This is a genomic window from Streptomyces sp. NPDC101225, from assembly GCF_044767585.1.
GTDB lineage: Bacteria > Actinomycetota > Actinomycetes > Streptomycetales > Streptomycetaceae > Streptomyces.
The window spans coordinates 57,265-113,101 of record NZ_JBIWOE010000021.1; the positions used below are offsets into that span (position 1 = coordinate 57,265).

The 55,837-nt window shown below is 71.9% G+C and carries 52 protein-coding genes and 1 tRNA gene (1 of these 53 cut by a window edge); 25 read left to right on the top strand and 28 right to left on the bottom strand.

The features are described 5' to 3' along the window. Both ACIRPX_RS26870 and ACIRPX_RS26875 read left to right on the top strand, forming a co-directional pair. Positions 1-1,163, top strand: partial view of an adenylosuccinate synthase gene (locus tag ACIRPX_RS26870; RefSeq protein WP_404199531.1) — the 3' portion only. The gene continues 121 nt to the left of window position 1, outside the view; 1,163 of the gene's 1,284 nt are visible here — the last part of the coding sequence; its start codon lies beyond the left edge, outside the window; it ends in the stop codon at positions 1,161-1,163. 169 nt (positions 1,164-1,332) lie between these two features. Further along, on the top strand, positions 1,333-1,803 hold the full coding sequence (locus tag ACIRPX_RS26875) for an STM3941 family protein (protein ID WP_404199749.1): 471 nt from the start codon (positions 1,333-1,335) through the stop codon (positions 1,801-1,803). Positions 1,804-1,808: 5 nt separating this feature from the next. On the opposite strand, the gene ACIRPX_RS26880 is transcribed toward ACIRPX_RS26875, so the two are convergent. Continuing rightward, the gene (locus tag ACIRPX_RS26880; RefSeq protein ID WP_404199534.1) at positions 1,809-2,066 is read right to left on the bottom strand and encodes a winged helix-turn-helix domain-containing protein; all 258 of its coding nucleotides are present in this window, start codon (positions 2,064-2,066) and stop codon (positions 1,809-1,811) included. A 180-nt stretch (positions 2,067-2,246) separates the two neighbouring features. Between ACIRPX_RS26880 and ACIRPX_RS26885 the strand changes: the two genes are divergently transcribed. The 4 genes from ACIRPX_RS26885 to ACIRPX_RS26900 all read left to right on the top strand — a co-directional run bounded on the left by ACIRPX_RS26885 (position 2,247) and on the right by ACIRPX_RS26900 (position 5,187). Next, entirely contained in the window at positions 2,247-2,600 is a 354-nt protein-coding gene (locus ACIRPX_RS26885) for a hypothetical protein (RefSeq protein WP_404199536.1), read from the top strand. Continuing rightward, positions 2,600-2,962 carry a hypothetical protein gene (locus tag ACIRPX_RS26890; protein WP_404199539.1) on the top strand — a complete coding sequence of 121 codons (363 nt, stop codon included), beginning with the start codon at positions 2,600-2,602 and terminating at the stop codon, positions 2,960-2,962. Before ACIRPX_RS26885 ends, ACIRPX_RS26890 begins: the two co-directional genes overlap by 1 nt. 27 nt (positions 2,963-2,989) lie before the next feature. Then, positions 2,990-3,202: a hypothetical protein gene (locus ACIRPX_RS26895; protein ID WP_404199541.1), complete on the top strand. Its 213-nt coding sequence runs from the start codon at positions 2,990-2,992 to the stop codon at positions 3,200-3,202. Between the two features lie 167 nt (positions 3,203-3,369). Next, on the top strand, positions 3,370-5,187 hold the full coding sequence (locus ACIRPX_RS26900) for a bifunctional metallophosphatase/5'-nucleotidase (RefSeq protein WP_404199544.1): 1,818 nt from the start codon (positions 3,370-3,372) through the stop codon (positions 5,185-5,187). 110 nt (positions 5,188-5,297) lie between these two features. On the opposite strand, the gene ACIRPX_RS26905 is transcribed toward ACIRPX_RS26900, so the two are convergent. Further along, positions 5,298-6,167 carry an NAD(P)H-binding protein gene (locus ACIRPX_RS26905; RefSeq protein WP_404199547.1) on the bottom strand — a complete coding sequence of 290 codons (870 nt, stop codon included), beginning with the start codon at positions 6,165-6,167 and terminating at the stop codon, positions 5,298-5,300. Positions 6,168-6,350: 183 nt separating this feature from the next. Here ACIRPX_RS26905 and ACIRPX_RS26910 point away from each other — a divergent pair, with 183 nt between their 5' ends. Then, positions 6,351-6,641 (top strand): hypothetical protein, encoded by a 291-nt coding sequence (locus ACIRPX_RS26910; RefSeq protein WP_404199550.1) that lies wholly within the window; start codon positions 6,351-6,353, stop codon positions 6,639-6,641. A 6-nt stretch (positions 6,642-6,647) separates the two neighbouring features. On the opposite strand, the gene ACIRPX_RS26915 is transcribed toward ACIRPX_RS26910, so the two are convergent. The 4 genes from ACIRPX_RS26915 to ACIRPX_RS26930 all read right to left on the bottom strand — a co-directional run bounded on the left by ACIRPX_RS26915 (position 6,648) and on the right by ACIRPX_RS26930 (position 12,005). After that, positions 6,648-7,298 carry a hypothetical protein gene (locus tag ACIRPX_RS26915; RefSeq protein ID WP_404199552.1) on the bottom strand — a complete coding sequence of 217 codons (651 nt, stop codon included), beginning with the start codon at positions 7,296-7,298 and terminating at the stop codon, positions 6,648-6,650. Positions 7,299-7,386: 88 nt separating this feature from the next. Further along, the gene (locus tag ACIRPX_RS26920) at positions 7,387-9,813 is read right to left on the bottom strand and encodes a dolichyl-phosphate beta-glucosyltransferase (RefSeq protein WP_404199555.1); all 2,427 of its coding nucleotides are present in this window, start codon (positions 9,811-9,813) and stop codon (positions 7,387-7,389) included. Then, positions 9,810-10,511, bottom strand: coding sequence for a GntR family transcriptional regulator (locus ACIRPX_RS26925; protein WP_404199558.1), 702 nt, complete (start codon positions 10,509-10,511; stop codon positions 9,810-9,812). Before ACIRPX_RS26925 ends, ACIRPX_RS26920 begins: the two co-directional genes overlap by 4 nt. A gap of 138 nt (positions 10,512-10,649) precedes the next feature. Then, positions 10,650-12,005, bottom strand: coding sequence for an aspartate aminotransferase family protein (locus ACIRPX_RS26930; protein WP_404199561.1), 1,356 nt, complete (start codon positions 12,003-12,005; stop codon positions 10,650-10,652). Positions 12,006-12,239: 234 nt separating this feature from the next. Between ACIRPX_RS26930 and ACIRPX_RS26935 the strand changes: the two genes are divergently transcribed. Continuing rightward, positions 12,240-14,108, top strand: coding sequence for a protein kinase (locus tag ACIRPX_RS26935; protein WP_404199564.1), 1,869 nt, complete (start codon positions 12,240-12,242; stop codon positions 14,106-14,108). Between the two features lie 102 nt (positions 14,109-14,210). Here ACIRPX_RS26935 and ACIRPX_RS26940 read toward each other — a convergent pair whose 3' ends face one another. Then, positions 14,211-14,960, bottom strand: coding sequence for an SLATT domain-containing protein (locus ACIRPX_RS26940; RefSeq protein WP_404199567.1), 750 nt, complete (start codon positions 14,958-14,960; stop codon positions 14,211-14,213). 255 nt (positions 14,961-15,215) lie between these two features. On the opposite strand from ACIRPX_RS26940, the gene ACIRPX_RS26945 reads away from it, so the two are divergent. From ACIRPX_RS26945 to ACIRPX_RS26955, 3 genes are read left to right on the top strand one after another with little or no spacing between them, the layout of a single operon-like run. Then, the gene (locus ACIRPX_RS26945) at positions 15,216-15,560 is read left to right on the top strand and encodes a YbaB/EbfC family nucleoid-associated protein (protein ID WP_384256498.1); all 345 of its coding nucleotides are present in this window, start codon (positions 15,216-15,218) and stop codon (positions 15,558-15,560) included. Between the two features lie 59 nt (positions 15,561-15,619). Then, positions 15,620-16,219, top strand: coding sequence for a recombination mediator RecR (recR, locus tag ACIRPX_RS26950; protein WP_030053254.1), 600 nt, complete (start codon positions 15,620-15,622; stop codon positions 16,217-16,219). Further along, positions 16,212-16,871, top strand: a complete 660-nt coding sequence (locus tag ACIRPX_RS26955; protein ID WP_404199571.1) for a DUF5063 domain-containing protein — start codon at positions 16,212-16,214, stop codon at positions 16,869-16,871. The genes recR and ACIRPX_RS26955 overlap by 8 nt, the downstream gene beginning before the upstream one ends. Positions 16,872-16,938: 67 nt before the next feature. Here ACIRPX_RS26955 and ACIRPX_RS26960 read toward each other — a convergent pair whose 3' ends face one another. After that, positions 16,939-17,655 (bottom strand): TSUP family transporter, encoded by a 717-nt coding sequence (locus tag ACIRPX_RS26960; RefSeq protein ID WP_404199574.1) that lies wholly within the window; start codon positions 17,653-17,655, stop codon positions 16,939-16,941. Positions 17,656-17,870: 215 nt separating this feature from the next. Here ACIRPX_RS26960 and ACIRPX_RS26965 point away from each other — a divergent pair, with 215 nt between their 5' ends. From ACIRPX_RS26965 to ACIRPX_RS26980, 4 genes are all read left to right on the top strand, one after another. After that, positions 17,871-19,148, top strand: coding sequence for an aspartate kinase (locus tag ACIRPX_RS26965; RefSeq protein WP_404199577.1), 1,278 nt, complete (start codon positions 17,871-17,873; stop codon positions 19,146-19,148). After that, entirely contained in the window at positions 19,148-20,212 is a 1,065-nt protein-coding gene (locus ACIRPX_RS26970) for an aspartate-semialdehyde dehydrogenase (protein ID WP_404199580.1), read from the top strand. Before ACIRPX_RS26965 ends, ACIRPX_RS26970 begins: the two co-directional genes overlap by 1 nt. Positions 20,213-20,748: 536 nt before the next feature. After that, on the top strand, positions 20,749-21,324 hold the full coding sequence (locus tag ACIRPX_RS26975; RefSeq protein WP_404199752.1) for a SigE family RNA polymerase sigma factor: 576 nt from the start codon (positions 20,749-20,751) through the stop codon (positions 21,322-21,324). Between the two features lie 113 nt (positions 21,325-21,437). Beyond that, complete coding sequence (locus ACIRPX_RS26980; RefSeq protein ID WP_404199583.1) at positions 21,438-22,484, top strand: hypothetical protein; 1,047 nt, start codon at positions 21,438-21,440, stop codon at positions 22,482-22,484. Positions 22,485-22,540: 56 nt separating this feature from the next. Here ACIRPX_RS26980 and ACIRPX_RS26985 read toward each other — a convergent pair whose 3' ends face one another. Together ACIRPX_RS26985 and ACIRPX_RS26990 are read right to left on the bottom strand one after the other, a co-directional pair. Further along, positions 22,541-23,323 (bottom strand): SURF1 family protein, encoded by a 783-nt coding sequence (locus ACIRPX_RS26985; RefSeq protein WP_404199585.1) that lies wholly within the window; start codon positions 23,321-23,323, stop codon positions 22,541-22,543. Between the two features lie 44 nt (positions 23,324-23,367). Continuing rightward, positions 23,368-23,736: a nuclear transport factor 2 family protein gene (locus tag ACIRPX_RS26990; RefSeq protein ID WP_404199588.1), complete on the bottom strand. Its 369-nt coding sequence runs from the start codon at positions 23,734-23,736 to the stop codon at positions 23,368-23,370. 173 nt (positions 23,737-23,909) lie between these two features. Here ACIRPX_RS26990 and ACIRPX_RS26995 point away from each other — a divergent pair, with 173 nt between their 5' ends. Beyond that, a complete protein-coding gene (locus ACIRPX_RS26995; RefSeq protein WP_404199591.1) occupies positions 23,910-25,724 on the top strand; it encodes a prolyl oligopeptidase family serine peptidase in 1,815 nt (604 codons plus the stop codon). A 60-nt stretch (positions 25,725-25,784) separates the two neighbouring features. On the opposite strand, the gene ACIRPX_RS27000 is transcribed toward ACIRPX_RS26995, so the two are convergent. Continuing rightward, positions 25,785-27,689 carry an NAD-binding protein gene (locus tag ACIRPX_RS27000; protein WP_404199594.1) on the bottom strand — a complete coding sequence of 635 codons (1,905 nt, stop codon included), beginning with the start codon at positions 27,687-27,689 and terminating at the stop codon, positions 25,785-25,787. A gap of 174 nt (positions 27,690-27,863) precedes the next feature. On the opposite strand from ACIRPX_RS27000, the gene ACIRPX_RS27005 reads away from it, so the two are divergent. Continuing rightward, on the top strand, positions 27,864-29,111 hold the full coding sequence (locus ACIRPX_RS27005) for a permease (RefSeq protein ID WP_404199597.1): 1,248 nt from the start codon (positions 27,864-27,866) through the stop codon (positions 29,109-29,111). Beyond that, positions 29,108-29,947 (top strand): TIGR03943 family putative permease subunit, encoded by an 840-nt coding sequence (locus ACIRPX_RS27010; RefSeq protein ID WP_404199600.1) that lies wholly within the window; start codon positions 29,108-29,110, stop codon positions 29,945-29,947. The genes ACIRPX_RS27005 and ACIRPX_RS27010 overlap by 4 nt, the downstream gene beginning before the upstream one ends. Here ACIRPX_RS27010 and ACIRPX_RS27015 read toward each other — a convergent pair. Beyond that, a complete protein-coding gene (locus ACIRPX_RS27015) occupies positions 29,886-30,398 on the bottom strand; it encodes a hypothetical protein (protein ID WP_404199603.1) in 513 nt (170 codons plus the stop codon). The genes ACIRPX_RS27010 and ACIRPX_RS27015 overlap by 62 nt on opposite strands. A gap of 98 nt (positions 30,399-30,496) precedes the next feature. Between ACIRPX_RS27015 and ACIRPX_RS27020 the strand changes: the two genes are divergently transcribed. Next, a complete protein-coding gene (locus ACIRPX_RS27020; protein ID WP_404199606.1) occupies positions 30,497-30,973 on the top strand; it encodes a hypothetical protein in 477 nt (158 codons plus the stop codon). Here ACIRPX_RS27020 and ACIRPX_RS27025 read toward each other — a convergent pair. From ACIRPX_RS27025 to ACIRPX_RS27055, 7 genes are all read right to left on the bottom strand, one after another. Next, positions 30,963-31,748, bottom strand: coding sequence for a glycosyltransferase family 2 protein (locus ACIRPX_RS27025; protein WP_404199609.1), 786 nt, complete (start codon positions 31,746-31,748; stop codon positions 30,963-30,965). The genes ACIRPX_RS27020 and ACIRPX_RS27025 overlap by 11 nt on opposite strands. 182 nt (positions 31,749-31,930) lie before the next feature. Then, a complete protein-coding gene (locus ACIRPX_RS27030; RefSeq protein ID WP_404199612.1) occupies positions 31,931-36,127 on the bottom strand; it encodes a hypothetical protein in 4,197 nt (1,398 codons plus the stop codon). Positions 36,128-36,500: 373 nt separating this feature from the next. Further along, positions 36,501-37,148, bottom strand: a complete 648-nt coding sequence (locus ACIRPX_RS27035) for a DUF4232 domain-containing protein (RefSeq protein ID WP_404199615.1) — start codon at positions 37,146-37,148, stop codon at positions 36,501-36,503. Positions 37,149-37,333: 185 nt separating this feature from the next. Next, a complete protein-coding gene (locus ACIRPX_RS27040) occupies positions 37,334-38,110 on the bottom strand; it encodes a hypothetical protein (protein ID WP_404199618.1) in 777 nt (258 codons plus the stop codon). A 233-nt stretch (positions 38,111-38,343) separates the two neighbouring features. Beyond that, positions 38,344-38,417, bottom strand: a tRNA-Pro gene (locus ACIRPX_RS27045). A 34-nt stretch (positions 38,418-38,451) separates the two neighbouring features. Beyond that, positions 38,452-39,237 (bottom strand): Pr6Pr family membrane protein, encoded by a 786-nt coding sequence (locus ACIRPX_RS27050; protein ID WP_404199621.1) that lies wholly within the window; start codon positions 39,235-39,237, stop codon positions 38,452-38,454. Between the two features lie 95 nt (positions 39,238-39,332). After that, positions 39,333-40,259 (bottom strand): metallophosphoesterase, encoded by a 927-nt coding sequence (locus tag ACIRPX_RS27055; RefSeq protein ID WP_404199624.1) that lies wholly within the window; start codon positions 40,257-40,259, stop codon positions 39,333-39,335. A 94-nt stretch (positions 40,260-40,353) separates the two neighbouring features. On the opposite strand from ACIRPX_RS27055, the gene ACIRPX_RS27060 reads away from it, so the two are divergent. Further along, the gene (locus ACIRPX_RS27060; protein WP_404199627.1) at positions 40,354-40,821 is read left to right on the top strand and encodes a GatB/YqeY domain-containing protein; all 468 of its coding nucleotides are present in this window, start codon (positions 40,354-40,356) and stop codon (positions 40,819-40,821) included. 298 nt (positions 40,822-41,119) lie between these two features. Here ACIRPX_RS27060 and ACIRPX_RS27065 read toward each other — a convergent pair whose 3' ends face one another. The 5 genes from ACIRPX_RS27065 to ACIRPX_RS27085 all read right to left on the bottom strand — a co-directional run bounded on the left by ACIRPX_RS27065 (position 41,120) and on the right by ACIRPX_RS27085 (position 48,215). Next, positions 41,120-41,620: a hypothetical protein gene (locus ACIRPX_RS27065; RefSeq protein ID WP_404199630.1), complete on the bottom strand. Its 501-nt coding sequence runs from the start codon at positions 41,618-41,620 to the stop codon at positions 41,120-41,122. 54 nt (positions 41,621-41,674) lie between these two features. Beyond that, the gene (locus ACIRPX_RS27070) at positions 41,675-42,421 is read right to left on the bottom strand and encodes a hypothetical protein (RefSeq protein ID WP_404199633.1); all 747 of its coding nucleotides are present in this window, start codon (positions 42,419-42,421) and stop codon (positions 41,675-41,677) included. Beyond that, positions 42,418-42,909: a hypothetical protein gene (locus ACIRPX_RS27075; RefSeq protein WP_404199636.1), complete on the bottom strand. Its 492-nt coding sequence runs from the start codon at positions 42,907-42,909 to the stop codon at positions 42,418-42,420. Before ACIRPX_RS27075 ends, ACIRPX_RS27070 begins: the two co-directional genes overlap by 4 nt. Before the next feature lie 11 nt (positions 42,910-42,920). Further along, positions 42,921-45,131, bottom strand: a complete 2,211-nt coding sequence (locus tag ACIRPX_RS27080) for a glycoside hydrolase domain-containing protein (RefSeq protein ID WP_404199639.1) — start codon at positions 45,129-45,131, stop codon at positions 42,921-42,923. A gap of 798 nt (positions 45,132-45,929) precedes the next feature. Next, positions 45,930-48,215 (bottom strand): transglycosylase domain-containing protein, encoded by a 2,286-nt coding sequence (locus ACIRPX_RS27085; RefSeq protein WP_404199642.1) that lies wholly within the window; start codon positions 48,213-48,215, stop codon positions 45,930-45,932. 408 nt (positions 48,216-48,623) lie between these two features. On the opposite strand from ACIRPX_RS27085, the gene wblA reads away from it, so the two are divergent. Next, positions 48,624-48,962 (top strand): transcriptional regulator WblA, encoded by a 339-nt coding sequence (gene wblA, locus ACIRPX_RS27090; RefSeq protein ID WP_037783411.1) that lies wholly within the window; start codon positions 48,624-48,626, stop codon positions 48,960-48,962. A gap of 37 nt (positions 48,963-48,999) precedes the next feature. On the opposite strand, the gene ACIRPX_RS27095 is transcribed toward wblA, so the two are convergent. After that, positions 49,000-50,352: an ArsA family ATPase gene (locus tag ACIRPX_RS27095; protein ID WP_404199644.1), complete on the bottom strand. Its 1,353-nt coding sequence runs from the start codon at positions 50,350-50,352 to the stop codon at positions 49,000-49,002. Next, complete coding sequence (locus ACIRPX_RS27100) at positions 50,349-51,467, bottom strand: ArsA-related P-loop ATPase (RefSeq protein ID WP_404199647.1); 1,119 nt, start codon at positions 51,465-51,467, stop codon at positions 50,349-50,351. Before ACIRPX_RS27100 ends, ACIRPX_RS27095 begins: the two co-directional genes overlap by 4 nt. 161 nt (positions 51,468-51,628) lie before the next feature. On the opposite strand from ACIRPX_RS27100, the gene ACIRPX_RS27105 reads away from it, so the two are divergent. The 4 genes from ACIRPX_RS27105 (at position 51,629) to ACIRPX_RS27120 (ending at position 54,127) form a co-directional block, all read left to right on the top strand. Further along, a complete protein-coding gene (locus ACIRPX_RS27105) occupies positions 51,629-51,802 on the top strand; it encodes a DUF4177 domain-containing protein (RefSeq protein WP_404199650.1) in 174 nt (57 codons plus the stop codon). Beyond that, positions 51,799-52,266 carry a RidA family protein gene (locus ACIRPX_RS27110; RefSeq protein ID WP_404199653.1) on the top strand — a complete coding sequence of 156 codons (468 nt, stop codon included), beginning with the start codon at positions 51,799-51,801 and terminating at the stop codon, positions 52,264-52,266. Before ACIRPX_RS27105 ends, ACIRPX_RS27110 begins: the two co-directional genes overlap by 4 nt. 134 nt (positions 52,267-52,400) lie before the next feature. Further along, positions 52,401-53,276 (top strand): NUDIX hydrolase, encoded by an 876-nt coding sequence (locus ACIRPX_RS27115; protein ID WP_404199656.1) that lies wholly within the window; start codon positions 52,401-52,403, stop codon positions 53,274-53,276. Between the two features lie 2 nt (positions 53,277-53,278). Further along, entirely contained in the window at positions 53,279-54,127 is an 849-nt protein-coding gene (locus tag ACIRPX_RS27120) for an MBL fold metallo-hydrolase (protein ID WP_404199659.1), read from the top strand. On the opposite strand, the gene ACIRPX_RS27125 is transcribed toward ACIRPX_RS27120, so the two are convergent. Then, complete coding sequence (locus ACIRPX_RS27125) at positions 54,124-54,954, bottom strand: nucleotidyltransferase domain-containing protein (RefSeq protein ID WP_404199661.1); 831 nt, start codon at positions 54,952-54,954, stop codon at positions 54,124-54,126. The two genes, ACIRPX_RS27120 and ACIRPX_RS27125, sit on opposite strands and share 4 nt — an antisense overlap. Before the next feature lie 53 nt (positions 54,955-55,007). Next, on the bottom strand, positions 55,008-55,682 hold the full coding sequence (locus ACIRPX_RS27130; RefSeq protein ID WP_030942386.1) for a Crp/Fnr family transcriptional regulator: 675 nt from the start codon (positions 55,680-55,682) through the stop codon (positions 55,008-55,010). Positions 55,683-55,837: the final 155 nt, after the last annotated feature.

A 55,837-nucleotide genomic window follows, 5' to 3' on the forward strand; every position in this document is an offset into this window, starting at 1 on the left:
ACACGGTGGTCGTGGGCGACCAGAAGTACGCCCTTCACCTGCTCCCTTCCGGAATCCTGTCCCCGGGGTGCACCCCGGTCATCGGCAACGGAGTCGTCGTCGACCCGTCGGTCCTGTTCTCCGAGCTGAACGGGCTGAACGAGCGTGGCGTCGACACGTCCAAGCTCCTGATCAGCGGTAACGCTCACATCATCACGCCGTACAACGTCACGGTGGACAAGGTGACGGAACGCTTCCTCGGGAAGCGGAAGATCGGGACCACCGGCCGCGGCATCGGGCCGACCTACGCGGACAAGATCAACCGCGTCGGCATCCGCGTGCAGGACCTCTACGACGAGTCGATCCTCACCCAGAAGGTCGAGGCGGCCCTCGACGTCAAGAACCAGATGCTCACCAAGCTCTACAACCGCCGCGCGATCGCGGTCGACCAGGTGGTCGAGGAGCTCCTGGGCTACGCGGAGCGGCTGCGGCCGTACGTCGCGGACACCGTCCTGGTGCTCAACCAGGCGCTGGAGCAGGACAAGGTGGTGCTGTTCGAGGGCGGCCAGGGCACGCTCCTGGACATCGACCACGGCACCTACCCCTTCGTGACCTCGTCGAACCCCACCGCGGGCGGTGCCTGCACCGGCGCCGGCGTGGGCCCGACGAAGATCAGCCGGGTCATCGGCATCCTCAAGGCGTACACCACCCGCGTCGGCTCCGGCCCCTTCCCGACCGAGCTGTTCGACGAGGACGGCGAGGCGCTGCGCCGCATCGGCGGCGAGCGGGGCGTGACCACCGGCCGGGACCGCCGCTGCGGCTGGTTCGACGCGGTGATCGCCCGCTACGCGACCCGGGTCAACGGCCTGACCGACTTCTTCCTCACCAAGCTCGACGTCCTCACCGGCTGGGAGCAGATCCCGGTCTGCGTGGCCTACGAGATCGACGGCAGGAGGGTCGAGGAACTGCCGTACTCGCAGACGGACTTCCACCACGCGAAGCCGGTCTACGAGACCCTGCCGGGCTGGTCCGAGGACATCACCAAGGCGAAGTCCTTCTCCGACCTGCCGAAGAACGCGCAGAACTACGTCAAGGCGCTGGAGGAGATGTCCGGCGCGCCGATCTCCGCGATCGGCGTGGGCCCGGGGCGGGACGAGACGATCGAGGTCAACTCGTTCCTGTGACCGGAGGACCGGCCGGAGCCGCCCCGCCCGGGGCGGCTCCTGTCGCTCCCGGCACCGGACGGTCCGCGGAAGGCTTCCGCTGAAGAGGGCTCTGGTCCTATCGTCTGGGCCCGTGATCAGAGACGGCGTTCCACGGCCCCCGACGGTCTATCCGCTCGCCAAGCGACGGGTGTGGGCCATGATGGCCGGCTCTCTGGCCTTCGTCGCTCTGGGCGTTGTCTTCTTGGTCGCCCACAGCACCGTGCTCATGACTGTGGCAGGGGTGCTGGTGGCACCCTTCTTCGGATTCTGTTCGGTGATGATGGCCCAGCGCCTGCTCCGGGACCGACCGGAGTTGGTGCTGGACGACGCGGGAGTGGAGCACGCGAGTCTGGGCCGGTTCGGCTGGGACGAGATAGCCGCCGTACGGATACGCGAGCAGCGGGTACGCAACACCTCGCAACGGTTCATCGAGCTGGTGCTGCACGATCCGGACGCTTATCTGGCTCGAGCACCCAAGCTCGTCCGCAGCACCGCGTCCATGAACGCACGACTCGGCTTCGGTCCGGCCAACATGACCACGAACACCTTGCCGGTGCCGCCGGAGGCGGTTCTGGACGCGATGCGGCGTCACTGCCCCGGGCTCGTAGTGCAGCACTGAGTCCTTCAGCCGTTCGGTTCGCTGTCCTCGGCCGCCTCCGGCATTCCGATGACGTACGTGCCCTTGGCCGGCAGGGTGGCGACGAGTCCTCGATTGCGGAGTTCCACGACGGCACGACGCACGGTGCCGATGCTGACGCGATACAGGTCGGTCATGGCGCGCTCGCCGGGCAGGGCGGCCCCCTGCGGCAACTTGCCGGACGCGATGTCCGCCTCGATCGAGTCGGCGAGTTTCACGTACTCGTAGCGCGGGAGCTCGGTCATATCTCCACCGTGCCGCAGCCTTACGCGCACGGCAGGGCTGGAACGCGTCCCGACGCGGTAGCAAGCAGAAGAACTCAGTAGGGTGCAGGGGGACGCAGTTAGCGGTATGGTCGAAATGACAGGACCCCGGCGAGGCGGCAACCTCCCGGGGCACGGCCCACGCTTACTAGGAGCGTCGACATGACCGACCTTATCCCGCGCGCCCTCCAACGGCTGCGCATCCTCCTCGGTGCCGGTACCGGACGGCGTCGTAAGCCGCGATCCCAGCGCGACCCGTTCCCCGGGCTCCATCCCACTCCCGTCCGCCCCGCCATCACCCTCCCGCGCCCCCGCTCCCCGTACGGCCTCCACGCCCCCCTCGACGGCGGCGACTCCGCCCTCGTGCGCCCCTACCTCGCCGCCCACGAACGGGAAACCGGGGAAGCCCAAGCGGCCGCGCTCCGGCAGCGCCGCCGTCTCGCCCTCGTGCTCGCCGCCGACTTCGGGATCGACCTGGACCGGCACCTGGTCGGCGCGCGGGAGGTGGCGGCCTGATGGAGCCCGTCAACGGCATCCCCGCACCCGTCGTCACCCCGCGGCTCCTGCCCTGGCCGTCGCCGGAGGGCAAGCCCTGCTACCTGGTCACCGACAACGCGGGCGGCTACCTCTCCCGGCTCGCCGACGACCTGGAGGCCGCTCAACTCGCCACCGCCACCGACGTGCTCGGCCTCGCCCGCGCCGTGCTGGACGACCCGGTGTCCCCGTGCACCGAGGTCCGCTACGCCGGCCGCCGTCTCGCCGAGTGCCTGACCGACGCCCTGCGCGTCGCCGAGTCCCGGGGCCTGCGCCTGCCCGCGCCCCGCTCCGAGGGCTTCGCCGAGGACGTCACGGAGGAGGGGGCGGAGAGCGCCCGGTAGACAGGTGCCCCGGTGGACACTGGAGGGATGAGCGTCCACCGGAACGCACGGTGCCGGGGGCCGTACGGCGGTGAGGGCGACCTGGCCGGCGGCACGGACTGCTCCGACCCGGCGGTCTTCGAGGTGGCCCGGCACCACCTGCCGCCGCTGCTGGTGTGCCCGGTGCACCTCGGGCCCGCCCTGCTGATGGCGAACGGGGTGCTGTGGCCGCCCGAGATCAGGCTCGTCGGGCCGGTATGACCCGGTTCACCCACCGGCCCCCTGAGCGACTCCTGACCCATCCTTGACCTGGACATGGTCTTTTCCTGGTTCCCGGCAGCGCCGAGGCACGAGCACGATCTACGCGGGTAGCCACCGCACGGCCCGCTCATCTACTCGCGTCAACTCCAGCCTCTCAGGAGCCTCGCATGCCCCTCAGTCCCATGAACCGCCGGGAGTTCGTGAAGAAGTCGGCCGTCACCGGCGCGGCCGTCGCCGCGACGGGAGCGGTCGGCACCGGCACCGCCGAGGCCGCCGACCGCAGGCACGGCAGGACCCCGAAGACGTGGTCCTTCTCCATCCTCGGCACCACCGACCTGCACAGCCACGTCTTCAACTGGGACTACTACACCAACGCGGCCCCGGTGGACTCCAAGGGCAACACCTACGGCATCGCCCGGATCGCCACCCTCGTCAAGCAGTTGCGCGAGCAGAAGGGTGAGGAGCGGGTGCTCCTCGTCGACGCCGGCGACATCATCCAGGGCACGTCGCTGGCGTACTACTACGCGAACGTGGACCCCATCACCGGCAAGGACGGCGAGCGCGGTCCCGAGCACCCGATGGCGATCGCCATGAACGAGATGCGCTACGACGCCGCCGCGCTGGGCAACCACGAGTTCAACTACGGCATCGACGTGCTGCGCACCTTCGAGAAGCAGTGCCGTTTCCCGCTGCTGGGCGCCAACGCGCTGGACGCCAGGACGCTGCGGCCCGCCTTCCAGCCGTACACCGTCAAGCGCATCCGGGTCCCCGGGGCGCCGGACATCAAGGTCGGCATCCTCGGCCTCACCAACCCGGGCATCGCGCTGTGGGACAAGGACAACGTGAGCGGGAAGATGGTCTTCCCCGGGCTGGTGGAGCAGGCGAAGAAGTACGTGCCGCGGCTGCGCGCGCTCGGCTGCGACGTCGTCTTCCTGACCGACCACTCCGGTCTCGACGGGTCCTCCTCCTACGGTGACGCGCTGCCGTACGTCGAGAACGCCTCCAACCTCGTCGCCGAGCAGGTCCCCGGCATCGACGCGATCCTCGTGGGGCACACGCACGTCGACGTCCCCAGCTACACGGTGAAGAACGAGGAGACCGGCAAGGACGTCGTCCTGTCCGAGCCGTACTGCTACGGCTACCGCCTCTCCGTCTTCGACTTCGAACTGGAACTGCACCACGGCTGCTGGAAGATCACCAGCACGAAGGCGACCACGCTCAACAGCAACACGGTCACCGAGGACGAGCGGATCACGCAACTGCTGGAGGCCGACCACGAGTTGGTCGTCAAGTACGTCAACACGGCGATCGGCACCTGCACCGAGGACATGCCGACGACGGAGGCCTGCTGGAAGGACGTACCCGCCATCGACTTCATCCACCAGGTCCAGATGGACGCGGTGAAGTCGGGCCTGTCGGCGGCGGACGCCGCGCTCCCGCTGATCTCCGTGGCGGCCTGCTTCAGCCGTACCGCCGACATCCCGGAGGGCGACGTGACGATCCGCGACGTCGCCGGCCTCTACATCTACGAGAACACGCTCTACGGAAAGAAGCTCACCGGCGCCCAGCTGAAGGACTATCTGGAGTACGCGGCGAAGTACTACCACCAGGTGCCGGCCGGGACGGCGGTGGACACCGCCACGCTCACCAATGCCAACAGCTTCTGGGACTACATGTACGACACCGCCGCCGGCGTCTCGTACGACATCGACATCGCACAGCCCGAGGGCTCCCGCATCAAGAACCTTACCTACGACGGCGCTCCGGTCGCCGACGACCAGGTCTTCGTCGTCGCGGTCAACAACTACCGCGCCAACGGGGGCAGCGGCTACCCCCACATCGCCACCGCGGACACCGCGTACAGCTCCACCGACCAGGTCCGCGACCTGATGATCGCCTATGCCACGGCGAAGGGCACGATCGACCCGTCGACGTTCGCGGCCGTCAACTGGAAGCTGACGCAGTCCGGAACGCCCGTGTTCTGACCCGACTGCCGCCGACGACCGCCGGGTCCGGCGCCTGCGGCGGAGGCTGGGCCGGCTGGCACGCAGGCTCAAGAGGGCAGCGGGCAGCAGGTCCTAGGGGGTGAGGCGGCTCAGGACGGGGTCGCCCCGCCGAACGCCTCCGTGTGCGCCCGTGCCCACTGCGCGAACGTCCGCGCCGGGCGGCCGAGCAGTTTCTCCGCCGTCGGCAGGACCTCCGCGCCCCGGTCGCTCTCCAGGGTGCGGCGCATGATCGCGTCGACGACCTCGGCCGGGAAGCCGTAGCGCTCCATGCCGGCGCGGGCGGCTTGCGGGGGCAGCGCGTTCGCGCGCAGAGCACGGCCCAGGACCTCACCCAGGACGGACAGTTCCTCGACCGGGGTGAGCGACTGCGGTCCGCTCAGCTCGTACGTCGCGCCCGCGTGGCCGTCCGCCGTCAGGGCCTGGGCCGCGATGTCCGCCAGGTCCGCCGGGTCGACGCTCGCCGCCGGGCGGTCCGCGAAGGGGACGGCCACCTCGTCGCCCGTGCGGAGCTGCCCCGCCCACTGCAGGGCGTTCGACATGAAGCGGCCGGGGCGCAGCAGGGTCCACGCCCAGTTGCGGGACGGGTCCGTCACCGCCGACTCCGCCTCGGCGTGCCAGCGGGCGATCACGTCGGTGCCCGCGCCCGCGTCCAGCACCGACAGCTTCACCAGCCGCCGCACGCCCGCGCGGGCCGCCGCCTGTGCGAGCGCGAGGTCGTGGGTGGGGCCGGGCGCCGTGCCGACCGCCTGCGCCGACATCAGGAACGCCCCGCTCACCCCCGCGAACGCCGCCGCCAGGCTCGCCGGGTCGTCCGCGTCCCCGTACACCGCCTCCACCCCCTCGGGCAGCCGTGCCCGAGCCGGGCGGCGGGTCATCGCCCGCACCGGCCGTCCCGCGTCGGCGAGCCGCCGCACCAGCTCGCCGCCCACGTGTCCTGTCGCCCCGGTCACCAGGATCATCGCCGTCTCCTCACGTCGGTGCTCCCAGCCTGCGCGCGCCGGTCGTCGTGCGCGTCGCACCGGTGGAGGCACCCGGTCTCCTTCCGCGGGAGTAGCCGCGTCCCACAACAGGGCAATACGTACGTGCCGGGCATACCGTGAACTTGTACACGTGTAGGCGCCGGGGCGAAGAAGGTGAGTGCTATGCGCGTGCTGCTCAAGGCATCCATGAACACCGAGAAGGCCAACGAGGTCATCCGCAGCGGCAAGATGCCGCAGCTGATGGAGGAGGCTCTCGGGCACATCAAGCCCGAGGCGGCCTACTTCACCCTCGACCACGGAGTACGGACCGCGTACCTGTTCTTCGACATGAAGGACAGCTCGCAGATGCCGTCCGTCGGCGAGCCGTTCTTCACGGACCTGGGCGCCGAACTCGAGCTGACGCCCGTGATGAACTCCGACGACCTGCAGAAGGGGCTCTCAGAGCTGCGCTGACCGGACTCAGCTGAAGACGATCATCGACCCCTGCGCCAGGCTCCGTGTCGCGGCCGCGTGCAGCCCGAGCCACACGTGGCGCTCACGGGCGAAGGGGCTCGGGTCGTACGGGGCGGGCACGGCCGGCTCCTCCAACTCCGTCGGGGCGCGCGGGGGTTCGGGCGCCGCCGGGGGGTTGGCGGGGTCGATGCCGATCGACGGCGCCATGAACTCCAGCTCGCGCAGCAGCGCCTGCGCGGAGCCCAGCGGACCGCCGCCGGCGAGCAGTTCGTCGTTCGACAGCGGTTGTGGGAAGTCGACCGGGACGTACGCGCCCGCGTGGTCGTAGTGCCACACCAGGTGCGACTGCTGGGCCGTCGTCTCGAACATCTCCAGCAACTGCTCGTAGTCACCGCCCAGTTCGTCGACGGGGGTCACCGGCAGCCCGCACACCTGGAGCAGATACACGCGGCGCAGGAAGTGCAGCGCGTCGTAGTCGAAGCCGGCCACCGGCGCGACCTCGCCGGACAGGCCCGGCATGTACTGGTACACCGGCACCGGCGGCAGCCCGGCGGCGGCGAGCACGCTGTTGTACTGCGCGAGTTCCTCGGCGAACGGATTGTCGGGGGTGTGGCACAACACGTCGACGAGTGGTACCAGCCACAGGTCACAGGCCAAAGAGGGCTCCTCACACAGCGGGACACGGCACGCGGGCGGTCAAGGCAGAGTAGTCGGTACGACGTCGGACGGGCCCCTTCCGAACAGGTCAGGAGCCCTGGTGCAGGTCCCATACCCATACGCCGTGCACCCACTTCCCGTCACGGCCGACGAGTTCGGAGACGGCCTTGCGCAGGGCGTCGTCGTGCGGCTGCGGCGTCACCACCAGCGCTCCTGCCCGCCAGTAGGCGAAGTCCCGCTTCGCCTGGGCCCGCCACTTCGCGCCGATCGCGGGAATCACCCCGGTGTAGCGGACATCACGCAGCATCTGCGAGGTGTAGCGGGGCGGGGCGCCGTAGATGCCGATGCGGCTGTCGCCCCACGGGCCGGTGAAGTAGCCGCCGGGCAGCTTGAAGCCGAGGCCCGCCCGCTGCTGCCAGTGCAGGGCCTCCGCGTTGCCGGCGTCGGGCAGCGGCACCGGGACCAGAGACTCCCCGTCGCGGACGTAGGGCCTCCAGGCCCCGTCGGTGAAGAAGGCCGGCGTCGCGGGGCGCTGGACCGCCTTCAGCGGGGCCGGGACGAGCGGGAGCAGGGCGAGGCAGACACCGAGCAGTCCGAGGTACTGCGTGCCCCGGCCGCGGACCGCCGTCAGCCGCTGAAGGGCCAGCGCGAGCAGCATGCCGAGCGCCGGGGCGCAGATCATCGCCACCCGGCCCTCGATGACCGACGCGAACAGCGGCAGCTTGGCGAACGGTGCCCAGGGGCCGGGGTAGACCCGGTCCGTCATCGGGATGCGGAACCTCGGGCCCAGCGACAGCAGGGCGGCGCCGGCCGCCGTGACCGCCAGTGCCTTCACCAGGGCCTGTTCCCACAGCCGTACGGCGACGGCGAAGGCCAGGAGGACCAGCGGCCAGCCGTAGAAGGCGTTCTGCTCGGTGGGGTTGAGGGAGAGGGCGTTCGCCCGCCGGGCGTCCCCCGCGATCAGGGAGCGTTCCGCGAAGGAGAGCAGGGCCAGGGGGCTGTTGCCGGCGTTGTCGCCGTGCGGCACGCTGCCGTAGCTCTGTGGCCCGGCGAACTGCCAGGCCAGCGCCCACACCACGAGCGGGAGGCAGACGGCCGCGGCGATCGCCAGGCCGTTCAGCAGCGGCCGCCAGGACCGCTTGGCCGCCTCCCTGTCGACGACGCCGTAGGCGGCCGCGAACAGCGCCATGCCGATCATCGCGAGCAGCAGCGGCTCCTCGCCGAGGAAGACCTGGTACGCCGCCATCAGGCCGAGCACGATCCCGTCGCGCACGACCCGGGTGCCCGTGCACAGGCGCAGGGCGCGGTCGACGATCAGCGGGATCATGAACAGGATCACGAAGTTGGGGTGCGCGTTGGCATGGCTGACCATGGGCGGCGCGAACGCGGCCAGTGAGGCGCCCACGAAGGCGGGCCCCCGCCTGGCCACGACCCGCTTCACGATCAGCCGGTACCAGGCGGCCGCGGTGGCGGCGAGGCCCAGCGTCATCACGACGCCGAGACACACGGCGGGGCCCGCGAGCAGGGTGAGCGGGGCGAAGGGGACGGTCAGGCCGAGCATGACCGTGTTGGCCATGAGGTTCACGCCGTCGGGGAAGCCCTGCAGGTCGGAGAAGAGCGGGTTGCGCAGGTGCGCGATGTTGTCGGCGGTGACCGCGAAGAACCACTCCCACTGGTTCTGGTCCTGCAGTGAGTCGGCGAGATAGCGGTGGTCCGGGTCGAACAGCCGGCCCGAGTAGAGCGCCGCCGCCATCAGCAGGAAGAGGACGACGGCGACGAGGTCGGCGGGGCGCGCCGCACGGGCGCGCAGCCAGGTGAGGTCGGCGAGGACGCGGACGTAGTCGAGGGGCCGTATCTTCGAGCCCGGCCGGTGGGACCAGCGGACCGGGACCTCGGCGATCTGCCACTGGGCGCGGTGGAAGTGGCGCAGCACCTCGACGTCTATGCCGTAGCCGTCGATCGCCGAGGCGGCGAACGCCTCGCGGGCGCGGTCGCCCTCGAAGAGCTTGAAGCCGCACTGGGTGTCGCGTATCCCGGGCACGGCGATGCCGCGGATGAGCACGTTCCCGGCGCGGCCGAGCAGTTCGCGCAGCGGGTGCTGGCGGTCCCGGATCGTCGCGCCGGGCAGCGCGCGCGAGCCGACCGCCGCCGCGTTCCCCTCGCTGAGCGCCTTGTCGAGCCGCTCCAGCTCCTCGATCGGGGAGGCGAGATCGGCGTCGGTGATCAGTACGCGCCGGCCGTGGGAGGCGGCGACGCCCAGCCGCAGGGCGCTGCCCTTGCCGCGGTTGCGGGCACTGGTGACGAGGTGGACGCGGGGGTCGCGGCGGTCCGTGACCAGCGCGCGGGTGCCGTCCGTCGACCCGTCGTCGGCGACGACGATCTCCCACGTGCCCCAGCGGCCCTCGCTCTCGCCCAGATACCCGGTGACGGCGTCGAGGGTGGCTCCGAGCCGTTCCTCCTCGTCGAAGGCGGGGATGACGACGGACAGGTCCACGGCCGCGGCCGGGGCGGTCATCCCTGCGCCAGCCCTTCGACGAGGTCCAGCGAGTGGGCGTTGTACTGGGCGACGATCGAACGGGCCGTCTTGATGTCCCGCTCGGCCAGCGCGTCGACCAGGTCGGTGTGACCGGACCACAGGGCGCCGCGCAGATCGGTCAGCCGGCGCAGATGCTGCACCGCGCACACCCAGGACTGCACGCGCAGCCGGTGCAGGAAGTCGGCGAGGTAGGGGTTGCCGAACAGGTTGCCGAGCTCGTGCCAGTACCGCAGGTCGTAGCCGATCAGCACGGTGAGGTCGCCGGCGAGCGAGGCCCGCTGCGCCTCCTCGCCGCGGCGGCGCACCCCGGCGAGGGCGGCGACGGTCCGCGCGTCGTCGACCCGCCGGAAGCGCTGCTGCCCGTCCTCCAGCGCGTGGAACATGCCGTCGGTGACCAGAGTGCGGGCCTCGACGATGCCGCGGTAGTCGGTGACCGAGTACTCGCGGACATGGAAGCCGCGGTGCTGGTCGGCGTCGAGCAGGCCCTGCGCGGAGAGGTCGACGAGCGCCTCGCGCACGGGGGTCGCGGAGACGCCGTACTGCTCGGCGATCTCCTTGACCGTGAACTCCTGCCCTGGTTGCAGCCGTCCCGCCAGCACCTCGTCACGAAGGGCGTCGGCGATCTGCTGCCGCAGGGTGCTGCGGGTGACCGTGCCGGTGCCGCTGGTGCCGGGCATGGGTCGGGCGTCTCCTCGTCGCGTTCGGTGGGTGTGCACGTCCCTCTCTACGAGCACGCCACCTTACGCGTTCGGATTGCGCCTGTTGACCCGCGTAGCTGTGCGCGGTCCCAGCGGCACCCGAGCGGCCGCGGGCGGCTACCGGGTGTACTCGTCCGCGACACCCAGCGCCGCGTCCAGCGCCGCGAGTCCCTCCTTCAGCTCGGCCTCGCTCACGTTGCACGGGGGCACGACGTGGGTGCGGTTCATGTTGATGAAGGGCCACAGGCCGTGCCGCTTGGCGGCGGCGCCGAAGGCGGCCATCGGGGCGTTCGCCTCGCCGGTCGCGTTGTACGGCACCAGCGGCTCCCGGGTCTCCCGGTCCTTCACCAGCTCCAGCGCCCAGAACATGCCGACGCCGCGCACCTCGCCGACGCTCGGGTGCCGCTCGGCGAGCTCGCGCAGCGCGGGTCCGACGACGTTCTCGCCGAGCCTCCTGGCCTGGCCGACGACGTCCTCCTCCGCCATGACGCGGATCGTCGCGACGGCGGCGGCGCAGGCGAGCGGGTGTCCGGAGTAGGTGAGCCCGCCCGGGTAGGGGCGCCGGGCGAAGGTCTCGGCGATCGCGCCGGAGACGGCGACGCCGCCGAGGGGCACGTATCCGCTGTTGACGCCCTTGGCGAAGGTCATCAGGTCCGGTACGACGCCGGACAGGCCGGCCGCGAACCACTCACCGGTGCGCCCGAACCCGGCCATGACCTCGTCCAGCACGAAGACGATGCCGTACCTGTCGCAGATCTCCCGCACCCCGGCGAGATAGCCCGGCGGCGGGACCATGATCCCCGCGGTGCCCGGGATCGTCTCCAGGACGATCGCGGCGACGGTGCCGGGGCCCTCGAAGGCGATCGTCGTCTCCAGGTGCTCCAGCGCCCGCGCGCACTCCTGCTCCTCGGTCTCGGCGTAGAAGCGGGAGCGGTACAGGAACGGGGCCCAGAAGTGCACGACACCGGCGGCCGCGCTGTCGGAGGCCCAGCGCCGGGGGTCACCGGTGAGGTTGACGGCCTGCTGGGTGCCGCCGTGGTAGGAGCGGTAGGCCGAGAGCACCTTGGGCCGCCCGGTGTGCAGCCGCGCCATCCGCACCGCGTGCTCGACGGCGTCCGCGCCGCCGTTGGTGAAGAAGATCTTGTCCAGGTCGCCGGGGGTGCGCTCGGCGATCAGCCGGGCCGCCTCCGAGCGCGCCTCGATCGCGAAGGCGGGCGCGAACGTCGTCAGGTGTGCGGCCTGCTCCTGTATCGCGGCGACGACCTTCGGGTGCTGGTAGCCGATGTTGGTGTAGACGAGCCCGCTGGTGAAGTCCAGGTACCGCTTGCCGTCGTAGTCCCAGAAGTACGACCCCTCGGCGCCGGCGACGGCGAGCGGGTCGATGAGCTCCTGCGCGGACCAGGAGTGGAACACATGAGCACGGTCCGCGGCCTTCACGGCGGCGCCGACCTCGGGATTCGGATGAGGGGTCATGGGCGCGAGCGTAGGAGCGGGCACGGGGGCGGGGATATCGGCTTCCTGTCTGCGGTGCGGGGGTTTCCGCGACAGGTTGTCTACAGCGGGCGCGGACCGGCTGGCGAAGGTGCTGGACGGACTGGGCCCCCTGTTACGGAACCGTAGACACCGCTGCCGGCACCTCCCCCCTGCGCCCGGACTATCGTTGGCATGTTGCACAGGGGCATATCGGGGGACTTCGGGGGACCTGCGATGGAGAAGCTCGGGGCGGGAGATCCGCAGCGGATCGGCGCGTACCGGCTGCTGGCGCGGCTCGGTGCGGGCGGGATGGGCAACGTCTATCTCGCCCGGTCGGAGCGCGGCCGTACCGTCGCGGTCAAGCTGGTGCGCGAGGAACTGGCGGCGCAGGAGGAGTTCCGGGCCCGCTTCCGGCAGGAGGTGCAGGCCGCCCGGCAGGTCGGCGGGCACTGGACGGCTCCCGTCCTCGACGCCGACACCGAGGCCGCCGTGCCCTGGGTCGCCACCGGGTACGTCGCCGGGCCGAGCCTCCAGCAGGTGGTGGGACACGACCACGGGGCGCTGCCCGAGCGGTCGGTGCGCATCCTCGGGGCCGGGCTCTCGCACGCGCTGAAGGACATCCACGCGGCCGGGATCATCCACCGCGACCTCAAGCCGTCCAACGTGCTCGTGACCATCGACGGGCCGCGGGTCATCGACTTCGGCATCGCGCGCGCCCTGGAGACCGTGACGGACGGCGGGCTGACGCGGACGGGCGCGCTCGTCGGCTCGCCCGGGTTCATGGCGCCCGAGCAGGTGCGCGGCGACCGGATCACGCCCGCGTGCGACATCTTCTGCCTGGGCTCGGTGCTGGCCTACGCGGCGACCGGCGCCCTCCCCTTCGGCACCGCCAACAGCGGTGTGCACGCGCTGATGTTCCGCATCGCCCAGGAGGACCCCGACCTGGAGGGGGTGCCCGAGGGCATCGCCGACCTGGTGCGGGACTGCCTGAAGAAGGACCCGGCGGCCCGTCCCACGCTGAACCAGGTGCTGGAGCGCACGGGCGCCGAGGACACGGTGCTGGGCGGGCGGTCGAAGGACCCGTGGCTGCCCAGCGCGCTGGTGGCCCAGCTGGGGCGGCACGCCGTGCGGTTGCTGGACACGGAGAACCCCGAGCAGTCGGGGGAGGTCTCCCTGGAGAAGCCGGCGCCCCCGGCCACCCCGGAGCACGCCCCCGCGGCCGACGCCTCGCCGCAGCCGGGCCCGGACACGCCGGCCGGGCCGCCGCCCCCGGGACCGCCGGCGAGCGGGGCGCCGCTGAACCATCTGCCGACGATGGTCCCGGGCGCCCGGCCGCCCGCCCCGGCGCAGACGCCCCCGGCCGGTCACCCGGTCCACGGCCACCCGCAGCAGCCCGGCTACGGCTACGGCTACCCCCAGCAGCCCGGCGCCTACGGCTATCCCCAGCAGACGGGCCAGTACGGGGCCCTCGGCCCCACCCCGCCCTACGGTCCGCCGTACCCGGGACCGATGCAGCCCTCCCCGCCGCAGCCGCCGCGCGGGAACGGCCGCTCCACCGCCCTCCTGGTGGGTGTCGCCCTGATCGTCGCGCTCGGCGCCGGCGGCTCGGTCTACGCCCTCATGAACGGCGGCGGCGACAAGGCCGACGACAAGCCGGGCCCGGGCCCGTCCACCAGCGCGCCCCGGACGTCCGGACCGACCACGGCCGGGCCGGACCCGACGGGTGCGCAGCCCACCACCGCCGCCCCCTCGGGCGGCACGATTCCGGCCGGCTACCTCGGCACCTGGAGCACCACCATCGTCAACGCCGACGGTGACAACACCCGTCAACTCACCATCCAGCAGGGCGGGGTGGGCGACACCGTCATGTCCCTCGTCGCGGACGGGCCCACCAGCAGCGGCAGTTACCACTGCGTCTTCCAGGCCCAGCTGACCGCTGCCCCCGGCGGCGGCGCCCTGGAGATCGGCCCGTCCACCGTGACGAGCGGCGACCCGGGCTACTGCAAGCCGGGCGGCGCCACCGAGATCACCCTGCAGCCGGACGGCAGGCTCCGGCGGGAGACCGTCAGCAACGGCGAGCAGCTCACGTACACCCGACAGTGACCTCGGCGGCCGACGAGCCGCCGGCCGCATGATCCACCGCCGCGACCGCTCGGCCCCGGCCGGCTCCACGCGGCCGGAGCGGACCCGGGTGATCCCGGCCCGTCACCTGGGCTCGGGCGGGCGCTGGCGTGGCATGTTCGGGCGGGCGGGGGTTCCCGGTGGCAGCGGGAAGCGGCCGTGCGTGCCGTTGATCTCCTGGCGGCCGGCGCCGCTGCCCGTGGACTGGATGCCCATCGGCGCCGAGCCCGTGCGGAACTCGACCATCCAGTCGGCCGTCTCCGTGCGGACCAGCTCGGTCACGTCCTCGCAGAAGCGCCGCAGGATGCCCAGGCACCGCTCGGCGGCCTCGCTCGCCGTCCCCTCCGCGGGGCCCAGCACCTCGCGCACACTCTCCGAGGCCCAGTCGAACTGCAGCACCTGCAGCCGGCGCTGCACCGCCTGGGCGGTCGCCACGTCCCTCATCCAGCCGGAGGTCACGCCGAAGTAGCGGTCGACGGCCAGGCAGGCCACCGCGAGCAGCAGCGCCAGATATCCCCACGTGGGCGGCCCGGCGGCCACCCCGGTCAGGTTCAGCAGGGGCAGCGCGGCCCCGGTGACGGCGCCCACCGCGGCCCCGGCGCGCAGCGCCCTGGCCCCCCGCCGCTTCCACGCCCGGTCCGCGAGATACCAGGCGGCCGTCTGCAGCGCCCCGTGCTCCACCCACCGGTACAGCTCGTGCAGCCGCTCGGCCGGCTCGCCCCAGTCGCCGAGCGGGAACGCGCGCCCGGTCAGATCGCCCGGCCGCAGCCCGGCGGCACCCTCGCCCCGCCCGTCCTGAGGCGGACCCTCGGGCTGCATCTCCGGCTGACCCACCCGCACTCCTTCTGATCACGACCGATCACGTAGCGTGACACCTGATGCTGATGTGCCCGCCCCTTCCTACCGCCCAATGGGTGGCGAAGCCCATGGATTCACCTCTTTTCCGTCCGGAAGTGGGCCTTGATCAGGTATAGGACTCGGCAGAGGCTCACTCGAAAGAGTGCCGGGGCGATGGCTGCCCGGACCACGTAGGCTCGTGCCAGGCGGGAAGACCTCGCCGACGAAGCCGTACGAAACCAGGAGCTGATCGTGATTCCCGGTGGTGGCCAGCCCAATATGCAGCAGCTGCTCCAGCAGGCCCAGAAGATGCAGCAGGACCTGCAGCGGGCGCAGGAGGAGCTGGCACAGACGGAGGTCGACGGACAGGCGGGCGGCGGCCTGGTGCGGGCCACCGTCACGGGCTCCGGCGAACTGCGCGCGCTGAAGATCGACCCCAAGGCGGTCGACCCCGAGGACACCGACACCCTCGCGGACCTGATCGTCGCGGCGGTCCAGGCGGCCAACGAGAACGCCCAGACCCTCCAGCAGCAGAAGCTCGGCCCGCTCGCCCAGGGCCTGGGCGGCGGCAGCGGTATCCCGGGCCTGCCTTTCTAAGACGGCTCCCGGCCAACTACCGTACGTACTGAAGGAACCCCAGGAAGGGTGGCAGGCCGTTGTACGAAGGCGTGGTCCAGGACCTCATCGACGAACTGGGTCGGCTGCCCGGCGTCGGTCCCAAGAGCGCCCAGCGGATCGCCTTCCACATCCTGCAGGCGGAACCGACGGACGTACGACGGCTCGCGCAGGCCCTGATGGAGGTCAAGGCGAAGGTCAGGTTCTGCGCGACCTGCGGCAACGTCGCACAGGAGGAGCTGTGCAACATCTGCCGTGACACGCGTCGCGACCCCGCCGTCATCTGCGTGGTGGAGGAGCCGAAGGACGTCGTCGCCATCGAGCGCACCCGCGAGTTCCGGGGCCGCTACCACGTCCTGGGCGGAGCGATCAGCCCGATCGAAGGTGTCGGACCGGACGACCTGCGTATACGAGAACTTCTCGCGCGGTTGGCCGACGGTACGGTCACGGAACTGATCCTGGCCACGGACCCGAATCTGGAGGGCGAGGCCACCGCCACCTACCTCGCCCGCATGATCAAGCCCATGGGCCTCAAGGTCACCCGCCTGGCCAGCGGCCTCCCGGTGGGTGGTGACCTGGAATACGCGGACGAGGTGACCCTCGGCCGCGCCTTCGAGGGGAGACGACTCCTAGATGTCTGACGCCAAGCTGCACGCCACGTCCCCGGACCCGGACGACTTCGCGGTTCAGATCGCGGACCAGGTGGAGAGCTTTCTCGTGGCCGTGAGAGAGGTGGCCAAGGGTGACGAACCGGACTCGGCCGTCCCCTTCCTCCTCCTGGAGGTCTCCCAGCTCCTGCTGGCCGGCGGCCGCCTCGGTGCGCACGAGGACATCGTCCCCGACGAGCGCTACGAGGCGGACACGGGTCCCGACGCCGACGTCGACGAGCTCCGCGAGAACCTCGCCCGGCTGCTGGAGCCGGTCGACGTCTACTCCGAGGTCTTCGACCCCTACGAGCCGCGCAAGGCCCCGGTCCCGGCGCGCATCTCCGACGACCTCACCGACGTCATCACCGACCTCCGCCACGGCATGGCGCACTACCGCGCGGGCCGCACCACGGAGGCTCTGTGGTGGTGGCAGTTCTCCTACTTCTCCAACTGGGGCTCGACGGCCTCGGCGACCCTGCGCGCCCTGCAGTCGGTGGTCGCGCACGTCCGCCTCAACCAGCCCCTGGAGGAGCTCGACGGCCTGGACACCGATCAGGGCATGGGCGACGAGACCCTCGAGTTCGAGGCCGGCAAGGTGATGCAGGAGGAGATCGCGGGGCCCCTGGGGATGCAGACGGGGCAGTGACCCCGACGCCCTGTCAGGGGTAAGAGGGGCAAGGGGCGCAGCGGGCCAGGGGGTGTGGCGGTGGCGGTCACAGCCCCCACAGGCCCTTTCCGAGCGCGGTGACGCCACCGGTCAGGGCCAGCGCCAGTACCAGCAGGCGGGCCCGCCGCTCGGGGATGCGCTCGGCGAGCGCCCGGCCGGTCACCGCGCCCACCGCCGTCGCGGCGGCGACCCAGCCCCAGCGGGCGACGGTCAGCTGCGGCAGGCCGTTCGCGGCCAGCGAGAAGGCGTTGACGACGACCCCGTAGAACTGCGCGTTGGGCACGAACTCCCGTACCGTCCAGCCCGCGTTGACGGCGTAGAGCGAGATCGGCGGGCCGCCCACGCCCGCCGCCGAGTTCATGAAGCCGCCCGCCGCGCCCGCCGCGAGAGCCCCCTTGGTGCCGCGCAGCGCGGGCACCCGCGCGCCGCGCAGGACCAGCAGCACGGCGACCGTCACCAGCCCGCCCATCACCAGCAGCAGGACGGGCTGGGGGAGCCGGCGGGTCAGCCAGGCCCCCGCCGGCACCGTGCAGGCCGCCGCGAGGCACAGCGGCACCATCGCGCCGGGGCGCACCCGCCGCAGGCCGCCGGCCAGGCCGACCACGCAGATGACCCCCGACACGCAGTTGGCGAGTACGACGGCCCCGGCCGGTCCCAGCAGCAGCATGAGCGCGGGCACGGCGACCAGCGCGAAGCCCATGCCGGTCAGCCACTGCACGCAGGAGCCGAGCAGGACGACGCCCGCCAGGAGTACGTCCGCCATGGCGCGACTCTAGGTCGGCGACCGGCCACCCGGAGCCCCCGAGGGTGACCTGGCCCACTTTGCGGACTGTTCCCGGGCAACGGGGGCAGGGACCGTGCTGGAGCACCGGATCTCACCATGTGGTTCCGGCAAGGTGGATTTCGGGCGCTCGATAGACTGAGCCGACCGCAGTACATATGCGTATCTGCGGAAAAGAGACGGAACGAGGAGCGCACGTGGGCCTTGTCGTGCAGAAGTACGGAGGCTCCTCCGTAGCCGATGCCGAGGGCATCAAGCGCGTCGCCAAACGGATCGTGGAAGCGAAGAAGAACGGCCACCAGGTGGTCGTGGTCGTTTCCGCGATGGGCGACACTACGGATGAGCTGATCGATCTCGCCGAGCAGGTATCCCCGATGCCGGCCGGCCGCGAGTTCGACATGCTGCTGACCGCCGGAGAGCGGATCTCCATGGCCCTGCTGGCCATGGCGATCAAGAACCTGGGTCACGAGGCCCAGTCGTTCACCGGCAGCCAGGCCGGTGTCATCACCGACTCGGTCCACAACAAAGCCCGGATCATCGACGTCACGCCGGGCCGGATCCGGCAGTCGCTGGACGCGGGCAACATCGCCATCGTCGCCGGTTTCCAGGGCGTCAGCCAGGACAAGAAGGACATCACGACCCTCGGACGCGGTGGCTCGGACACCACCGCCGTCGCGCTGGCCGCCGCCCTCGACGCCGAGGTGTGCGAGATCTACACCGACGTGGACGGCGTCTTCACCGCCGACCCGCGCGTGGTGAAGAAGGCGAAGAAGATCGACTGGATCGCCTTCGAGGACATGCTGGAGCTCGCCGCGTCCGGCTCCAAGGTGCTGCTCCACCGCTGTGTGGAGTACGCCCGCCGTTACAACATCCCGATCCACGTGCGCTCGTCCTTCTCGGGACTGCAGGGCACCTGGGTCAGCAGCACGCCGATCAAGCAAGGGGACCAGAAGGTGGAGCAGGCCATCATCTCCGGTGTCGCTCACGACACCTCCGAGGCCAAGGTGACGGTCGTCGGCGTCCCGGACAAGCCGGGCGAGGCCGCCTCGATCTTCCGCGCCATCGCGGACGCGGAGATCAACATCGACATGGTCGTGCAGAACGTGTCCGCCGCCTCCACCGGGCTGACGGACATCTCCTTCACCCTCCCCAAGACCGAGGGCCGCAAGGCCATCGACGCCCTGGAGCGGGCGAAGACGGCCATCGGCTTCGACTCGCTGCGCTACGACGACCAGATCGGCAAGATCTCGCTCGTCGGCGCCGGCATGAAGACCAACCCGGGTGTCACCGCCTCCTTCTTCGAGGCGCTGAGCGACGCCGGCGTGAACATCGAGCTGATCTCGACCTCCGAGATCCGCATCTCGGTGGTCACCCGTGCCGACGACGTGCCGGACGCCGTGCGCGCCGTGCACAGCGCCTTCGGGCTCGACTCCGACAGCGACGAGGCCGTCGTCTACGGGGGCACAGGGCGCTGATGGCGGGGCACGGGTCCGTGCGACCGACGCTCGCGGTCGTAGGAGCGACCGGAGCGGTCGGCACGGTCATGCTCCAGATCCTGTCCCAGCACGCGGACATCTGGGGCGAGATCCGTCTGATCTCCTCGCCGCGCTCGGCCGGCCGCAAGCTGACCGTGCGCGGCGAGGAGGTCGAGGTCGTGGCCCTGACGGAGGAGGCCCTCGACGGGGTCGACGTCGCCATGTTCGACGTGCCCGACGAGGTCTCCGCGCACTGGGCCCCGATCGCCGCGGCCAAGGGCGCGGTGGTGGTGGACAACTCCGGCGCCTTCCGGATGGACCCGGAGGTGCCGCTCGTGGTGCCCGAGGTCAATCCGCACAAGGCCCGCCTCAGGCCCCGCGGGATCATCGCCAACCCCAACTGCACCACCCTCTCCATGATCGTGGCGATGGGCGCGCTGCACGCCGAGTTCGGGCTGCGCGAGCTGGTGGTCTCCTCGTACCAGGCGGTGAGCGGGGCGGGCCGCGCCGGGGTCGAGACGCTGCGCCGGCAGCTGTCGCTGGTGGCCGGGACGGAGCTCGGGACCCACCCCGGCGACGTACGGCGGGCCGTGGGCGACGACACCGGGCCCTTCCCGGAGCCGGTCGCGCTGAACGTCGTGCCGTGGGCCGGGTCGCTGCGCGAGGACGGCTGGTCCTCGGAGGAGATGAAGGTGCGGGACGAGTCCCGCAAGATCCTCGGCCTGCCCGAGCTCCCCGTGGCGGTCACCTGTGTCCGGGTGCCGGTGGTGACCACGCACTCCCTGACCGTCCACGCCCGGTTCCAGGGCGAGGTCACCGTCGACGGCGCCCGCGAGATCCTCGCCACGGCCCCCGGCGTCGTGCTGTGCGACGACCCGGCCGCGGGCGAGTTCCCCACTCCCGCCGACGTGGTGGGCACCGACCCCACCTGGGTGGGCCGGGTGCGGCGCGCGCTCGACGACCCGACGGCGCTCGAGCTCTTCGTCTGCGGCGACAACCTGCGCAAGGGCGCCGCCCTCAACACCGCGCAGATCGCGGAGCTGGTGGCCACCGAGTTCGTGTGACATTCGGGTCGGTGGTCGCGCTCCCATGGTGTGACGTATCACGTGCAACACGAAGCGGAGCAAGGGCTCTCCGCCGAAAAAGCGCTGGCCGTGACCGGTTTCCTTTGTAGGATTTGTGGGCTGCGCGGACCCCGGGCAATGGTCCGTACCACTTGCCCCGGAGTCCTGTGGCGTCCGAAGATTTTCCTCCCCGTCCTCCGCAACCGCGCGCAGGGCGGGGAGCGTCTTTGCGAACGCCCTTCAGGGGTGTGGGCGCGCGCGGGGAGACGTGGGGACGTCTCACACATTCAGGACATAGGGGAAGAGCGGGTAGGCATGAGGGCGTTTGACGCACGATCGGTGATGCTGCCTGACGTGAGACAGCCGGTGGCGCCACGCGACGCGGAAGTGACGCCCGGCACGTACAACCCTGACGGGGGTGAAGGTGTCCAACTGACGTGGCTGAGGTACTCGACTTCTCTGCGGCGACGCGCGGCACGGCCCTGCGGCCGCCCCGTCCGTCCCTACGACCCCGCATGTCCGGCGCGCCCGGCGGCATGCCGGTGATCGCGCCCATGCCCGCAGCGCGACCCACCCGCATCCCGAATCAGCGTGAGGGCGCCGAGGACGTCGCGGCGGCCGGTACCACCGTCGACCACCTCACCGAGACCTACCGCGCGCACTACCGCTCGCTGCTGGGACTCGCCGCCCTCCTGCTCGACGACACCGCCTCCTGCGAGGACGTCGTCCAGGAGGCCTTCATCCGCGTGCACTCGGCACGCAAACGCGTCCGCGACCCCGAGAAGACCCTCGCGTACCTGCGTCAGACGGTCGTCAATCTCTCCCGCTCCGCCTTGCGCCGCCGCATCCTGGGCCTCAAGCTGCTCTCCAAGCCGATGCCCGACATGGCGAGCGCCGAGGAGGGAGCCTACGACCAGCTGGAGCGCGACTCCCTGATCAAGGCGATGAAGGGACTGCAGCGCCGTCAGCGCGAGGTCCTGGTGCTGCGCTACTTCGCGGACATGACCGAAGCCCAGGTCGCCGAGGCGCTCGGGATATCGCTGGGTTCGGTGAAGGCGTACGGCTCCCGTGGCATCGCGGCCCTGCGGATCGCGATGGAGGCGCCGGCATGAACAAGGACGCCGAGGGGCCCGGCTCCCGTGACCGACATGAACCTTTCGCCTGGCATGAGCCGACAGGCGCGCACGAGCAAGAACACCCGCAACCGCACGCTGGGAACGGAAATGTGAACCACGGCCGCGACGACCAGAGCCCCGAGAACGGGCTCGACTCGGACGAGCAGGCCCTGCGCAGGATGTTGCAGCAGGCGGTGAAGACGGTCGAGCCGCGTGAGGGCTCGCTGGACCATCTGCGGCTGGCCGTGCCCGCACGGCGCGCCCGCAAGCGGCAGGCCGCCGTGGGCATGGCGGCAGCCGCCCTGTTCATCGGCACGGCCGTCCCGGCCCTGCTGCACGTCTCGGGAGCCACGGGCTCCGACGTCAACCCGTCCGTCGCCGGGCAGGCCTCACAGGCGCAGGGCGGCGCGAGCCAGGGAAAAGCCGCCGGCAGTGAGGGCACTGCCGGGGGCGGCTCCGGCGTCGCGCAGGACAAGGGCAAGGGCAGCGCGAAGGGCGGCGGCCAGGGCAAGGGCAGCACGCCCGGCACGGGCAGCGGCGCGGGCACCGGCCCGGCGGCCACCAGCCCGGCGGGGGCCGCGGTGTGCACCGCCGAGCAGCTCGGCTCGGCCACCCAGACCGTCGACGCCCCCGACTCCGCGGGCACGGTCTACGGCACCTTCCGCGTCGTCAACACCTCCACCGCCGCCTGCAGCGTGGGAGGGGCCGGCAGCGTCAGCGTGCTCGCTCAGGGCGCCGCGGACGCCACCAAGATCGGCGCGCAGCGGCATGCGTCAGGGGACCCGGCGGCCGGCCTGCCCGACCCCTCCACCGAGGTCACCGGGCTGCTGCTGCAGCCGGGCGCGGCCTACGAGGAGAAGTTCGCCTTCGTCCCCTCGGCGCCCTGCCCCAGCACCGGCGGCGGCAGCGGCGGCACCACCGACGGCGGCCCCACGTCCACGCCGACGCCGACCGGCGACAGCGGCAGCACTGCCGGCAACACCTCCACCGGCACCGACAGCGGCGTCACCACGCAGCTGATGCGGGAGGACGGCACGGCGGACGGCAGCGTGATCGTGTCCCACACGACGGAAGCGGGTTCGCCCACGGTGTCGGCTCCGGTGTCCGACGCGTGCGCGGGGACGGTCTACTTCACCGGGGTGCTGGCCGGGACGTGAGGCGGCAGGCGTGAGCGGGGGGCCGCCTCCGGACGGGGGCTCGCGTCCCGCCGGTGTCAGACGGCCACGCTCCGCTCGTCCTCGGCCACCAGGCCCATCTCCGCGTCCCGCGCGAACTCGACCTCGCGGCGCAGCAGCCGGAACCACATGAACACCACGAACCCGGCGAAGACGAACCACTCGCCGGTGTAGCCGAGGTTCTGGAACGCCTTCAGGTCGAGGCCGGAGTCCGTGGGCGCCTTGGCCGGCACGGCCGTCATCCCGCTGTCGGCCTTGTCCAGCGTGACCCACGCGTCGTACACGTCGTACGGCACGAGGTTGACCAGCTGCGCCGAGCTGATCGCCCCGGTCTGCCCGGCCGGCAGACCGCCCCGGGCGCTCACCCCGTCGTCCCCGGGCGTCTCGGACGCCTGGAGCGCGCCGGTGACGGTGACCTCACCGCCGGGCGCGGCGGGCGCCTTCGCGGCGTCGGCGGAACCCGGCAGCCAGCCCCGCACCACGGGCAGCGCCTTGCCGCCGTCGGTGCGCAGCAGCGTCAGGACGTAGAAGCCCTGCCTGCCGTCCAGATCGCGGTCCGGGACCAGCAGCTGCTTGCCGTACCGCCCGGTCGCGGTGGCCTGCCTGCCGGACGTCGCCTTGTCCACGGGCAGCAGCTCGCGCAGCGGGCTGGCCGCCTCGTGCCGGTCCGTCCTGACCTGCTCGGTGGCGTCGCGGTGGTCCTGCACCCGGGCCTCGAACCGGCTCAGCTGCCACGACCCCATGAAGATGCAGAAGGGGATGGCGAGCAGCACGAAGATGTTGATTCCCCACCAGCGGGACGTCAGCAGAAACCGGTACACGCCTTCAAAGGTACGGCGCGGCCGGACGCGGGCCCGCCGCGGGGTCAGTACCGCTCGGTGAGGTGGTCCCGGCCGGCCGGGGGCTCGTACGGCTCCGGCCAGAAGTCGGTGACGGACGTGATCCGGTCGGCGCCCGTGAAGAACGATATGCCGTACATCTCCTCCAGCCCGACGGTGAAGTGGATCCAGCTCACCACCTGGCCGGGCTCGGCGACGATGCGCTCGATCCGCAGGCGCCAGTCGCCCGGATACTCGCGGTTGAACTCCACGTACCGCTGCCTGCCGGTGATCCGCTCGCGCGTCTGCGGCAGGGTGTAGACGACGTCCTCGGCCAGGGTGTCCGCGAAGGCGCTCCAGTCCCGGGCCGCGGCGGATGCCCAGAACCTCTCGACTGTCTTGCGCAGATCGGTCATGTCCAGAAGTCTGCACCCCGCCACTGACAATCGGATCTGAGCTGGGCAAACGCCTTGATCGGGGATGGTTTACGGGCGCGGCCGCACGGGGGCGGGTAAGGGAGCGGTAGAAGTTGTCCACAGGCTGAGGATCCCGGCCGCGCAGGGTCACAGGGAGCAGGCAGTATGGGGTCATGACTGAGAGCAACGGGTCCGCTGCGCCGGAGCGGAAAGAGGACATGCCGGACTGGGAGAAGCGCTTCCGGGCGCCGCGGGTGTCGCTGCCCGACTGGGCGCAGGACGCACCGGAGCGCTCCCTGTTCGTGTCGAACGCGACGGGGACGTACGAGCTGTATGCCTGGGACCGGTCGACGGGCGAGCGCCGCCAGGTGACCGACCGGCCCAACGGCACGACGGACGGCGTGCTCACCCCGGACGGCGCGTGGATCTGGTGGTTCGACGACAAGGACGGCGACGAGTTCGGCGTCTGGCGCCGGCAGCCGTTCACGGGCGGGGAGAACGAGCCGGCGACGCGGGGCCTGGGGGCCTCCTACCCGGCCGGCCTGGCCCTCGCCCGGGACGGCCGCACGGCGGTCGTCGGCCGCTCCACCGACGAGGACGGCACGACCATCCACCTCTCGCGCACGGGCGAGGACCCGGTGGAGATCTACCGCCACCGCGAGTCCGCGGGCGTCGGCGACCTCTCCCACGACGGCGAACTGATCGCGATCGAGCACACGGAGCACGGCGACGCGATGCACTCCGCCCTGCGCGTGGTGCGTCTCGACGGCACGGCGGTCGCCGAGCTGGACGACACCGAGGGCGGCAAGGAGGAGCTGGGCCTGGAGGTGCTGGGCTTCGCACCCGTCGACGGCGACCCCCGTCTGCTCGTCGGACACCAGCGCCGCGGCCGCTGGGAGCCGATGGTGTGGGACACGGCCACCGGCGAGGAGACCGACCTCGCCCTGGACCTGCCCGGCGATGTGAGCGCCGAGTGGTATCCGGACGGCACCGGCCTGCTCATCGTGCACAGCTTCGAGGCCCGCAGCGAGATGTTCCGCCTCGACCTGGCCGGCGGGACCCTGGAGAGGATCCCCACCCCGCCCGGCTCGGTCTCCGGTGCGACGGCCCGCCCGGACGGCAGTGTGGAGTACCTCTGGTCCTCGGCCGCCGAGCCGTCGGCGGTCCGCTCCACGACGGGCGAGGTCGTCCTCGACCCGCCGGGCATGAAGTCGCCGGGCTCGGTGCCCGTGGAGGACGTCTGGGTCGAGGGCCCCGGCGGCCGTATCCACGCCCTGGTGCAGAAGCCGGCGGGCGCCACCGGCCCGCTGCCCACCGTCTTCGACATCCACGGCGGCCCGACCTGGCACGACAGCGACGCCTTCGCCGCGGGCCCGGCGGCCTGGGTCGACCACGGGTACGCCGTCGTCCGGGTCAACTACCGGGGCTCCACGGGCTACGGCCGCGCCTGGACCGACGCCCTCAAGCACCGCGTCGGCCTCATCGAGCTCGAGGACATCGCGGCGGTCCGCGCGTGGGCGGTGACCTCGGGTCTCGCCGACCCCGCCCGCCTGGTCCTGACCGGCGGTTCCTGGGGCGGCTACCTCACCCTCCTCGGTATCGGCGCCCAGCCGGACGCCTGGACCCTGGGCATCGCCGCGGTCCCGGTCGCCGACTACGTCACGGCGTACCACGACGAGATGGAAGCCCTGAAGGCCATGGACCGCACCCTGATGGGCGGCACCCCGGAGGAGGTCCCCGACCGCTTCGAGGCCTCCTCCCCGCTGACCTACGTCGACGAGGTCACGGCCCCGGTCTACATCTCGGCGGGCGTCAACGACCCGCGCTGCCCCATCCGCCAGATCGAGAACTACGTCAGGCGCCTGGAGGCGCGCGGCGCGACCCACGAGGTCTACCGCTACGACGCCGGCCACGGGTCACTGGTCGTGGACGAGCGGATCAAGCAGGTCCGCCTTGAACTGGAGTTCGCGGAGCGGTACTTGGGGTGACATCACGGCGCCGGGCGGGCGGAGCCCTCGGCCCGTCCGGCGTTCGAGGACGAGACCCGTTCAGGGACGAAGCGGGGGTCTGGGGCCGGCGGCCCCCAGCAACGCACGCTCAGGAGGACGCCGCCCCAGCAACTCCGCCAGTCCCGTCCGCGTAGCGGCGAGCACCACCCTGTCGGTGGCGCGCAGCACATACGTGTCCGGCAGGTCCCACACCAGCCCCGACCCCGGCAGGTCGTCGTACGCCTCCTCGGCGGCCGGTTCCTCCCGCCGGCCGCCGGAGGCGGCGGCGGTGTCGAGGGCCAGCACCCGCCAGGCCCCCGGCCGGAACGCCTCCGCGACCGTCCTGCCCTCCAGCTGCGCATGGCCGCCCACGTCCACCGCGGCGAACAGCAGGACGTGCCGCTCCACCGGGATCGCACCCAGGATCTGGCGGCCCATCATCGCCCCGGCGAAGGCGGGCGCCGCCAGATGGGTCACGCTGCGGCTGCGGGTGGACGCCCGCGGATGGGCGGCGCGCAGGGTCCGGTACACGGCGGTGGCGAAGTCGTCGTCGTACAGCCGCAGGACGGTCCGCAGATCCGGGCGTACGGACCGGGCGTAGAGCGCGGCCTCCAGGTTCGTGGTGTCCACGCTGGTCACCGCGAGCAGCGCGTGCGCCCGGTGGATCTTGGCCGCCTCCAGGACGCCTTCCTGGGTGACGTCCCCGAGCACCACCGGCACGCGCAGCCGGCGCGCGGTCGCCAGCCCCCGCGCCTCGGGGTCGGACTCGACGCACACGACGGGGATGCGCAGTTCGCGCAGCCGGGTCAGCACGCGCGTGCCGATCTTGCCGAGGCCGAGCAGCACCACGTGCCCGCTCAGCCCGCGCGGGGGCTTGCGCAGCGCGGACGCGGTGCGGAAGGTGCCCAGCGCCTCCAGCACCGCGGCCAGCAGGACCGGAAGCAGCAGCAGCCCCGTGAGCCCGGACAGGAGTTGCAGGATCTGCCGCCCGACGGACGCGCCGATCGCGGGGTCGTCGATGGCGAACAGATCGAGCAGCGTCAGATAGAAGGCGCTCAGCGGATGCGTCCCCGTCACCACCCACAGGGCCACCGCGAGCGCGAGCACGCACCCCGCCAGCCCCGCCAGCGACCAGCGCAGCCGGCGCGAGAACAGCGACGCGAACGCCACGGCCCCGCGGGCGGGCGGCAGTTCGGGCCCGGCGTAGGACACCTGTTCCAGCACGACCGTCCCGCGGCCGGTCGCCGCCCGGACCGCCGCCGCGTCGGGCAGCAGTTCCGGGCCCTGCTCCCCGCCGTTGTCGGCGCCGTCCGCGGACAGCAGCGCCAGCGTGGCCAGTCCCGGCTGCGCCAACTGCCCGGCCATCGGCGTCCGTTCCACCGCCCGCAGTAGCAGGCCGTCGGTCTGCACGACCTTGCTGGTACCCGCGACGGCGGTGGCGACGAGCGCCGGTGCGGCCGTGTCGGCGTCGGAGAGCACGGTCGTGGAGGCGTCGGAGCCGGCGCCGTCCGCGCCACCCGTGGCCAGCGCGGCGGCCTGGTCGAGGAGTTCCTCGATGTACTGGCCGAGCCGCCGGTTGTAGAGCCGCAGGACCAGCCGCAGCCTGGGGTTGAGGCGGCGGGCGGTGAGGGCGGCGCGGATGTTGGTCTCGTCGTCGTCGTACACGAGCGCCAGCGCGGCGGCCCGCTCCACGCCCGCCGCGCCGAGTACCTCCTCGGTGGGCTCGGCGGCCGCCATGACCTGGGAGGTTCCGGCGGGTCCGGCGGCGGCGCCGCCCGCGCGGTTGACGGTCGCGTTCACCACCCGGTCGAGCAGCGCCGCCGTCGTCGCCCGGGCCCGCCCGACCACCTGCGTGCGCACACCGCGCTCGGAGGGCGGTACGACGAGGGTGACCTGTTCACCGTAGACACCCCGCAGTTCCGCGGTGAGCCGGTGCGCCAGTCCGTCGTCGCCGCACACGACCATGTGCGCGGACCCGTCATCACCCGGCTGCCCTTGATTCGGAACGCTCGCCACGAGGGAAAAGACTGCCCCAAGGAGGCGGGTGGTTCCAGAGGCGACTGAACAACGGCCGCTTTCCCGGCGTACCGAAGGGGAGGGAATCCAGCGCCCTTTCGTACCACCGGAGGTACCTCGCACGTGGCCCTCACCAAAGCAGCCCCGCCGACGGCGGACCGTCACGCATCGGTGGCCGGCGGCCCGGACACACGATCACCCGACACCACCGGGCCCGCCGACGCCACCGGGCCCGCCGACACCGCCGGACCTGCCGGACCCGCCCGCACTGCCGGCACCGCCCGGACCGCCGACACGGAGTCCGCCGAGTCCAGGTCAGCCGAGTCCATCAAGTCCGCCGGGTCCAAGTCCGGCGGGTCCAAGTCCGGCGGGTCCAAGTCCGGCGGGTCCAAGTCAGCCGACTCCAAGTCCGGCGGGTCCAAGTCCGGCGACACGAAGTCCCTCGCCCTGATCGTGCTGCTCCTGACGCTGGTGGTGCTCCAGGGGCCCATCCGCGGCGCGCTCTCCGCGCCCGTCATGCAGAGCTGGATGACGGTGTTCGTGGCCGTACTCGTCCAGGCGCTGCCCTTCCTCGTCCTCGGCGTGCTGCTCTCCGCGGCCATCGCCGTGTTCGTTCCGGCGTCGTTCTTCGCCCGCGCGCTGCCGAAGCGGCCCGCGCTGGCGGTACCGGTCGCCGGGGTGGCGGGCGCGGTCCTGCCCGGCTGCGAGTGCGCGTCCGTACCGGTCGCCGGTGCGCTGGTCCGGCGGGGCGTCACCCCGGCCGCGGCGCTGGCCTTCCTCCTCTCCGCCCCGGCGATCAACCCGATCGTGCTGACGGCGACCGCGGTCGCCTTCCCCCGCAACCCCGAGATGGTCCTCGCCCGCTTCGTCGCCAGCCTGCTGGTGGCCTGTGTGATGGGCTGGCTGTGGCAGCGCCTGGGCCGCACCGACTGGCTGCGCCCGCCGGAGCGCCCGCACCACGAGGGCCAGGGCAAGGGCGCCGCGTTCTGGGGCTCGGTCCGGCACGACGTGATGCACGCGGGCGGCTTCCTGGTCATCGGCGCGATGGCCGCGGCGACCCTGAAGGCGGTCGCCCCGGCGAGCTGGCTGCGCACGGCGGCGGGCAACCCGCTGGTCGCGATCCTGGCGCTGGCCGTCCTCGCCGTACTGCTGTCGATCTGCTCGGAGGCGGACGCGTTCGTGGCGGCGTCACTCACCCAGTTCTCGCTCACGGCCAAGCTGGCGTTCCTGGTCGTCGGCCCGATGATCGACCTGAAGCTGTTCGCGATGCAGGCGGGCACGTTCGGCCGGGGCTTCGCCCTGCGGTTCGCGCCGGCCACCTTCGCCCTCGCGATCGCGGGCGCGGTCCTGACCGGGGCGGTGCTCCTGTGAACCGCCAGGCGCAGGCGGTGGTCCTGTTCCTGCTCGGCGCGGCCCTGCTGCACGCGGGCTCCACCGACCTCTACCTGCGGTACGTGAAGGCGGGGCTGCAGCCGCTGCTGCTGCTGTCCGGCGCGGTGCTGATCGCGGCGGCGCTCGCCACGGTCTGGTACGAGTGGCGGGGCCGCGGCGGCAGGGCCCACGGCGACGGTCACGAGGACGGCCACGGCACGAGGGAAGGGCACGGCGAGGAGGACGGCCACGGCACGGGGGAGGGGCACGGCGAGGAGGACGGCCACGGCACGGGGGAGGGGCACGACGACGGTCACGGTCACGGCCACCGCGAACCCCGTGTCGCCTGGTTCCTCGCCCTCCCCCTTCTCGCTCTCGTCCTGGTCGCCCCGCCGGCCCTCGGCTCCTACAGCGCGATGCGCACCGGCACGGCGCTCCAGCAGCCGTACGGCTACAACGCCCTGCCCGCCTCGAACCCGCTGCCCCTGACCGTCGTCGACTACGCGACCCGCGCGGTCTACGACCACGGGCGCTCCATCGGCGGCCGCGAGGTCGAGGTCACCGGCTTCGTCGCCCTGGACCAGGCCGGCCACCCCTACCTGGTGCGGATGGCCCTCAACTGCTGTGCCGCCGACGCCCAGCCGGTGAAGATCGCCCTGACCGGCACGATCCCCCCGGTGCTCCAGCCGGACAAGTGGCTGCAGGTGAAGGGGACCTACACCGCCCGGCAGACCAAGGACCCCGTGAACGGCCGCCCGATCCCCTATCTGCGCGTCATGGCGTCGAAGCCGGTCCCGACCCCGAAGGATCCGTACGACGAGTCCTGGAACAACTGACGCCCCACCCCGCCGCGTGGGCCGCGGCGACCGCGCGTTCCTCGGCGTCGTCGGCGGCGGCGTTCAGGGACGTGTCCCGGCCCCCGGCGGACCCGCCGGCCGCCGCCGCGGCCGCCTGCGAGGCGGCCAGGGCCGCCCGCAGGGCCGGGTGGCCGGACCCGCCGCCGGCCGCGGCGGCCAGCTGCGCGGCGAGCGCGGCGGCGGCGGAGGCGTTGCGCGCGCAGCGGGCGTCGGCCGCGGGGCCGGGGGTGCTCCCGGCGAGTGCGTCGAGGGAGCGCGCGGACAGGCGCAGGGCGCCCGCGGCGCGCCCGGCGGGAGTCGTCGGCACGAGCTCGCCGACGACCGGGTCCACCCCGGCGTGCGCGCACGCCGCCACGGCACGGGTGTGGGCACTGTGCGCACGGGCGGCATGGCCCTTCCTGAGCGCCTCCCCGTCATCGAGCCCGGTCATCCCAACCTCCCCGATCCCGCTTCTGGATATCTGACGGACCGTCAGTTATCGTCCCCTGCTGTCCGGCTTCCAAACGGGTGAGTGAAGGGCTGAACGCAGTGGCGACGACGACACCTCCCCCCAGTCCGCAGCCGACCGGGGACCCCCGCTGGGTCGCGCTGTTCCACGGGTCCTCCCCGGGAACCTGGCGGGTGTGCGCCGAGTCGCCGCACCGCGCGCCCGTGCAGTACGCGCTCGGCGAGATGGCCCAGACCGTGCGGGCGCGCGGCGGCACGCTCGCGGTGAGCCTGTGGGGCCCGCAGGACGGCGCATGGCGGCGCTTCGACGTGCAGGCCGCCGCCGCTCCCGTCCCCCGGCCGCCCGCCGGCCCCGAGGAGCCGAGCCGTCTCTCGGAGCGCATGGACGCCCGCAAGCGGCAGGTGCTCATGGCCGGACTGAGCAAGGCGGGCCTCTACGACCTCGCCTCCGACGACCACACAGCCGTACAGGCGCTGGTGGAGCGGCTCGACGAGACGACGGTGCGCCGGGTGGCGGGCTGGCTCGCCGCCGCCGGCGGCGGGGCGGTCAGTCCGTGAGGGGAGGGTGCGGGCGGAACTCCGCGAGGGCCCTCGCCCGCGCCTCCACCACGGTCATCCGCGCGGCGCGCTCGGCCGGGTCCATGTGCGCCGCCCGGCCGGTCACCTGCCCGTCCCACTTGCGGTAGAGCAGGCCCGTCCCGCGGGAGAACCAGCCCCGGCTCACGGCGTTCAGCGCGAGCAGCAGACCGGTGTCCTCCGACGCCGGCAGGGCCATCCATCCGCCGAGGGCCAGCAGCAGGTCCCGGCGGACGCAGAGCGTGGCGGGGTGCACCTGGGCGCGGAAGTCGTTCGCCCGCCAGAAGTCGAGCAGGGCACCCCGCTCGATGGGCCCCTCCTCCGGGTCGCCCGGAAAGCCGGCCGTCGAGCCGTCCGGCAGCAGGTCCAGCGCTCGCGACGTCGTCCACCCGATCTCCGGATCGCCTTCCAGCACCGCCAGATCACGGGCCAGCGCGCCGGCCGGGAGCAGGTCGTCGGCGTCGAGGATCTTCACGTACGGGCCCTCGGCCCGGGCGAGTGCCATGGTGCGGGCGACACCGGGGCCGCCCGGCCGGCCCTGCCGGAAGCTCACCCGCGCGTCGTCGGGGACGTGGCCGCGGACCTCGTCCGTCGCGCCGTCCTCCTGGATCACCCAGTGCCACGACCAGCCCGGCCACAGCTCCTGCGCGCAAAGGGACTTGTACGCCTCGGCCAGGAAGCCGGCCGAGGGGGCGTGCACGGCGGTGACGACGGCGATGCGCCGGTCCACGGCGGCGCTCACCACCTTTCCGGGCATGTGGCGGACATGCGAAGACCCGGTCGCTGGCGACGGGGGATGCACCAGCGACCGGGCTGAGGCCCAGCCTAACAAGGCCGCACGCGTGGCGGGAGTCGGCGGCCCGTCTCCGGCCCGTGGTTGTGGCCGGAATCACGAGTTCCCGTCGATCAACTCACCATTGTCGTAACGGAGTTGACACTTTAGTCGCCGCACGGAGGCCGGTACGAAAGCCGCGGCAGGTACTCGTGCCACTTCTGCGCCGTCAGCACCCCGTGCGTGGTCGAGCAGATCCGCCGGACGGCGTCGTCGGGCTCCAGGCTCCACAGCCGTACGGTGTCGGCGCCGCTGGAGACGCCGAGCATGTGGCTGCGCGGGCTGAAGGCGAGGAAGTTGCCGGTCTTGGCGTTGGGGCTCATCGACTGGCCGATCGGCCTGGCGCCGGAGGGGTCGGACACGTTCCACAGGCGGACGGTGTTGTCGTTGCCGCCGCTGGCCAGCGTGTGCCCGTCCGGGCTGTACGTCAGCGACACGACCGCCTCGGTGTGACCGGTGAGCGGCGAGCCCAGCCGCGTCGTCCTGGCCGGATCGGTGCTGTCCCACAGCCGGACCGTGTCGTCGTCACCGCCGCTCGCGAGCGTGTGGCCGTCGGGGCTGTAGGCGAGCACGTTGACCGGTCCCGCGTGCCACTTGAGCGGCGCGCCGACCGGCGCCGTGTGCGCCGGGTCGGTGACGTCCCACAGCCGGATGGTGCCGTCGGCGCTGCCGCTGGCGAGGGTGTGGCCGTCCGGACTGAAGTCGAGGGCGTTGATGTAGCCCTTGTGGCCGGTGAGCGGGGCGCCGTACGCGACCACGTGGGAGGGGTCCCCGACGTTCCACAGCTGGAAGGTGTGGTCGGTGTAGGCGGTGGCCAGGGTGCGCCCGTCCGCGCTGAACGCCAGCGCGTCGGGGCCCATGAACCGGGTCCGGAGCTCGATGGGCCGCCCGTAGGGGACCGGCCGGGCCGGGTCGGCGACGTTCCACAGGTGCACCGTGCGGTGCCCCGTGAGTACCGCGAGGGTGCGGCCGTCGGGGGAGAAGACCGTCTCCCCGCCGCCGTCCGCGTGCTTGAACGGCCTGCTCAGCGCCACCGGCCGGCCGGGCTTCCGCACGTTCCACAGCCGGACCGCGCCGTCGCGGCCGACGGTGGCGAGCACCTTCCCGTCCGGCCGGAACCGCCCGGTCCGGCCGATCATGTCCGCCGTCGGGATCGACCACAGGCGGACCTTGCCGTCACCGCTTCCCGTGGCGAGGGTCCGGCCGTCGGGGCTGAACCCCAGCGCGTACATCTCGCCGCTGCTGCCCGCCAGCGGCTCGCCGACCTGCGAGGGGTAGGCCGGATCGCTGACGTTCCACAGGCTCGCGGTGCTGTCGGCGCTCGCCGCGGCCAGCTGCTCCCCGTCCGGGCTGAAGTCGACGGACCAGATGGGGCCGGTGTGCCCGGTGAGGGGCGGGCCGATCTGCGTGGCGCGGGCCCGGTCGGACACGTTCCACAGCCGTACGGTGTCGTCCGCGCTGCCACTGGCCAGGGTGTCGCCGTCCGGGCTGAAGGCCACGGAGTGCACCAGGTCGGTGTGGCCGGTGAGGGGCGGGCCGATCTGCGTGGCGTGCGCCGGGTCGGACACGTTCCACAGCCGTACGGTGTCGTCGTCGCCGCCCGTCGCCAGCGTCCGTCCGTCGGGGCTGAAGGCGACCGAGCGCACGGCGGCGGTGTGGCCGGTGAGGGGCGGGCCGATCTGCGTGGCGTGCGCCGGGTCGGACACGTCCCACAGGCGCGCGGTGCGGTCCTCGCCGACGGAGGCCAGCGTGTGCCCGTCCGGGCTGAAGGCGATCAGGTAGATGGTGCCCTTGTGCCCGGTCAGCGGCGCACCGAGCCGAACGGGCCGGGCCGGGTCCCGTACGTCCCACAGCCGGATCGTCCCGTCGTCGCCCGCGCTGGCGAGGGTGTGCCCGTCCGGGCTGAAGACCGCGCTGCTCACCCAGCTGGTGTGGCCGGTGAGGGGGCTGCCGAGCGGCTTGGGCCGGCTGCGGTCGCGCACGTCCCACAGCCGGACCGTCCGGTCGTAGCTGGCGGTGGCCAGGAGCTTCCCGTCCGGGCTGAACGAGGTGAGGTAGACGGCGCCGGTGTGGCCGCTCAGCGGGGTGGCCAGTGGGGCGTTCACGATCGACACCAGCCGGCTGTTGGCGTCCTGGTCGCCCGGCCGCAGCCGGTGCGCCACCAGGTCGAGCTGGGCGGAGAGCGACGGATCGGTGTACTGGACGCGGTCGGCCTCGGCGACCACCTGCTCGAAGACGGCGTCGTTGCGCTGCTGCCAGGCGACGACCGCCGCGCCGACGGCCAGGAGCGCGAGCACCACCAGGGCGGAGACCGCGCCGCGGCTGATCCACACCGTGCGTCGGCGCAGCCTGACCGAGGCGGCCAGGAACTCCACCGCGCTGCGGGTGAGGAAGGTGTCGCCGCCGTCCTTGGCGGACTTCGCCCAGGTGTGGGCCTGCTCCAGCCGCGAACCCCGGTAGAGCAGCGACGCGTCGCGGTCCGAGCCCTCCCAGGCCCGGCCGTCCTCCTCCAGCCGCTGCCGCAGCAGGTTGTCGTTGCGGTCCTCGTCGATCCAGTCGCGCAGCCGCGGCCAGGCGTGCAGCAGCGCCTCGTGGGTGATCTCCACGGTCTCCGCGTCGAGCGTCACCAGCCGGGCGCGCACCAGCGCCTCCAGCGACTCCTCCGTCTTGTCGGGGTCGGTCGACTCGTCCGCCAGCTGGCGCCGGGTGCCTCTGCGGCGGGTGGCCTGGGTGTCCTCGCTGAGTCTGACCAGCCGCAGCAGCAGCAGCCGCGCGGCCGTACGGGCGGGCGGATCGAGGCTGGACCAGGCCCGCTCGGCGGTCGCGGCCACCGCGCCCTGGATACCGCCCGCGGCGCGGTAGCCGGCCAGCGTCAGCCGCCCCGCCTTGCGCCGCTGCCAGGTGGCGAGGAGCGCGTGCGAGAGCAGCGGCAGCACGCCGGCGTCGTGCGCGCCGCGGGGTCCGTCGGCGCTCACCTCGCGCACGATCAGCTCCGCGAGACCCGGTTCGAGTTCCAGCCCGACGGCCTTGGCCGGACCGTTCACCGCGTCACGCAGCTCGGCGGTGGTCAGCGGCCCGAGCACCATGTGGCGGTGCTGCAGCGCGTCGGCCAGCTCGGGGTGGGCCAGGCACTGCTCGTAGAAGTCGGCACGGATGCCGAGGACCACCAGCACCGGGGCCGGCTCCTCGGGGTGCGCGGGCGTGCACGCGGCGTGCAGGATCCGCACGAACAGCCGCCTGCTCGCCTCGTCCGGACAGAGGGTGAACGCCTCCTCGAACTGGTCCACGATGACCACGGGACGGCCCCCGGACGGCGCCTCACGGCGGGCCCACCGCGCGAAGGCGTCGCGGACGGCGCGTTCGTCCTGGTGCGCTTCGTCCCTCGCGTTTCCCCTGGTCCCTGCGGTCTCCGCACGCGGCGTACTCCCGGTGCTCTCCGCACGCGGCGCACTCCCGGTGCTCTCCGCACGCGGCGCACTCCCGGTGCTCTCCGCACGCGGCGCACTCCCGGTGCTCTCCGCACGCGGCGTACTCCCCGTGCGCCCCGCACGCGGCGTACTCCCCGCACGCTCGGTGCTCTCCGTGCTCCCCGTGCTCTTCGCGAGGGCGGGACCGAGTTCGGGAATCCTCCGGGTCAGCTCCCCGACGGGGTCCGCTCCCGGTACGAGCTGCAGCACGCCCCGCGGCTTGTTGCCGCCGCCCAGCGCACCGCTCTGCACCGCGGTCGCGAGGCCCGCGTGCAGCAGCGAGGACTTCCCCGCGCCGGAGGCGCCGACGAGCATGACCAGGCCGCCCGTCCCCTCCGCCGCGAGCAGCTGGTCGACGAGCGCTCCGGTGCTCCGGGTCCGGCCGAAGAACCAGCGGGCGTCCTCCTGCCGGTAGGAGGCCAGGCCCCGGTACGGACACACGACAGGGGCGTTCGGGGCCTCGGCGGTGGCCTCCTCGGGAACCGCCGCCGCGGGCCGGTCGCCGGCCGGGTCGGCCACGGCGCGCTCCCACAGCCGCTGCCAGTGGCCCAGGTCGTAGAGGCCGGCGGAGACCGGCGTGGACCGGATGCGCCGGGCCTGGGGGATGAGGACGTGCAGCACGGCGGCCAGGGCGGCGAACTGCGCCGGCACGTTCTTGGCCCGCCGCCAGTCGCTGATGCGCTGTGCGGAGACCCGTACGGGCCGTCCGCGCTCGTCCACCCGCTGCAGCTGTACGACCGCCTCGGCCACGCGCGCGAGGGGAGGGTTGCCCGCCTCCTTGTACAGCAGAGCGAGCCGCTCCGCGAAGGCCGTACGTGCCCCTGAATCGGAACCCACGGCCTCCACTCCTCACTTCCCTCGCGTGTGTCCATCCGGACCGGAAAACTCACTTTATACGGCTGACCTGCGGCTTAAGCCTCCGGACCGGAGCCGGAATCTCCTCAGCGAGAGCCCCGGCTGGCAGGATCGCGACGCAAGGGCGAACCACCGCCGCGCCGTCCGCGCAGGCCATCAGCTCAGCGCCCGGAGACACAGCCCAGGACGCCGAACGTTCTCGGTCAGCTTCAGCCCATGGTGCCGAAGCTGCGGAAGAGGCGGCGTCGGCCCCACCGCTGATCTCTTCGCTCGAGTCCGAAGGCCGTCCGCACCGTTCGGCGCCGGTCCCCACGAGGGGAGGGACCGGAGCCGGACGACGCGGCGCGGACGGTTGTCAGCCGCCGTTGCCCGCCCGGAAGACCGTCAGGTTCGCGGCTTCGGAGACGGGTACCGCCCCGCCCGTCCAGTCCACCTTCACCGGCTCCTTCTCGTCCGGCGGTGTGATCAGAATCCCGGCGGGCGTGGCCGTCTTCGCGCCACTGATCTCAGGGTTGCCGAAACTCAGCCCGGCCCAGGCGCTGCGGCCCGGCGCCAGCGTGATCTTCACCGCGCTCCCGGCGGCCCGCCGGGGATCCGGCCCCACCTGCCGGCCCGAACCGTCCACGAAGGCGGCGCCCGGGTAGCCGTCGAGGGTGCAGGTGGTCCCGGAGAAGTTGGTCACGACCAGCGGAAAATTCTCCTGCCCGGCCCCGGGGTCGTTCCGCCCCACGTGTCCACGCAGCTGGGAGGCGTGACAGCGGGTGCTGCCGCCGCCGCTCCCCGCGGCGGAGGTGTCCTGCGTGCCCTGCGCCGAAGGGGCGCCGGCGGGAGTGGTCGGGGCGGCCTGGGACGCCGTGGCCGAGGTGTCGCCGCCGCCGTGGTCGGCACCGCCGGTGCCGCCACCGCCGCTGCCCGAACCGCCGCCGCACGCGGTGAGCAGCCCCAGAGCGGCAGCCGCCCCCACCGCGACAACACCCCGCCGTGCCCTCAGAAACATGTCCATGCGCTCCTCACAACTCGCCGCCCGGAAGGGACGTGTGCGTGCACGGGCCGATTGCACCCGCTGCTCCAGTCCGATGCACGGAGGGGCGAAAGAGTTCGCACGAGTTTTCTGAGCAAGGTGAGGGACGAGCACCACGGGTGGTCCGGGGGTAAGGGACGAGCACCACAGGAGGCCCGGGAACCTCGCTACGCCGGCAGTCGGCGTACCACGTCGGCGTCCGTCACCTCGTACACGTCTATGCGCAACAGTTCGCGAACATGCGCCGGGACGCGTGCCGCGGCCTTCACGGACGAGGACGGCACCACCAGGGCGTACCGCGTGTGGGGTTCCTGGCGCGTCATCCGCCGCAGCAACTGCCCGTAGGCGATGTCGGCGTCGACTCCCTTCTCACCGGTCCGGCCCTTCGCCTCGCAGATCAGCCGCTCATCGCCACGTACCGCTTCGAGGTCGGTCCAGCGGTCCGTGGGATCGACCGGTGTCCATCCCCCGGCGAGAAGCCAGGTACGGAAGGCGTCGGTGACCCGGTCCTCGTCGCTGCGACGTGCCAGGATCTTCTTCACCGCGGCGAGGTCCGACTCCCGGTCACGGCGCAGTCGTCCGCGACCGTCCGCGTCGAGGTCGGCCGGCCGGATCACGACCAGCCGCAGCCCGTGCGCGGGAATCTCCGCATCACGCCGGGCGTCGTACAGTGCCCGCTGCTCGCCGCGGTGGACCCCGCTGACCGTGAGCCGGTCGGGCTTGTCGAAGTGGGGCATGGGCCGGTCGTGCTGGAGTTCCCGGTACTCGACCACGAGCTGGTGGCCGGGCCAGTAGGCGTCGACCGGCAGCTTGGCACGTCGGCCGCCGGCCCCGGGGTCGCCCTGGAGCCAGTCGAACTTGTGCTGGGTGAGCGCGGTCTCACCGAGCACCTGGTCGCACAGTCCGACCACGTACGCCTCGTCACTGCCGTCTCTGGTTCCCATGGGGCGCATCATGCCGGCGTCCGCCTTGGTGCCGCCGTGGAACGTCGGCCCAAGTAGGCGGAACAGGTGCCCCGTTGGGCTGTGGAGTACCTCGCGGAGTGACTGAGGGGCCGAGCTGCTGCCGGTTCGCAGACGGCGAACTCGGCTCCCAGAGGGCTCCCAAGACGGCCCCCACAACCACTCAGAGGCCTGACCCGCACTGCGGATCAGGCCCCTGACCTGGTGTTTCACTGTCGGGGTGGCGGGATTTGAACCCACGACCTCTTCGTCCCGAACGAAGCGCGCTGCCAAGCTGCGCTACACCCCGATCGTCGCCGCTGCTCGCGGCGACGTCGTTTACTTTAGCCCACGGGTGGCTGGAGACGAAATCCGGTTTTGCGGCGGGGGCGGACCGGGTTGGGGCGGGCGTGGTCGAGGGCGACCAGGAGGACCGCGAGGCCGTAGAAGGCGAGGCCGAGCAGGAGGGCGTTGGCGAGGACGTTCTTGTAGCTGTGGAGGTCGACGTCCAGGAACGGGTAGAGGTAGCGGCCCGGGGTGCCGGGCGGGATCAGCTCGCCCCTCGCGAAGGAGAACAGCAGGTAGGCCAGCGGGTAGAGCAGCCACGTCGCGGCCTGGCGGAGGTGGAGGCGGCCGCGGGGTGTCAGCAGCAGCCAGTCCAGCAGGGCCGCGGCCGGGACCGCCGTGTGCAGGATCTGGTTGCTGATCCACTGCCAGCCGGTCAGGGCGGTCGTGGTGCCCGTCATGGCGAACACGGGGGAGGAGCCGGCCAGGAGCAGGTGGTAGACCAGCCCGGTGATGGTGATGTAGAGCAGCGTCGCGCCGGTCCACGCCGAGGGGAGCGGACGGCGGGCCGACCAGGCGCGGCGGGCCGAGAGGGCGAGGACCAGGGCCAGGAGGATGTTGCTCTGGATGGTGAAGTAGCTCAGGACCCTCACGGGGCTGCCGAGGAGCAGGTCGATGGTGACGCCCGCCGCTGCCGCCAGGGCGACCAGCAGGCGGTACACGGCGGCGAGGGGACGGCGTACGGGAGTCACCACCGCGGCGGCGGGGACGGCGGAGGGCAGCAGCGAGGGAACCCCGGAGAGTGCGGGAAGGTCCGGGATGTCCCTGGGTATCGGGGCGGTCATGCCCTCAAGTTAGGCAAAAGGGGCATATGCCGCTACGCGGGTGGGCCGCGCGGGTTACTCCACCCCCGGCCGGACCGCCGACGGCCTCCCTGGCGTCAGTCCCGGCTCACCAGCGTCAGCAGCGACGCCTCCGGCGGGCACGCGAACCGTACCGGCGTGTAGCGGTTCGTGCCGCAGCCGGCCGACACGTGCAGATAGGACGTGCGCCCCTCCGCCGAGTGCGTCGACAGGCCCTTCACGCGCTCCGTGTCCAGGTCGCAGTTGGTGACCAGGGCGCCGTAGAAGGGGATGCAGAGCTGGCCGCCGTGCGTGTGGCCCGCGAGGATCAGCGGGTACGCGTCGGCCGCGAAGGAGTCCAGTACGCGCAGGTACGGCGCGTGCACCACGCCCATCGAGAAGTCCGCCGCGCCGGACGGGCCGCCCGCCACCTGGAGGTAGCGGTCGCGCTTGATGTGCGGGTCGTCCAGGCCCGTCAGCTCCACCGAGACGCCCTCGACCTTGAGCGTGCCGCGCGTGTTCGTCAGGTTGAGCCAGCCCGCCGCGTCGAAGCCGTCCCGCAGGTCCTCCCACGGATTGTGGATCGCGCCGACGACCGGCGGGTTGCCGTTCAGGCCGTGCCGCCGCTGGGCCTTCTCCAGCAGGTAGCGGGCCGGGTTGCGGAACCTGGGGCCGTAGTAGTCGTTCGAGCCGAAGACGTAGGCCCCGGGGAACTCCATCAGCGGGCCCAGCGCGTCCAGGACCTCCGGCACCCCGTCCGGGTCGGAGAGGTTGTCGCCGGTGTTGATCACGAAGTCGGGCCGCAGGCCGGCCAGCGAGCGCAGCCAGCGCTGCTTCTTGCGCTGCCCGCCGACCATGTGGATGTCGGAGACCTGGAGGATGCGCAGCGGCTGCATCCCCTCCGGCAGGACGGGGACCGTCACCCGTCGCAGCCGGAAGGAGCGGGTCTCGAAACCCGCCGCGTACACCACACCGGCGGCGCCCGCCGCCGCGATTCCCAGAGGTACTCCGTATCGAGCGCGCATACGTCCATCGTGTCAGACCCGAAGACGCTCCCGAGCCTCACGGCCCCCTAAATCAACGGGCATCGGGCCTTGTGCACCTGCGACAATCGGTGCCATGACCACCACGCTCAAGTCGAAGCTGCAGGAAGACCTCAACGCCGCGATCAAGGAGCGCGACGAGCTGCGCTCCTCCACGCTCCGGCTGACGCTCGCCGCGATCACCAAGGAGGAGGTCGCGGGCAAGGAGAAGCGCGAGCTCTCCGACGACGAGGTGCTGAAGGTGATCACCAAGGAGGCGAAGAAGCGCCGTGAGGCGGCCGACGCCTTCGCCCAGGGTGGCCGGCCGGAGAGTGCCGAGCGGGAGAAGGCGGAGGGCGAGGTGCTCGCCGCGTACCTGCCCAAGCAGCTCGGTGACGAGGAGCTGGAGCGGATCGTCGCGCAGGCCGTCGAGGAGGCCAGGGCGGCCGGAGCCGAGGGCCCCCGCGCGATGGGGGCCGTCATGAAGATCGTGAACCCGAAGGTGGCGGGCCAGGCCGAGGGCGGCCGTGTCGCCGCGGCGGTGAAGAAGCTGCTGGCGGGCTGATCGGCCTGCCCGACGCGCACGACGAACCCGACGGACCCGACGGACCCGACGCGCACGACGGACCCGTCGTGCGCGCCGGGCAGCCGTGTGCCCGGCGTGGGCGAGGCCGGTCGATCCCGTCATCGGTGCGGTACCCCGGCGGGACGCCGCCTCGGGCGCCCCGGGGGCCAGGGGCGGCGCGGCCGTCGAGGCCGTCGAGGCCGCCCGCCGGACTCCTGCGCTCTTCCGGTCGCGCCGGCCGCCCGCCGGCCGCGTGGGCCGTCAGTACCCGGTGGGCCACCGGTACCCGGTGGGCCTGTCAGTACCAAGGGGTGCAGCGGGTGTCCCCGTCATCGGTGTCCACGCAGGCCCGCATCTCGTAGGTGGAGGGGTTGTAGTACATCGGGGTGCGTGTGTAGTAGTAGTTCGTCCCCGACGGCACCTTCGCGGTCCACCCGGACGCGCCGCCCTTCTTCTCGCCCAGCCGCCAGTAGCAGGTCGAGTGGCTCTTGGTGCAGCGCTGGACGTACACCGACCAGTTCTGCTCGTTGGATCCGCTGATGTACCACAGGCGGCCCCAGCTGTACTGGTCCCCGTCCGTCTTCCCCCATCTCAGCTCGTACAGGAACGAGCCTCCGGCGTCGTAGGGGCCGTAGGGGCTGACCGGGCCCGACTGCCAGGTCTGTATGTTCGGGTCGTGTCCGTCGCAGCCGAAGCCGGCGCAGCTCGCGGCGTAGGCCGAGCTGGGCAGCGAGATCACCAGGGCGATCGAACTCAGCAGGGCGCCGAACAGGACGCCGAGCCTGGATCTCAGTTTCACGGTTCTCCTTGGTCGATGCGGGGAAAGTGGTGCACGGACGCGTGCGGGTCGCCCTCAGGCGGCCGTACGCCGCTGGTGGCGGCGGAGTTTCTCGGCGGCCTTGCGCCGGCCGGTGGCCAGGACGTCGACGGGGGCGCCGGCGCCTTGGCCCGGGGTGGCCTTCCAGTCGCGGAGCTTCTCGACCACCGCGGAGAGCCGGGCGTCGCCGGGCTTGACGTCGACGTAGAAGAGCGACTCGTCCACGTGGCGGTCGTCGCCGCCCCAGCGGACGACGCCGTCGAGCTCGGCGAGGATGTCGCGCACCACCTGGAGCTGCGCGGTGAAGAAGCCGCCCTTCACGCCGGACGGGTAGAAGCCGGGACGGATCTGCAGGGCCGTCCCGGACGCCTGGTTGGACTCCGGGTGCCGCTTGTTCACCGTGTCCGGGGCGCGCCAGCCGAGGACGTCGCCCGTGCGGAGCTGGTCGATCTCGTAGTGGAAGCGCTGCACGACGTGGGTGAGGACGGTCTCCACGTCGCCGATCCTGACCTGGACGCCGTCGAGCGGAGTGCCGGGAACGGGTCTGGTGTAGACGTGGCCGTGCGCGTCGGCGGTCTTCTCCATCTCCCATCCGTTCCTGGAGAACTCACCGCTGAGGACCTTCTTGTTGCGGGCCTGGGCCTTGCGGATCGACTCGCGCAGCCGGCCGACGTCGGGGCCGGGAGTGGCGGCGTGGGCGGGTGAGGTCAGCAGGGAGGGGAGGCACGCCGCCGCGGTGACGGCGGCGGTCCGGGCGAGAAGGCTCCGGCGTGAGAGGGTCATGAATCGCCTTTGCTGCTGGGAGGGGTGGGCGAGGTGCGGGTACGGCGCTCCGCGTCGGCCGCGGAGAAGATGCCGCAGACGACCCCGGCCAGGCCGAGTACGGCGGTGGCGGGGTTGACGTAGCCGGGCACGGTCGAGGTGGTGTAACTGCCGCCGCCGGAGAGCCGGCACTCGAAGTCGAGCGGTACGAAGCCGACGTGGTAGTCGACGACATGGACCGCCCGGTCCGGGTCGGCCTCGCGGCACGGCCGGATCGGGGACGAGCCGGTGCCGCCGTCCTCCGCGTCCAGGACCGCGAGGCCGGCGTGGGCCATGCCCCATGCGTACACGCCGACGGCCGCGCCGCCCAGGACGAACGCCGCGGCACGCAGGGCCTGGCCGGGCTCGCGCCTGGCCGAACTCAGCGCCTTGCGCAGGCCGCGGAGGACGAGGACGAGGGCGGTGGCGGTGCCGGCCAGGAAGCCGGCGAAGAGGACGAGTGCCAGCATGGCGGGCTCCCTCAGGAGTTGCGGGAGATGGAGTTGTACTTCTCCATGATCTGGTAGAGGCCCATGCGGTAGACGTTGTCGGACTCGGCCTGGTCGCCGAACCCCTGGTAGCGGCGCAGGATTTCGAAGATCTCGCTCTGCGTGTAGTCGAGCCGCATGGAGCGCAGCGGGTCCTCGTCGTGGTCGCCGCCCGGCTTGCCCTCGGAGTCCCACAGATGGACCATGCACACGGTCCGCAGGTCGAACTCCTCGTCGTCGTACAGCTTCTTCCAGATCGAGTAGAGGGCGTCGTCACTGCCGGGGTCGGTGACGGAACCGGTGGTGTAGCCGCGGCTGATGCAGTAGTTCCAGGCCCACGCCGCGGTGATGCCGCGGCACTGGCCGATGCCCGTGGAGGACTCGATGAACTTTCCGGTGGTGTTGTAGGTGGTGATGACGAGGGCGTCCTTGCTCTCGTCCTCGATGCCGATGTGCCGCATCTCCCAGTAGGCCGAGGCCTGGATGAGGGCCTTGCGCATGTTGTAGCGCTGGGACAGCTCGGTGATCAGCTCGTCGTGGTCGACGACCGTGCTCTGGAAGCACTTCCAGTGCTGGTAGGTCTTGGTGCCGCCGTCCAGGGGGAAGCCGATGGACTCCATGTACGTGCCCACGTCGGTCTGCATCGAGGAGACGACCCCCGCCGACAGCAGTGTGTCGGCCTTCAGGGTGCGGGGTGCGTCGAACGACCCCTGGCCGGTGTCACGGCCCGAGGCGACATCGATGTCGATGTTGAGGGCGCCGTCCCCGGAGCCGATGTCGCGGGTGACGATCTGGTCGTAGGCCCAGTCGGGCGGCAGCGGGTAGCCGAAGTTCCCGGAGAACCCGGACGACATGTCGGAGACGAAGGAAGCGGTCGAGTGCCCGGCCTCGGCGACCCGGGTGCACACGTTGCGCGGCCCGTACACGCCGATCCGGTAGCGGTTCCCGTCGTCGGCGATGGCGTCCTGGATGCCCTTGAAGTGCGGGAGCACGTCGTCGGTGACCTGGTAGTCGAGGGCGTCGAAGTCGACCGCGAAGAAGATCCGGGTGCCGGACTTGAAGCCGTGGTCGAGCGCCGCGTTCACGGCCGCCTGCGCGTCGGAGCGGCCGGCGGCGTAGCTGAAGCCCGACGCGTCGCGCCCGTAGGTCTGGTAGATCGGGAAGCAGCGCAGCCCGTTGTCGGCGATCGTCTGGAGCTCTCCCGGCTGGATCTCCTTCTCGGGCAGGCTCTTGGTGCTCGGATTGATCAGATACCGGCCGACGTAGGTGATGCCCGCCGCCTTCAGCGAGCGGGCCCGGGCATCGGTGATCATGGTGACGCCGTCGCACGCCGCGCCCGAGCGTTCCTGGTCGCCGTACGACACCAGCAGGGAGGCCCAGGTGGAGAAGTCGCCCTTCCCGGTGACGGGCAGTGCGGCGAAGGACTGGAAGTCGCCGACCGCTGTGGCCAGGGCGGAGGTGTAGCTGCCGGTGAAGGCGACGGGCCACTGGTTGAGGACCATGGCCGCGGAGAACAGCTGCACCCATACCCCGGCGGAGCCGGTGGACACCGTGTGCTCCTTCAGGCCGGCCCGGGTGCCGGGGCCGAAGACGCCGTTGGCGACGCCGTCCGCCATGCCGAGCGCGTACTGGACGGCGAACAGCATGGACTTGGCGACGTCACGGGAGTGGTGCCCGTCGCACGGGATGATGAAGAAGTCCTGCCGGCCGACGTACTGGCCGTTGAGCCACTGCTGGATGCTGCGGATCGTCTCCGAGCCGCTGTTGACGGTGACGTAGGCGTCCATGTTCAGCAGGCCCTTGAACACCTTGGGCGTCAGGTCGCTGCCCGGGAAGGCCGCGTCGACGCCCATGTTGGCCTTGAGCTTGGCCATCGCCGCCTCGACGCGGGAGTTGTAGATGCCGTCGATCTCGCCGCCGTCGTAGCCCTTGCAGTACAGGCCGGACTGGATGATGCGGCAGAAGTCGGCCGAGGGGACGGTGGAGGCGTTCAGCGTCGGGTACTTCGACCCCAGTACGGACAGCGTGGTGGGCCCGAAGTTGTTGGACAGGGCGCTGATGCCCAGTTCGTACTGGAGCGCCCTGGTCAGCGCGTACATCGTGTTCCAGCCGGTCACACCGTCCTCGGTGACCGTCATCCCGATGCGGTCGCCGTAGGTCTCGTTCACGAACCGCTGTGCGCGCAGCACCATGTCGTCGGCCATGCGCTTACTCCTGTCGGTGGTCATGGAGGCAGGACCGGACGGCGCGGTGGTGCGGGAGCCGGGGTCCGGTCGTGCCGGGAAGCGGGCAGCATCAGGTCCCCTGCCGGCAGGCGGCCGCGCGGGCCGTGCAGCAGGGTGCTGGACCTGGATCTCAGGCGGAGGAAGCGCCGACCGCCGTGGCGGGGACGGCCGTTGGTGGAGGCGGAGGTTGCGGGTGCCCGGTACGCACGGCGAACCGGGCCGCGGCACGCCCTATCATCGGGTGGGAACGCATGGGGTCAGCTCCTGTCGCGTTCTCGTGCGAGCGTCCCGGTGCATGGTTGGGAGCCTGGGCCGGGACGCCGCGCGGTCAAGAGGACGAACGGCCACGCCTAAGGCGTCGGGCCGACGTGAGAGAGCGTTCTGTCGCGTTCGTGTCGCGGTGGAGTCCACGGCGATGCACAGCAATCCACAGGTCCCCCCTCCCGTAGGCGCGGGTGCCACTCGGCTGGTCACGCCGGGCACACCGTTCAACACGGAATTTTTGCACTCTGCATACGTGCTTGATCAAGTCCGGTATGGAGGGAACGCGGCCGGTTGGCTCCATATGTGGATCACTTCGTGATGCGACGGTGACCTGGATGTTGCGGAGCGTGTGTACAACCCTCAACGCCGTTCGGCCGTCCGCGCGTTGCCCGGCCGGGCGGAGGTGAAACGCGCCGTGCGGGTGGCGCCGGCCTGGCGCCGGCGCCAGACCGGGGACGAGCCTCCTGCGGAGGCCAGGAGGCCAGGAGGCCAGGAGGCTACGAGGCTACGAGGTCAGCCGCGCCGCCCTCCGTTGCCGTTGCCGCCGGTCTGGCCCTGGAACAGGTTGTCCGGGACGGAGAAGGTCGGTGTCGGGAAGGTGCCGCCGCCCGTGGCGCCGCCGTTGGAGTTGCCGCCGTTGACCAGACCGCCGATGAGGCCGCCGTTGGCGTTCCCGCCGTTGTCCCCGTTGTTCCCGTCGTCGTGGCCCTTGCCCTTGCCCTTGTTGCTGTCGGGGATGTCGATGAGGTTGAAGGACTCCGTGGGCTTGCCCTCCAGGGCGCCGGTCATGGCGTCCTTCCAGATCGGGCCGGGCGTGTCGGCGCCGTAGACGAGGTTGTGGTAGACGCCGCCGATGGAGATGTTGCGCATCTTGACGTCCTGCTTGGCGCTGCCGACCCAGACGGCGCCCGCGAGGTTGGGCGTGTAGCCGACGAACCAGGCGTTCTTGCGCTTGTCGGTGGTACCGGTCTTACCGGCGCTCTCGCGGTCGGTGAGGCCGGCCTGCTGACCGGTACCGGAGTCGACCACACCGCGCAGCAGCGTGTTGACGGTGTCCGCGGTCTTCTCCGACATCGCGCGCGAGCAGGTCGACTTCGGCACCGGCAGCGACTTCTTCTCGCTGCCGACCTTCTGGGAGATGGACTCGATGGCCACCGGGGTGCAGTAGACGCCGCGGTTGGCGAAGGTGGCGTAGGCGTTGGCCATGGTCAGGGGCGCGATACCGGTGGAGCCGAGGGTCATGGAGGAGGGCACCTCCGGGATCTTGTCGCCGTTGCCCTGGACCACGCCCAGCTTGTCGGTCATCTGCACCACCGGGCACATGCCGATGTCCGCGACCATCTGCACGAAGTAGGTGTTGACCGACTTGGCCATGGCCTCCTTGAGGGCGTAGGGGCCCTTCTCGGAGGGGCTCTCGTTGCTGAGCGTGTAGCCCCGGTCGTTGACCCAGGGCCTGCCGCTGCACGTCTGGACCGACTTCGGATACGGCATCTCGTAGGGCGCGGGATAGACCTGCGTGGCGGGCTTGCCCTGTTCGATCGCGGCGGCGGCCAGGAACGGCTTGAACGTCGATCCGGTCGGGAAGCCGTAGTTGGAGCCGCCCAGGCTCGCGCCGACCGAGTAGTTGATCTCGGTCTCGTTCTTGGCGTAGCCGTACGGCTTGGACTGGCCCATCGCGATGACCTTGCCGGTGCCCGGCTCCACGATGGTGGCCGCCGCGGCGACCTTGTCCGACTTGTAGACGTGGTCCTTGAGGGAGGCCTGCACCGACTTCTGCGCCTGCGGGTCCAGGGTCGTGCGGATCGTCAGGCCGCCCTGGTTCCAGACCTTCGCACGCGCCTCCTTGGTCTTGCCGAAGACCGGGTCGCTGAGGAAGACCTGCTCGACGTACCTGCAGAAGAAGCTGGCGCCCTTGACCGCCGTGATGCAGCCGTTCTTCGGCTTGCTGGGCTTCAGGCTCAGCGGCGTCTCCCCGGCCTTGTCGGCCTGGGCCTGCGAGATGTCGCCCATGTCGGCCATGCGCTGGAGCACGACGTTGCGGCGCTTGGTGGCCTCCGCCTCGTCGTTGACCGGGTCGTACCGGGTCGGCGACTGGACGATGCCCGCCAGGAGCGCCGACTCCTGGAGGTTGAGGTCCTTGGCGTGCTTGGAGAAGTAGCGCTCGGCGGCGGCCTCGACGCCGTAGGCCTGCTCACCGAAGAACGTGATGTTCAGGTAGTTCTCGAGGATCTTCTTCTTGCCGAGCTCCTCCTCGACCTGGATCGCGTACTTCAGCTCCTTGATCTTGCGGCCGAGGGTCTGCTGGGTGGCCTGGGCGACCTTCGTCGGGTCGTCGCCGGCCTCCTCCACGAAGACGTTCTTCACGTACTGCTGGGTGAGGGTCGAGGCGCCCTGGGCGACGCCGCCGCTCTGCGCGTTCTTGTTCAGCGCGCGCAGGATGCCCTTCAGGTCGACTGCGCCGTGCTGGTAGTAGCGCGAGTCCTCGATCGCGACGATCGCCTTCTGCATGTACGGCGAGATGTCCTTGAGGTTCACCACCGTGCGGTCACGCGAGTAGACGGTGGCGATCTGGCCGCCCTCGGCGTCGAGGATGGAGGTGCGCTGGCTCAGCGGGGGCGTCTTGAGGTTGGCCGGCAGCTCGTCGAAGCTCTCCACCGATCCCTTGGCCGTGAGTCCGAGCGCGCCGACGGCGGGCAGCGCGATGCCCGCCAGCACCGCACCGGCGAGCACACTGACACCGAGGAACTTGGCGGCCTGCTGTGTCGGCGACAGACCACCGCCCGAGCGCTTCTTTGGCATGGGGGCAGCCTACGTTCTCATTCGCCGGACACGCGTATATGCCTTGGCCTAAGCTGCTCACAACTGTCACAGCAGTAGGGCCACGTATCAATACGTCCGGCGACCCCGAATCGTTCCGGAGGTTCCCCAACTTTTTTGGCGGGGACGTGTCCGAATCCGCCTCGTGTGTCAGTTGCCGCCCGTTGTGACTCATGAGAACTGTCCTGGTTTGCCGGGAAGGTCACGCATGTCACCAGCTCACTCCCCCGGGTGATCTGCCGCTTACGCATAGTCCGTTCGGGCCATTCAAGATTGGGCCCGAAGGGGGTGTTGCGCTGTGCCCGCCTTCCGTAACGTCCTCAACTGGCAGCGGTGAATATGCCGCTGCCGCCGTGGGGGAGCCTCGATTCGGGAGAGGACGGCGCCGGTATGGGCTGGGTAACCGACTGGAGTGCGCAGGCCGCCTGCCGCACTACCGATCCGGATGAACTGTTCGTGCAGGGAGCGGCGCAGAACAGGGCCAAGGCGGTGTGCACCGGATGTCCGGTACGCACTGAATGCCTGGCTGATGCGCTGGACAACCGCGTCGAGTTCGGCGTGTGGGGAGGCATGACGGAGCGCGAGCGCCGCGCACTGCTGCGCAGGCGGCCCACCGTGACCTCCTGGCGCCGGCTCCTTGAGACGGCTCGTCTGGAGTACGAGCGCGGAGTGGGCATCCTGCCGCTCGACGACGACCAGGTGTACGAGAACTACGCGGCGGTGAGCTGAGGCCACCCCGCTGCACGGGGCGGCCTCCGGCGCATGCCTAGGGCAGCTCGGGCCGATCGGCCGCGAGCCGGTCCCCGATGTCCCGCAGTCCCGCGAGATCGTGCACATCGCCGGGCAGCGCGGCCACTTCGGCCACCGCCACCTCGGGGTGGCGCGCGGTGAAGCGGTCACGCGTGCGCTGCTCGCGGGAGAGCAGCTGCATACGCTCGGCATGCAGCCTCAGCAGGCCTGCGGTGAGCCGCTCGACGCCCTGGTCCTCCTGATCCGGACCGGGGGAGCCGGGCTCGGACGGGGACGACTCGGCGGGCGCAGATGCGGGAGATTCTGAACTGCCGTACGGGTCGGGAGAGTTACGAAGTCCAGCTTTCCCGCCGTCCTGATCGACAATGCGGGGCTCCACAAGATTTTCCGCGGCGGCGAGCGCCCGCTCGGCCGACAGCCGGGCGGCGCCGCTGCCGTGGACGCGGTTGAGCACCAGACCCGCGAGCGGCATCTCCTCGGCCGCCAGCCGCTCCACGAAGTACGCGGCCTCACGCAGTGCGTCCCGCTCCGGCGCCGCCACCACCAGGAACGCCGTCCCGGGCGCCTGCAGCAGCTTGTACGTGGCGTCCGCGCGCGTGCGGAAGCCGCCGAAGGTCGTGTCCATCGCGGCCACGAACGTCTGGACGTCCTTGAGGAGTTGGCCGCCGAGCAGCTTGCCGAGCGTGCCGGTCATCATCGACATCCCGACGTTCAGGAACTTCATCCCGGCGCGGCCGCCCAGCTTGGCCGGCGCGGTGAGCAGCCGGATCAGCCGCCCGTCCAGGAACGAGCCCAGCCGCTTCGGGGCGTCCAGGAAGTCGAGCGCGGAGCGGGACGGCGGGGTGTCGACGACGATCAGGTCCCACTCGTCACGCGCCCGCAACTGCCCGAGCTTCTCCATCGCCATGTACTCCTGCGTGCCCGCGAAGCCGGCGGAGAGCGACTGGTAGAAGGGGTTCGACAGGATCGTGGCGGCCCGCTCGGGGTCCGCGTGCGCCTCGACGATCTCGTCGAAGGTGCGCTTCATGTCGAGCATCATCGCGTGCAGCTCGCCCGCGCCGTCGGCACCCTTCACCCGGCGCGGGGTGTTGTCCAGCGAGTCGATACCCATGGACTGCGCAAGCCGGCGCGCCGGGTCGATGGTCAGCACGACCACCTTGCGCCCGCGCTCGGCGGCCCTCAGGCCCAGCGCCGCCGCGGTGGTCGTCTTGCCGACGCCGCCCGAGCCGCAGCACACCACGATCCGGGTCCGCGGGTTGTCGAGCAGCCGGTCGACGTCGAGCACGCGCGCGGGGGAGAGGTGGTGACGGCCGCCGTCCTGGTCGGCTGCCCGGGAGCCGTGCCGCTCCGCTGCCGGGTCCGGACTCATGACATCCCCTGCTTCCGCAGCTCGGTGGCCAGCTCGTACAGCCCCGCCAGGTCCATGCCCTCGGTGAGCAAGGGCAGTTCGTGCAGCGGCAGGCCCAGCTCGCCGAGCACCGCGCGCTGCTCGTGCTCCAGTGCGTGGCGCTCGCCGTACTCCTCGGCCTGCTCCAGCAGGGGGGTCACCAGCTTCTCGGCGTTCCCACCCCGGCGGGCGCCGCCGAGTCCCGCCGACGACAGGGCCTTGGCCACTGCCGAACGGGGCACGCCCCGTACGAGTTCCAGCTCTGCCGCGTCCAACACCTCGGGGCGCACCATGTTCACCATGATCCGGCCCACCGGCAGCCCCGCGGCCCGCAGCTCCGCGATGCCGTCCGCGGTCTCCTGGACGGGCATCTCCTCGAGGAGCGTGACCATGTGCACGGCCGTCTCCTTCGACTTCAGCACCCGCATCACGGCCTGCGCCTGATTGTGTATCGGGCCGATCTTCGCCAGGCCCGCCACCTCGTCGTTCACGTTCAGGAAGCGGGTGATGCGGCCCGTGGGGGGCGCGTCCATGACGACGTAGTCGTAGGCGAACCGGCCGCTCCTGTCCTTGCGGCGGACCGCCTCGCACGCCTTGCCGGTCAGGAGCACGTCCCTGAGGCCCGGAGCGATGGTGGTGGCGAAGTCGATCGCGCCGAGCTTCTTCAGGGCTCTGCCCGCACCCCCGAGCTTGTAGAACATCTGGAGGTAGTCCAGAAGGGCCAGTTCGGGGTCGATGGCGAGGGCGTACACCTCCCCGCCACCCGGAGCGACGGCGATCTTCCGCTCCTCGTAGGGCAGCGCTTCCGTCTCGAAGAGCTGCGCGATGCCCTGGCGCCCCTCGACCTCGACGAGAAGCGTCCGCTTCCCCTCGGTCGCGAGGGCCAGCGCGAGAGCGGCGGCGACCGTGGTCTTTCCGGTCCCGCCCTTGCCGCTGACGACCTGGAGCCTGCTCACGCCTTCGAGCCTAACCAGTCCGTGCACCAACCACGCGACAGCCTGTGGACAACTCGACCACCGGCGGTGGCCGGGCCGCGTCGCACGGCCTGTCCCCGGGCGTTCACGTCCGGCGCGGAAGCGCTTCTCGGGCGGCCTCACGCCCCTGCCGGGCCGTCCCGGCGGCGAACGCCCCCCAGCGCGCCCGGTGCGCCGCACCCTGGCTCGCCGGTCCGGTCCCACTCCCGCTGACCCGGCCGTGGGACCGGCGCGTATAGCCTGCAACGTGAAGATTCGTACCGCTGACCACCTGGGGTGCCGTCATGGCTGAAGCAAGCCATCGTTCGTGGGAATACGCAACCGTGCCGCTGCTCGTCCATGCCACGAAGCAGATTCTGGACACCTGGGGCGAGGACGGCTGGGAGCTCGTCCAGGTCGTGCCCGGGCCGAACAACCCCGAGCAGCTCGTCGCGTACATGAAGCGGGTGAAGGCATGAGTGCCGTGGAGGCGAAGCTCGCCGAACTCGGCCTGACCCTGCCGAAGGTCGTCCCGCCGCTGGCCGCCTACCAGCCGGCCGTGCAGTCGGGCGTCCACGTCTACACCGCGGGCCAGCTCCCCATGGTCGAGGGCAAGCTGCCCGTCACCGGCAAGGTCGGCGCTGAGGTCACGCCCGAGGAGGCCAAGGAACTGGCCCGCGTCTGCGCCCTGAACGCGCTGGCCGCGGTCAAGTCCGTCGCCGGCGACCTGGACCGCGTCGCGCGCGTGGTGAAGGTCGTGGGCTTCGTCGCCTCGGCCGCCGACTTCACCGGCCAGCCGGGCGTGGTCAACGGCGCGAGCGAGCTGCTCGGCGAGGTCCTCGGCGACAAGGGCGTGCACGCGCGCAGTGCGGTCGGCGTGGCGGTGCTGCCGCTGGACGCACCCGTCGAGGTCGAGATCCAGGTGGAGCTCACCGGGGCGTAGGTCCCGCCGTCCCGGACCGGTCCGGACGTCCGTCCCGGTCCGGACGTCCCGGTGGCGCGGGCGCACGGGCCCGGCCACCGCTCTGACCTCGGAGGCCTCTCGAACATTCGCGCGCCACGGGATAGCCTCCGCCCATGGCGAATGGGCAGTGGTTTCCGCAGGACTGGCCGGAACGTATCCGTGCGCTCTCGGACGGCACGCTGACCCCTGTCGTCCCCAAGCGCGCGGCGACCGTCATGCTCCTGAAGGACACCGACCGCGGTCCCGCCGTGCACATGCTGCGCAGACGCGCCTCCATGGCCTTCGCCGGAGGCGCGTACGCGTATCCGGGCGGCGGCGTCGATCCGCGCGACGACGAGCACCACGTCCGCTGGGCGGGCCCCACCCGCGCGTGGTGGGCGGACCGGCTCGGCGTGGACGAGGCGGCCGCCCAGGCGATCGTCTGCGCGGCCGTGCGCGAGACGTACGAGGAGGCGGGCGTCCTGCTCGCCGGGCCCTCCGCCGGCTCCGTGGTCGGCGACACCACGGGCGAGGAGTGGGAGGCGGACCGCGCGGCCCTGGTCGCCCGCGACTTCTCCTTCGCCGAGTTCCTGGACCGCCGCGGCCTGGTGCTGCGCTCGGACCTCCTCGGGGCCTGGACCCGCTGGATCACGCCGGAGTTCGAGTCCCGGCGCTACGACACCTGGTTCTTCGTGGCCGCCCTCCCGCACGGCCAGCGCACCCGCAACGCCTCCACGGAGGCCGACCGCACGGTGTGGATCCGGCCCCCCGAGGCGGCCGAGGGCTACGACAAGGGCGAGCTGCTGATGATGCCGCCCACCGTCGCGACCCTGCGCCAGCTGCTCCCGTACGGCACGGCCGCCGAGGCGCTCGCGGCGGCTCCCGGGCGGGACATGACCGCCGTACTGGCGCGGGCCCGGCTGGAGGGCGACGAGATCGTGCTGTCCTGGCCGGGGCACGACGAGTTCACCAAGCACATCCCGACCGACCTGCCGACCGGTGGAGCCTGAGCATGACGGACGCAGCCGCTCTTCCCGGCCGGCCGCGGGGCGCGGTCCTCACCGGCCCCGCCACCCCGCGGGCCGTCAACGTGCTGGCGCCCAACGCCTCGGCGATGACCCTCGACGGCACCAACACCTGGATTCTCGCCGAGCCGGACTCCGAGCTCGCCGTGGTCGTCGACCCCGGCCCGCTGGACGAGGGCCATCTGCGCAACGTCGTGGACACGGCCGAGCAGGCCGGCCGGCGCATCGCGCTCACGCTGCTGACCCACGGCCACCCCGACCACGCGGAGGGCGCCGCCCGCTTCGCCGAGCTGACCGGTACGCACGTGCGTGCCCTGGACCCGGCGCTGCGGCTGGGCGACGAGGGGCTGGCCGCCGGAGACGTGGTCACGGTCGGCGGCCTGGAGCTGGGCGTCGTCCCGACCCCGGGCCACACCTCGGACTCCCTGTGCTTCCACCTCCCGGCCGACCAGGCGGTCCTGACGGGCGACACGGTCCTGGGCCGCGGCACGACGGTGGTGGCGCACCCCGACGGCCGCCTGGGCGACTACCTGGACTCGCTGCGACGGCTGCGGTCGCTCACCGTCGACGACGGTGTCCACACCGTGCTCCCCGGCCACGGGCCGGTCCTGGAGGACGCCCAGGGGGCCGTCGAGTTCTACCTCGCCCACCGCGCCCACCGCCTCGCCCAGGTCGAGACGGCGGTCGAGGACGGCTTCGGCACCGCGTCCCAGGTCGTCGCCCACGTCTACGCGGACGTGGACCGCTCCCTGTGGCCGGCGGCCGAGCTGTCGGTGCGGGCGCAACTGGACTACCTGGAGGAGCACGGACTCATCCAGCGCCCCAGCACCCCCTAGTCGTCCCTGGCACTCTTCACGCCGTGCACGCGCGTGTACTCCTGCGCGAGCCACGGGCCCAGGTCCTCGACGTAGGAGCGCAGGACGGCGGCGTCACCGGCCGGCTCCCGGCCGCGCCGGGCCACCGCGCGCATCTGCTCCGCGCGCTGCGGGTAGTACGCGCCGAACGCCTCGGCCATCTCCGCGAGGTCGCTGGTCCAGCCGTTCCAGCGCGGCATGACGAGCGTGAACCCGGTGCGCACGAGGTGCCGGGACATGAACCGCACGAGCGGACGCAGGGCCGCCTCGGAGTTCCCGGAGCCCCCGGCCTCCGCGATCCGCCGCCGCCAGGCGGGCAGCAGCAGGGCGAGGTCCCCGTTGGTCTCGCGGGCGAGCAGGGAGTCGGGCCGGTAGCGGGGCAGGTACTCGGCGAGGTCCTCCCCGAGCAGCGGGGTGCACATGCAGGCCACGAACCACCCCATGTCGTACGTCTCCGCCGCGCTCAGCAGCCGCGCCCGGCCGTACAGCAGCGTGCCGACACCGTCGATCTGCGGGAACTCCTTGTCGACGGCCTCGCCGAGCACCCGGACTCCGGCCCGGTCGGCGTCGGCCGGCTCCTCCCGGAGCGCGACCAGCAGATCTAGGTCACTGCGTCCCACGCGCGCGGTGCCACGCGGGATCGAGCCGTAGAGGTACGCGCTGTGCAGCCGTGCCCCGAACAGCCCGAGCAGCCGGTCCCGTGCGGAGGCCACGACCGGCCGGAAGGCGCGCGGAACACGGCCGAGGGAGCCCTCGCGCTCGATGAAGCCCTGGGGGTCGAGACCCCTGTGGGTCGCGTCGCCGGCCATGGGCCCACCCGTCGGCCTGTCCGGGAGCCCCGGAGGACGGCCGGGAAGGAATGTCAGCGGGACCGCTTGGCCAGGCGCTCGACGTCCAGCAGGATCACGGCCCGCGCCTCCAGGCGCAGCCACCCGCGCTGGGCGAAGTCCGCCAGCGCCTTGTTGACCGTCTCGCGGGACGCGCCGACCAGCTGGGCCAGCTCCTCCTGGGTCAGGTCGTGGACGACGTGGATGCCCTCCTCGGACTGCACGCCGAAGCGGCGGGAGAGGTCCAGCAGGGCGCGTGCGACGCGGCCGGGGACGTCGGAGAAGACCAGGTCGGACATGGCGTCGTTGGTCTTGCGCAGCCGGCGGGCGACGGCGCGCAGAAGGGCGCCGGCCACCTCGGGACGGGCGCTCAGCCAGGGCTGGAGGTCGCCGTGGCCCAGACCGAGCATCTTGACCTCGGTCAGCGCGGTGGCCGTGGCCGTCCGGGGGCCCGGGTCGAACAGCGACAGCTCGCCGATCAGCTCGCTCGGGCCGACGACGGCGAGCATGTTCTCGCGGCCGTCGGGGGAGGTGCGGTGCAGCTTCACCTTGCCCTCGGTGACCACGTAGAGCCGGTCTCCGGGGTCCCCCTCGTGGAAGAGTGCGTCGCCACGCGCGAGGGTCACCTCGCTCATGGAGGCGCGAAGCTCGGCGGCCTGCTCGTCGTCGAGCGCCGCGAAGAGCGGGTTGCGCCGCAGAACGTCGTCCACGAGTACTCTCCTTGTCGACCTGCTCAGGGGATCTTGCTCCCCCTTGGTACCAGGGGACCGTGCTCCCCATCTTGCCGGACGGTCCAAACAGTGTGATCTGTCACAAGGATGCCGCACACCTGTGCCGAGGTAAGCGGCAGGGGTCCAATTGGGGG

Bases quoted from the DNA above. Each gene is read 5' to 3' on its own strand.
- ACIRPX_RS26880 (WP_404199534.1), bottom strand. From the start codon at position 2,066: ATGACCGAGCTCCCGCGCTACGAGTACGTGAAACTCGCCGACTCGATC.
- ACIRPX_RS26885 (WP_404199536.1), top strand. From the start codon at position 2,247: ATGACCGACCTTATCCCGCGCGCCCTCCAACGGCTGCGCATCCTCCTC.
- ACIRPX_RS26890 (WP_404199539.1), top strand. From the start codon at position 2,600: ATGGAGCCCGTCAACGGCATCCCCGCACCCGTCGTCACCCCGCGGCTC.
- ACIRPX_RS26895 (WP_404199541.1), top strand. From the start codon at position 2,990: ATGAGCGTCCACCGGAACGCACGGTGCCGGGGGCCGTACGGCGGTGAG.
- ACIRPX_RS26900 (WP_404199544.1), top strand. From the start codon at position 3,370: ATGCCCCTCAGTCCCATGAACCGCCGGGAGTTCGTGAAGAAGTCGGCC.
- ACIRPX_RS26905 (WP_404199547.1), bottom strand. From the start codon at position 6,167: ATGATCCTGGTGACCGGGGCGACAGGACACGTGGGCGGCGAGCTGGTG.
- ACIRPX_RS26910 (WP_404199550.1), top strand. From the start codon at position 6,351: ATGCGCGTGCTGCTCAAGGCATCCATGAACACCGAGAAGGCCAACGAG.
- ACIRPX_RS26920 (WP_404199555.1), bottom strand. From the start codon at position 9,813: ATGACCGCCCCGGCCGCGGCCGTGGACCTGTCCGTCGTCATCCCCGCC.
- ACIRPX_RS26925 (WP_404199558.1), bottom strand. From the start codon at position 10,511: ATGCCCGGCACCAGCGGCACCGGCACGGTCACCCGCAGCACCCTGCGG.
- ACIRPX_RS26930 (WP_404199561.1), bottom strand. From the start codon at position 12,005: ATGACCCCTCATCCGAATCCCGAGGTCGGCGCCGCCGTGAAGGCCGCG.
- ACIRPX_RS26935 (WP_404199564.1), top strand. From the start codon at position 12,240: ATGGAGAAGCTCGGGGCGGGAGATCCGCAGCGGATCGGCGCGTACCGG.
- ACIRPX_RS26955 (WP_404199571.1), top strand. From the start codon at position 16,212: ATGTCTGACGCCAAGCTGCACGCCACGTCCCCGGACCCGGACGACTTC.
- ACIRPX_RS26960 (WP_404199574.1), bottom strand. From the start codon at position 17,655: ATGGCGGACGTACTCCTGGCGGGCGTCGTCCTGCTCGGCTCCTGCGTG.
- ACIRPX_RS26970 (WP_404199580.1), top strand. From the start codon at position 19,148: ATGGCGGGGCACGGGTCCGTGCGACCGACGCTCGCGGTCGTAGGAGCG.
- ACIRPX_RS26975 (WP_404199752.1), top strand. From the start codon at position 20,749: ATGCCGGTGATCGCGCCCATGCCCGCAGCGCGACCCACCCGCATCCCG.
- ACIRPX_RS26990 (WP_404199588.1), bottom strand. From the start codon at position 23,736: ATGACCGATCTGCGCAAGACAGTCGAGAGGTTCTGGGCATCCGCCGCG.
- ACIRPX_RS26995 (WP_404199591.1), top strand. From the start codon at position 23,910: ATGACTGAGAGCAACGGGTCCGCTGCGCCGGAGCGGAAAGAGGACATG.
- ACIRPX_RS27000 (WP_404199594.1), bottom strand. From the start codon at position 27,689: ATGGTCGTGTGCGGCGACGACGGACTGGCGCACCGGCTCACCGCGGAA.
- ACIRPX_RS27015 (WP_404199603.1), bottom strand. From the start codon at position 30,398: ATGACCGGGCTCGATGACGGGGAGGCGCTCAGGAAGGGCCATGCCGCC.
- ACIRPX_RS27025 (WP_404199609.1), bottom strand. From the start codon at position 31,748: ATGCCCGGAAAGGTGGTGAGCGCCGCCGTGGACCGGCGCATCGCCGTC.
- ACIRPX_RS27035 (WP_404199615.1), bottom strand. From the start codon at position 37,148: ATGGACATGTTTCTGAGGGCACGGCGGGGTGTTGTCGCGGTGGGGGCG.
- ACIRPX_RS27040 (WP_404199618.1), bottom strand. From the start codon at position 38,110: ATGGGAACCAGAGACGGCAGTGACGAGGCGTACGTGGTCGGACTGTGC.
- ACIRPX_RS27050 (WP_404199621.1), bottom strand. From the start codon at position 39,237: ATGACCGCCCCGATACCCAGGGACATCCCGGACCTTCCCGCACTCTCC.
- ACIRPX_RS27055 (WP_404199624.1), bottom strand. From the start codon at position 40,259: ATGCGCGCTCGATACGGAGTACCTCTGGGAATCGCGGCGGCGGGCGCC.
- ACIRPX_RS27060 (WP_404199627.1), top strand. From the start codon at position 40,354: ATGACCACCACGCTCAAGTCGAAGCTGCAGGAAGACCTCAACGCCGCG.
- ACIRPX_RS27070 (WP_404199633.1), bottom strand. From the start codon at position 42,421: ATGACCCTCTCACGCCGGAGCCTTCTCGCCCGGACCGCCGCCGTCACC.
- ACIRPX_RS27075 (WP_404199636.1), bottom strand. From the start codon at position 42,909: ATGCTGGCACTCGTCCTCTTCGCCGGCTTCCTGGCCGGCACCGCCACC.
- ACIRPX_RS27080 (WP_404199639.1), bottom strand. From the start codon at position 45,131: ATGGCCGACGACATGGTGCTGCGCGCACAGCGGTTCGTGAACGAGACC.
- ACIRPX_RS27085 (WP_404199642.1), bottom strand. From the start codon at position 48,215: ATGCCAAAGAAGCGCTCGGGCGGTGGTCTGTCGCCGACACAGCAGGCC.
- wblA (WP_037783411.1), top strand. From the start codon at position 48,624: ATGGGCTGGGTAACCGACTGGAGTGCGCAGGCCGCCTGCCGCACTACC.
- ACIRPX_RS27095 (WP_404199644.1), bottom strand. From the start codon at position 50,352: ATGAGTCCGGACCCGGCAGCGGAGCGGCACGGCTCCCGGGCAGCCGAC.
- ACIRPX_RS27105 (WP_404199650.1), top strand. From the start codon at position 51,629: ATGGCTGAAGCAAGCCATCGTTCGTGGGAATACGCAACCGTGCCGCTG.
- ACIRPX_RS27110 (WP_404199653.1), top strand. From the start codon at position 51,799: ATGAGTGCCGTGGAGGCGAAGCTCGCCGAACTCGGCCTGACCCTGCCG.
- ACIRPX_RS27115 (WP_404199656.1), top strand. From the start codon at position 52,401: ATGGCGAATGGGCAGTGGTTTCCGCAGGACTGGCCGGAACGTATCCGT.
- ACIRPX_RS27120 (WP_404199659.1), top strand. From the start codon at position 53,279: ATGACGGACGCAGCCGCTCTTCCCGGCCGGCCGCGGGGCGCGGTCCTC.
- ACIRPX_RS27125 (WP_404199661.1), bottom strand. From the start codon at position 54,954: ATGGCCGGCGACGCGACCCACAGGGGTCTCGACCCCCAGGGCTTCATC.